Raw genomic sequence first — 46471 nt, forward strand, 5'->3', positions numbered from 1 at the left:
GTCGGGACCGGTGATATCCGTGTTTTGGCGGGTGAACTCCAAGAGCGTCAAAGCGGGTAGTGAAATTATTTCATTAACGCAGACAGGAATTGCATAGCGGCTATGCACTGTGGCTAACCTCCGTTCGAACGTCCCTATAGGGATCGTTTCATGATATTTGGAGGATACCCATGAAACTACGCAACTTCGCTGTCGCCGCTGCACTGTCTCTTGCCGGGCTTGGGGTGGCATTGCCTGCTCAGGCTGAAACGCGGCTCGCTTTCGGTGCGACCAATTCGCAAAGCGCGCATTATGCCTATTTCGCCTCGCTCGCGAAAATCATCAACTCTGCCTATCCGGACGCCTATCAGGCTTCGGTCGTGGAAACGGGTGCTACGGTCGATAACCTCAAACGTATGGCGCGCGACCAGTTGGATATCGGGCTGATCACGACGTCGACGCTGTATCACGCCTACAATGGCATCAAGAGCTTCGACGGCAAACCGATCGAATCCAAACTCCTTTGGGCCTATTCTCTGGCACCGCAGAACGCAGTCGTTCGCCGCGATTCCGGTATCGAGAAACTGTCGGATATCGACGGCAAGAAGTTCGGACCGGGCATGCGTGGGTCGTCGACCGAAGCCACGGCCTTGGCTGTGTTCGACCTGCTGGAAATCTCGCCCGACTGGGTGCGCGGGACCAACAGTGAACAGGCCAACGCCATCAAAGACGGCCGGTCCGAAGGCTTCGTCAAAAGCGCCGTGGGAACGTCTTTCGATGCGCTTACCACCGATATCGCGGCCTTCACACCGCTGACAGCGCTTGGCATCGACGACGCGCAAGAAGCCAAGATCCGCGAAGCGCTGCCGGAGCTTTCCATCGTGGACATGCCGGGCGGCGAGATGGAGAACACAGGCCCCTACAAGGTCTGGGGATTCATGATCGGTGTCTCTGCGCGCCCCAATATGGACGACCAGACGGCCTATGACCTGACCAAAGCCGTGATGGAGAATATGGAAGAGCAATCCGCCGCTTTCCCGACGGTAAAGGGCTTGAACCTGCCAGAGCTGACCCTGCAATACGCAACCAGCCCGCTGCATCCTGGTGCCATCCGCTACTACGAGGAAATCGGCCTGACCGTGCCCGCGCGCCTCAAGTAAAAGACCTGATCTCAAAAGGGGCGGCGCGTGTCGCCCCTCTATTTACCATTTTCGCCAAGGTGCCGTGATGAATACTCTTCCGATCTTCGCTCATTTTCGACAGACCGCCATCGCGGCTCTTGCAGTGCTTCTGGGGGTGTTTGTGTTTTACACCTCTTTCAACGGGCCGTTTGAATCGCTCGTGCAGCGTGCGATCTTTGTGATGATGATCACCGCCCTGGCCGTGCTGATGCACCCGCTTTTCGAAGGCAGCCGCCTGCGCCCGCTTGGTATCGTGATCGATGCGGCAATCGTCGGCGTGGTGACGGTGTCAGGTGCCTATATCATAACCAACTACGAAACCATTATGAACGATCTGCCTTGGGCGAACGGTTGGGATATGGTCATGGGGTTCGGCACATTGGCCTGCGTGCTTGAACTGGCAAGGCGCAGCTCCAACTGGGTGTTCCCCCTTATCGTCATTGCGGCTGTTACCTATGCATTCTTCGGCTATTTGATCCCCGGCCAATTCGGGCACCGTGGCTTTGACGCGGGCTATCTCACCGAGATCATCTTCCTGTCCGACCGTGGCCTATGGGGTATGCTGGTCAATGTGGCCTCGACGACGCTGGCGGCATTTGTGCTGTTCGGCGCGATCCTGTTGCACACGGGCGCAGGCGAGACATTCTTTGACCTCTCGGCCCGTTTGGGTGGCTCCCGGCCCGGTGGAGCGGCGAAAATCGCGACCTTCGCATCGGGCTTCTTTGGGGCGATCAACGGCTCGACCGTCGCCAATGTCGCAACGACGGGGAACTTCACCATTCCCCTGATGAAGCGGCTGAAATACCCCCCTGCCTATGCCGGCGCGGTAGAGGCTATCGCATCGACCGGCGGGCAGCTCGCCCCCCCGATCATGGGGACTGCCGCTTTTGTTATGGCCGAGCTTGTGGGCGTGAACTACTGGTCTATCGCGCTTGCGGGCGTTGTGCCTGCGCTGTTGTTCTACCTTGGCATCTATTCAACCGTTCACGTCATCGCGCGCCGTCAGGGCTTTCGTCCGGTGACGTCTGAAGACCTACCCGACTGGCGCGGTGCCATGACCTTTGCGCGGCTCGCCCCTATTGTCGCCGCCCTGCTGGGGCTTGGATTTGGCGTCCTCAACGGCAATTCCGTCGAGCTGACGGCCTGTTACGGCATGATTGCCATGTTGGTGGCCGTCCTTGTCGCGCGGATCTCGAGTGGTGAGGATCCCCGTGCCGTCATCGGCATCATCATTCGTGCGCTGGAAGCGGGCGGAAAAGGTGTTGTCATTGTCGGGATCCTTCTGGTCGGCGCACAGGTGTTTGTCGCCATGATCAACCTGACCGGGTTTGGCGTCGCGGTAACAGCAGCGGTGTTGTCGATCGGGCAGGGGCAAATCTGGCTCATTGCCGGGCTCATGGCCATTGTCTGCCTGATCGCGGGCATGGGTCTGCCGACCTCGGCAGCCTACGTCATGGTCGCGGCTGTTTTCGCTCCGGCGCTGATCCAACAGGGTATTGATCCGCTCGTGGTGCATATGTTCGTGCTCTACTACGCGGCGCTGTCGGTCATCACGCCGCCTGTCTGCCTTGGTGTTTTCGTTGCGGCGACCATTGCGCAGGCGCCGTGGATGAAGGTCGCGGGCGAGACGTTGCGCCTTGGGGCGACCGCATATGCCTTGCCGATGCTGTTCCTCGCCTATCCCGGCATGTTGGGCGGTGGCGAAGCCGGAGACATCCTGCGTGCCATCCTGTCCGGAGGCGTTTTCGCCTTGGGCGTTGCGCATCTTCTGGGCGGCGCACGGCTGCCTTGGGGCGGTCTGTCGCGGCTGCTTTGGGTCGTGCCGATTGGGCTTGCGCTGATGCCGCCTTGGCCGGCGACGGCGGCAGCCGCGATCGTGTTCGCGATCTTGGTGGTCTTCTCTCGCAAAGCCTTGGGCGCTGCGGAAAATATCGAAATGCAAACGGCTTAAGGGCCAAGGAGGGTACTGGAAATGATGACGAATGCTGAATTCAAGGCACGGCTGGTCGCACGAGAGCCCATGCTCGGGGCTTTCATCAAAACGCCCCATCCCATCGTGATCGAAATCATGGCCCGGGCAGGGTTCGATTTCCTGGTCGTCGATGCCGAACACGCGCCCTTTGATCGGGGCACCGTTGACGCCATGACGATGGCCGGACGTGCCGAAGGGTGCCCCATCGTGGTGCGCGTGCCAGTGGCAACAGCGGATTGGGTGCTCAATGTGCTGGACGGCGGCGCGGCCGGTGTCATGGTGCCTCATGTCGAAACCTCAGCGCAGGCCAAAGAACTGGCGCGCGCCGTGACTTACGGCCCCGGCGGGCGTGGTTTTGCCGGCACGTCACGGGCGGCCGACTATGCTGGCCGCAGCCTGAAAGAGCATCTGTCCGTGGCGCGAAGTGAAGTCGCCTTGATCTGCCAGATTGAAGACCCCGACGGCGTGGTCAACCACAGTGAAATTGCGGATGTAGACGGCGTAGATGCGCTCTTTATCGGGCGCGCTGATTTGGCCGTTTCTCATGGTCTGTCCGATTTCTTTGCGCCTGAAGTGGCAAAGATGACGCGGGACATCCTTTCCGCGACAGGGGCGGCCACCGGACTCTATTGCGCCCCGACAGAGCCCCTAGACCCGCACCGCGACGCCGGCGGGAGCTTCTTTGTCGTGGGGTCCGAACACACGCTCATGCAATTGGGCGGTGCCGCGCTTGTAGAAGATTTCAAAAAGAGAGACGCGCGCTGACATGACTATGAAATAATTGCAGCAAATATAGAAATTATTGCAACTCGGATTGGTCAGCCTAGAAATGACCTATCACTGCCAGCGCCTGACCAAAGGACCGAACCATGACAATTACCTACCTCAAGAAGGGCAAATCCGATGCTGCCCGCGCCGATGACGACGCCAAGACCCGTGCGGTCGTCGAGCAGACCTTGCAGGACATCGAAACGCGCGGCGACACAGCGGTGCGCGAATTGAGCGAAAAGTTCGACAGCTACAGCCCGGAAACGTTCCGGCTAAGCCAGCAAGAGATTGACGACCTGATCGGTCAGCTCAGCCCACGCGAATTGCAGGACATTCAGTTTGCGCAAGAGCAGGTCGTGAATTTCGCCCGCGCGCAACGCGCTTCCATGACTGACATCGAAGTAGAGACGCTTCCGGGGGTTATTCTGGGGCACAAGAATATCCCGGTTCAATCCGTCGGCTGCTACATTCCGGGCGGGAAATTCCCCATGGTCGCCAGCGCGCATATGTCTGTCGCCACGGCCAAGGTTGCCGAAGTACCACGCATCGTGGCCTGCACGCCGCCCTTTAACGGAAAACCAAACCCGGCTGTTATTGCGGCGATGCATTTGGGCGGGGCAGATGAGATCTATGTCATGGGCGGGATCCAGGCGGTCGGGGCTATGGCGCTTGGTACAGAGACGATCGATCCGGTACACATGCTGGTTGGCCCCGGCAATGCCTTCGTCGCCGAGGCCAAGCGTCAGCTTTATGGACGGGTGGGTATTGATCTCTTCGCCGGCCCGACCGAGACGATGGTTATCGCGGATGAGACAGCAGCGGATGCCGAGCTCTGCGCGACCGATCTCTTGGGGCAGGCGGAACACGGCTATAACTCCCCTGCCGTTCTGCTGACCAATTCGCGTCAGTTGGCCGAGGATACTTTGGCCGAGATTGACCGGCTGCTGCACATTCTCCCGACAGCGGCCACAGCCCGGACAAGCTGGGAGGAATACGGCGAGGTGATCGTCTGTGATACCTACGACGAGATGTTGCAGGTGGCCGATGATATCGCGTCGGAGCATGTGCAGGTCATGACGGACCGTGATGACTGGTTCTTGGAAAACATGACCTGCTATGGCGCGCTGTTTTTGGGCCCGCGTACGAATGTCGCCAATGGTGATAAGGTGATCGGAACCAACCACACGCTGCCCACGCATAAGGCGGGGCGCTATACAGGGGGGCTTTGGGTTGGTAAATTCCTCAAGACCCATTCCTATCAGAAGATTATGACGGATGAGGCCGCAGCAATGGTCGGGGCCTATGGTTCGCGTCTATGCATGTTGGAAGGCTTTGTGGGGCACGCCGAACAATGCAATGTCCGCGTGCGGCGCTATGGCGGTGAGAACGTGCCCTATGGCGAAGCCGCAAGCTACCGCGAAGCGGCCGAATAGACCGCTGTTAACTTAGGAGATCTTGATGCAACTTCCGTCCTTTGCCGGCTTTGACCTTTCTGGAAAACGCGCGTTTGTGACCGGTGCCACCTCTGGCATCGGTCTGGGGGCCGCGACGGCCTTGGCCAGGGCGGGGGCGCATGTCGTCTGCGCCGCGCGCCGGGCCGGACCGTTGGGAGAGTTGCACGCGGCGATGAAGGCCGAGGGCCTGAGCTGCGAGACGCAAGAGCTCGACATCACCGATGTAAATGCGACCCGCGCGGCATTCTCCGGTCTTGGGGCGGTGGACATCGTGGTCAATTCCGCCGGCATGGCCCGCCACGGGCCTGCGCTCGACACCACGCCCGAGGATTTCGACGCCGTCATGAATGTTAACCTTCGGGCAGCCTATTTCCTTTCCACCGCCGCCGCCGACCAAATGATCGCAGCGGGCCGTCCCGGCTCCATCATCCATGTAAGCAGTCAGATGGGCCATGTCGGGGGCATCGATCGGGGGGTCTACTGCGCATCGAAGCACGCTTTGGAAGGGATGGTAAAAGCGATGGCAATCGAATGGGGCCCAAAGGCGGTGCGCATCAACACGCTATGCCCGACCTTCGTCCGCACGCCTTTGGGAGAGCAAACCTTATCCGATCCCACGCGTCTGGCTTGGATTGAAGAAAAGATCAAACTGGGCCGCGTCGGCGAGATCGAGGATATCATGGGCCCGATCGTCTACCTCGCGAGCGATGCGTCTGCCATGGTGACGGGCACAGCCTTGATGGTCGATGGCGGTTGGACCGCCGAGTGAGCGGCGAAGCGGTCAACGAACACGGGAGACGCAGGATGGCGGCAAAACCCTATCCGCGCCCCGCGATGAACCCGAGCGTGACAGCCGCGAGCAAGCCGTTGCCTGACAGATAGCCGCTGTCGCCCTTGCCCGATACCCCGCAAGCGGCGCCGCCAGCGGCGTATAGATTGTCGAATGTGCCACCCTCTGTCCTGTGCACCTTGGCCGTCGTCGGGTCAACCTCAAGCCCGCCCTGCGTGTGAAACAGCGCGCCGGTTACCTTCACCGCGCAGAAGGGGGCGGAAAGGGGCGTAACACCCCATGTGCGGCCAAAGGCATCACGCCCGCCCGCCGGAATATCAGTGATCGTTTTCGCCAAAACATCTGCGGGCAATCCGGCCTTTTCAGCCAGTGTTTCGACCGTATCCCCTGTGATCACCGCCCCTTGGGCCTCGGCGTTCTTGAAATCCTCGAACTGGCGGGCAATCTCGGCGATGCGGGCGTCGAATATGGTCCACGCCACGCCGCCAGCCTGCGCCAGCACGGCCCGCGCCGCTTCGGAGTAGCCTTGCGCCTCGTTCCAGAACCGCTTGCCGGTCGTATTCACCTGAACGCCGCCTTCGGTGATTGTGGCCCATGTGATCAGGATACCGTGAGGGTGGGCGACATTGCCGTGCCCCTGATAGGCGCCCAGATGACGGCGGCGCGCGCCAAGCGCCTCGCCCCAGCTGATCGCCTCTCCTCGGTTGCCGTCATGCCCGAACCAGACCGCGTCCGCGATATCCGGCATGTGGTGGGCGACCATGGCGCGGTTGCCGCCGAACCCATTACACGCAAGGATCAGCCGGTCGCAGCCGATATCCTCGCCGCTTTGGTCAGGTAACGTCACCCGCGCCCCCGCGAGTGTTGCCCCTGCCGCATAAAGCCGGGTGGCGCGGCGGTTGCAGATCAGCGGGATATCAAGCGCCTCGATCCGCGCGCGCAGGGCGTCGATCAATTCGCGCCCCGACCGTGAGGGCAGCCCGTGCATCCGCCGTTGGCTGTGACCGGGGTAATCAAAGTCACGCACGAGGGAGAACGGCAGCCCATGTGTTTCGACAAGCCAGTCAATGACGTGAGGGGCGGTGCGGGCCATCGCGGCAACCAGTGCGTCATCGTTTTCGTGGTGCGCCTTGGCCTGAATGTCGGTGGCAAAACCGTCGGGGCTGTCACTGATCCCCGCGTCCTGTTGCAGGCGCGTCCCTGCCGCGGGGATCAACCCGGCGCTCAGCGCGGTAGAGCCTGTGGGGATCGCGTCGGCCTCTAGCAGCAGCACATCCTGACCCGCCTCATGCGCCGCCAGCGCCGCGATCATGCCGCAGGCCCCCGCGCCGATGATCAGGGTTTCGACCTTTAGATCGAAAGCCGACGGCGGGGCGGCGACATCAGGATTTGCCATCGAACCGCTTTCCAAGGGCCAGCATCTCGGGGGTGCCAATCGCTGCATTCAACCCGTCGAAATCATGCATCCGGTCGGAAAACGCTTTGTTAGAGCCGGTTGCCTTCAGGCTCGCGTAATAGTCCTGCGCCGATTTCGCCAAAGCGCGCACGATGCCGCCGGGGAAAATCACGATATCGAAGCCCATATCCTCGAGCGTGGTCGCCGAAGAGATCGGGGTCGCCCCGCCTTCCACCATATTGGCCAACAGCGGAACGCGCCCCTTGAAGGTATCGGCGATGCGCGAAAGCTCTCCGCTGTCGCGGGGGGCCTCGATGAACAATACATCGGCACCGGCGTCGATATAGCTGCCCGCGCGATCAATCGCCGCGTCAAAGCCTTCTACCGCGATGGCGTCGGTGCGGGCGATGATCAGCGTATCGTGGCGGCGCGCATCGGCCATCGCGGCGATCTTGCCGGCCATTTCCTCTTTCGGGATCAGTGACTTGTCAGACAGATGGCCGCATTTTTTGGGGTAGGTCTGATCCTCTACCTGCAAAGCAGAGGCCCCCGCGCGTTCATAGCTTTGCATCGTGCGCCGCGCGTTCAGTGCATTGCCGAAACCGGTGTCGGCATCCATGATCACCGGCAGGTCCGTGCGATCGGCAATCAACGCCATCGTATCGGTCATCTCGGACGCGGTGCTGAGCCCGATATCGGGGCGGCCCAAACGGGTATAGGCAACCGCTGCACCGGAAAGATACAGCGCCTCGAACCCCGCGTCGGTGGCAAGGGCGGCGGTCAGCCCGTCATAGACACCGGGGGCGATCAGAATATCGGGGGTGGTCAGGCGTTGGCGCAGGGTCATTGGGCACCTCCGAAAGCGGCGGTGGCCTCGGCGCAGGTCATCACCTGCGTCACCGACCCCAGCGAGGTCAGTGTCGCCTCGTGCACGTCCTGTTTGAACGCGGCGCAACCGTCCGACAGCAGCACCGTATGAATGTCGCGCAGATGCGCATCCCGCACGGTGCTGGCGACACCGCCGTTGGTGACGATGCCGCCGACGATCAGCGTGTCGATCTTCATCGCGCGCAGCACATATTCAAGCCGTGTCTGGTAAAAGGCGGAGTAGGCGACTTTTTCGATCGTGAAATCCGCCGGGGCGAGCGTATCTACCAGCGCGTGGCCGAAGCCGCCCGGGGTAAAGTCGCCCTTGGTCAGGAAGGGGCGAAGCTTCTTGAGATGCGCGGCGATCAGCGGTTCGTCATCGCGTCCCGGTACCAGCGTGAACTGCGCCGAGATATAGGTGCCGCCCGCCTTGGTCAGCGCGGACTTGAGCGGCGCGATCCGGTCGGGCAGGGCGAGGATGCTCTCGGCCCCCTGACCCGCACGGCCATAGGCGCCTTCGGGATGCAGGAAATCATTTTGCAGGTCGATGGTCAGCAAAGCGGTCGTGGCAGGGGTCATGCGGTGGCCCTTTCGATCAGAGTGTTGCCGTAGGCGTCGACTTTGCCGACCAGTCCGGGTTCGATCAACACGGTTGTGTCAGGTTGTTCAAGGATTGCGGGGCCGGGGACTTCGGCACCGACCGGCAAGGCAAGACGGTGATAGAGCTTCGTTTCGTGCCACTGTCCGTCAAAGTGGACCTGACGCGTTCCTTTCAGTGCGTCTTCAACGCTGCCACCGACAGGGGCGAGCGTGGACAGATCAAAGCGCGGGCGCCGTCCGGTGATGGCAGAGCGCAAGTTGATCACCCGTCGCGTGCCATTCTCAAGCAGCCGCCCATAGGTGGCGCGGTAGGCGCTGTCGAATGCAGCCGAGATATCGTCCTCTGTCGGGGGTGTCACTGTGCCATCGGTCACTGTCACCGGCAGCGTCACCGATACCGTATGCGTCTGGCCGAGATAGGCCATATCAAGCGTGAACTCCGTATCGCGCCGTTCAAAATGGGTGCGCGCGGCTTCAAGCGTGGCAAGCCCGTCATCGACGTGGGTTTGCATGAAACCGGTCAGCGCCCCAAGGTCGATGCCAGACAGGGTGGCGTTGATGGTTTGCACGAAATCCTGCCGCATATCCGCGATGACGCAGCCCATGGCAGATGTTACCCCCGGGTAACGCGGCACGATGGACCGCGCCAGCCCGACCTCTGCCATCATGGCACCGGAATGCAAGGCACCACCTCCACCAAAGGGCATGAACGCAAAGCGCTTAGGGTCAAACCCGCGTTCGATAGAGACAAGTCGCAGCGCGCCGGCCATGCGGCTGTTGGCCACGCGCAAGATCGCCTCGGCGGCTTGCAGCGCGTCCAGCCCAAGGGGGGTGCCCACATGTTCAAGGATCGCGGCCTTTGCCGCCTCCACGTCCAGCCGGTCCAGCTTGCCACCGATGGGGTTGTCGGGATCAATACGGCCCAGAACGACATTGGCGTCGGTCACAGTGGGGCGCGTGTTCCCCTGACCATAGGCGACAGGGCCGGGGGTGGACCCGGCGCTTTCCGGCCCGATGTTCAGCAAACCGCCCTTATCGACCCAAGCGATAGAGCCACCGCCCGCGCCGATTGTCGTAATCTCGATCATGGGGGACCGGACCACCATCCCGAAGTCGATCGACGTCTGCTGCGACAGCATCGATTGGCCCTTGGCGATCAGGCTCACATCGAAAGAGGTGCCGCCCATGTCGCCGGTGATGATATCGGGAAAACCGGCGGCTTCGGCGATGTACCCCGCGGCGATGACCCCCGCTGCCGGACCGGACAGCGCCGTGCGCACGGGCAGACGCGCCGCGGTCGCCGCATCCATCACCCCGCCATTGGACTGCACGATCATGAACTCGCCTGCAAACCCGTCCTGTTTCAGCGCGGTTTCAAGCCGCGCGAGGTAGCCAGAGACTTCGGGTTGCAGATAGGCGTTCAACGCGGTGGTAGAGAACCGTTCGAACTCGCGGATTTCGGGCAGGATTTCGCTTGAGGCCGAGACATGGGCATTCGGCCACATGGCGCGCACGGCTTCGACCGCCAGTCTTTCGTTTTCGGCATTGGCATAGCTGTTGGCAAAGAGGATCGCACAGGCAAGACAGCCCTGATCCAGCAGCTCTTGCGCGGCGGCTTGCACCGCCTCGAGGTCCACCGCCTGACGGATCGTGCCATCGGCAAGCGTGCGTTCCGGTACTTCAAGGCGCAAGGCGCGATCGACAACGGGCGTGAAGTCGCCTCGCAGCCCCCAGGTGCGCGGGCGGTCACGGCGGCGCATTTCCAGCACGTCGCGCAGGCCCATCGTGGTGATCACGCCGATCTTGGCCCCTTTGCGTTCCAGCAGCGCGTTGGTACCGGCAGTGGTGCCATGTACAACGACAGAGACAGTCGACAGATCATCGACCCGCGATCCGATGCCAGACAAAAAGCCCGCCGATTGGTCGGGCCGCGAGGTGGGAACCTTGGCGACCTGCGCGCTGCCTGTCGCCTCGTCCAGAACGAAAATATCGGTGAAGGTGCCGCCGACATCGACGCCGATCATGCGGTTTGCGCTGGTCATTGGATCACCTCTTTCCAGTCTGGGCCATAGGTCTGTGTCGCGTAGTCGGGTGTCAGCAGGCCGCCCGCCACGTCGCGGGCCACATCGGCCGCCGCACGGTTTTCGGGCGCGCCATAGCCGCCACCGCCGGGGGTATCCAGCCGTACGGACTGGCCGCGTTGCAGCTTGATGCCCACCATTTTCGAGGCCATCGGCGGGGCGTGCCAGCCATCGTCTTGTTCGTACTCAAACCGGTTCAGCGCCGCGTCGCCCCCGCCTGCGACCCCTTTCGGCGCAAAGCGCCCGCGTTCGCCGAACAGAAAGGCGGTGGCGGATTCCTCAAGCACTTCGATCTCGTAGCTGGCCCCCATGCCGCCGCGATGCTGACCCGCACCGGCGCTGTCGGGGCGTAGGGCCCATTGTTTGAACATCACCGGATAGGCGGATTCGAGGATTTCCATCGGGGGGATGGTCGCGGTGGAGATCGGCGCATTGCCGTGGTTCAGCCCGTCCCCTTCGGGAGAGCCCCCATGCCCGCCGCCGTAAAAGCTGAACATCACCCAAGGTTGACCATTCGCGCGTTTGCCCGAAATCGACAGCGCGTTGATCGTGCCATAAGCGTTGGCAACCACGCGGTCCGGTGCCGCCTGCGACGCGGCGGAAAAGATCACATCGACCATCCGCAGGATCGTTTCGGTATAGCCGCCGACCGGCGCCGGGAAGGGGGCGGACAGCAGCGACCCTTCGGGGATCTTCACCTCGATCGGGCGCATCACACCGGCGTTGGCGGGCAGGCTGGGAAAGATATGTTTGATCGCGACATAGGCCGTGGCCACCGCCGTGGGGAGCGCGATATTGACCGGCCCTGCACAGCGGTCTGCCGTGCCGGTGAAATCCAGCAGCATCTGATCGCCCTTGATCTCGAGCGCGACCTTGATCGGCAGCGGCGTATCGGTGATGCCGTCGTTATCCAGAAAATCCTCTGCCTCCCAGCGTCCATCTGGCAGGTCTGTCAGTTCTGTCCGCATCAGGGTTTCGGCGCGGTCCTGTAGCGCATCCAATGCCGCGCGCACAGTGTCGGCACCGTATTCCGCCAGCAGCTCGTCCAGACGTTTCTTGCCCAGATCAAGCGCGCCGAGCTGGCCGTTCAGATCGCCTTGGGCCGATTGCGGCAGGCGGGTGTTGCGCATCAGGATGTCGATAATGTCGGTCTGGACCTTGCCCGCTTTGGCAAGACGCACAGGGGGCAGGACGAAGGCTTCTTGGAAGGCGTCGGTTGCGGCGGGGTTGTAGTTGCCCGGCACCGCGCCGCCCACATCATGCCAATGCCCGACCGAGGCGAGATAGCAAAACAGTTTGCCGTCGTGAAAATAGGGGCGCACCAACCGCATGTCGGACAGGTGCGTGCCGCCCAGATGGGCATCGTTGAAGATATAGATGTCGCCGTCTTCCAGATCGCCATTCTCGGCCGCTTTGTCGATCACCGCCTTCACGGCAAATGACATCACCCCGACAAAGATCGGCAGCCCGGACTTGCCCTGCACCAGCGTGTCGCCCGACACCGCATGATACAGCCCGTGCGACGCGTCATGTGCTTCGGCGATGATCGGGTTAAAGGCGGCGCGGAACAGGGTTGCGTCCATTTCGTCGGCAATCTGTTCCATCCGTCCGGCCAGAACGGCCAGTGTAATCGGGTCGATGTCTTGGGTCATGGTTGGGCCTTTGTTTCTGCGATGTCATTCCAGACGTCTTGGCGGGTGATGAAGCCGTCGGTGACTTCGAAGCGGTCGATAAAGCGAATATCGGAAAATGCGGTCCCGTCGGGCCATTCGCCTGACAGCGTGCCGCGGCAATAGACGACCGTGGCCGGCCCGTCGCCGGGTGCAAGGTCAATCGAGCGAATGGTTTTCTTGACGAAGCGATAGCGCGGCGCGGCCCACTTCAGCAGATCATCAAGCTCTGTCATAGGCGCGGCACCAGGGAAGTGCATGGTGAACCCGTCGCCTAAAAGCGTGCGGGCGGTAACGATGTCGCGCTGCTCCATCGCGCGCAGGTATCGCGCCACCATTGACGGGGCATCCGGCAGGGCGGGGGCGGGCGACCGGTGCTGGCCGCCGCGCATATAATCGGTGGCGGGCATCTCCTTGATCATCACTGTCACCGCATCCGGTGTCGCGGGAATCACCGTGCGCGCGGCATTGGTCAGCGCCTTGCACAGCCTTGTTTTCTGGGCTGCGTCATACCCTTCCAGCACATGAATCTCGATGATCGGCATGAAGCCTCCTGCGTCAGATCTGTATTTTTTGTAATACAGATAATTAAATGTGCATAGGTCAAATAATTTGATTTTTGTCAGATAGATTTCTTGCTTTTGAAAAAACTCTTTGTAGGGTTGGAAGGGATTGGAAGGATTCAAATGACACTTCAAAGCACATCTTCGAAGGGCAGGGGGCTTCCCGAAGGGGGGAAGGCGCGGCGCGTTTACCTGCATCTGCACGAAGAGATCATGCGCGGCGTCTACGCCGCCGGTGCGGTTTTGCCCGGCGAGCAAAAGCTGGCGGTGACGCTGGATGTGTCGCGGGTGACCGTGCGCCGTGCGCTGGACGCGCTGGAAGGGGACGGGCTGATCTCGCGCCGTGCCGGGTCTGGGACGACTGTCTGCGCACCCAAGGTGCAGCCGGCACTTGCCGCGGATTTCAATACATTGATGCCGCAGTTGGTCGAGATGGGGCAGAACACCACCGCGCGGCTTTTGTCCTTTAGCTATGGTGCCGCGCCGGGCAGTGTGGCCACCGCGATGGGGCTGGATGCGCAAGCGCGTGTGCAAGTTGCGGTGCGTCTGAGGTTGGTGGAAGGGGAGCCGTTTTCCCACCTGACCACCTGGGTGCCCGAAGATATCGCACATAACTATACAGAGGCAGAGCTGGCGACGACGCCACTTTTCCGCTTGCTAGAGAGGTCTGGCGTCAAGGTTGCATCAGCCCATCAAACGGTAAGCGCGACCCTCGCGTCGCCCGATGTGGCGGATGCCCTCGGGGTCAGTGTCGGCGCGCCGCTGCTGTCGCTGGACCGTGTGGTGAAGGATGAGGATGGACGCGGGGTTGAATACCTGTCTGCGCTCTACCGCCCCGATATGTTCCGCCTTGAAATGGCGCTTAGCCGTGTCGGCGCAGGCGAGGCGCGCCATTGGGAGCCGGTGGTGAAACCAGGCCGGAAGGGGGCCGCAGAATGACCGCGCCGCAGACCCTCTTTGGCAAGCTTTGGGCCGCACATGAGGTGATGCGACGCGATGACGGCACGTCACTGCTATGGGTCGACCGACATCTGGTGCACGAAGGATCGCACCACGCATTTGTGAAACTGGAGAGCCGCGGCATGAAGGTCGCCGCCCCTGATCTGACCTTCGGTGTCGTCGATCACTATGCCCCCACCCGCGCCGGCGAGATGGCGGCGGATATCCGGCGGATGATCGACACATTGGGGCGCAACGCCAAGGCGCAGGGCATCCGGCTATTCGATCTGCGCGATCCGGGGCAGGGCATTGTGCATGTGATCGGCCCCGAACAAGGGCTGACCTTGCCCGGGCTGCTGATCAATTGCGGCGACAGCCATACCTCAACTCATGGGGCCTTTGGTGCGCTGGCCTTTGGCGTCGGTGCGACAGAGGTGGCGCATATTCTGGCGACGCAGACAATCTGGCAACAACGGCCCAAAACGATGCGGATCACCGTGGACGGCGCGTTGGGGGCCGGTGTCACGGCCAAAGATCTGGCGCTGCACTGGATCGCAGAGCTGGGGGCCGATGGGGCACGCGGCCACGCGATTGAATATGCCGGCCCCGCTGTCCGCGCGTTAAGCATGGAGGGGCGCCTGACGCTGTGCAATCTCAGCATCGAAGGGGGAGCGCGGTTGGGGCTGGTGGCCCCGGATCAGGTGACATTCGATTATATCAAAGGGCGCAACTTTGCCCCGAAAGGCGCGGATTGGGACACGGCCCTGCGGGACTGGTCCCAGCTTGCGACCGACACAGACGCCCGTTTCGACCGCGAGGTTGCACTCAACGCCAGCGATATCGCGCCAACCGTGACCTGGGGCACCTCCCCCGAAGAGGCGCTGCCCATCACCGGACATGTCCCTGATCCGGCGCGGCTGTCGGGCAGCAAACAGGCGCAGGCGCGCGCGGCGCTGGAGTATATGGCGCTGGAACCGGGAATGGCGCTGGACCGGATTACAGTGGATCAGGTGTTTATCGGATCGTGCACTAATGGCCGGATCGAAGACCTGCGCCTTGCCGCCAAAGTATTGGCGGGGCGCAAGGCCGTTGTGCCGGGGTTGGTGTCGCCCGGATCGGCGCAGGTCAAGAAGCAGGCCGAAGCCGAAGGGCTGGCCGACGTGTTTGCCCAAGCGGGGCTTGAATGGGCCGCATCGGGCTGTTCGATGTGTGTCGGCATGAATGGCGATCGGGTCGAGGCGGGGAAACGCTGCGCGTCCTCGACCAATCGTAACTTCAAAGGCCGTCAGGGACGCGGGGCGCGGACCCATCTAATGAGCCCCGCGATGGTCGCCGCCGCCGCAGTTACCGGACATCTCGCCGATGTGCGCCCGCTTCTGGAGGGACGCACATGACCGGCTGGACACAGATCAATGGCACCGCCGTCGCGCTGCCGCAGGAAAACGTCGACACCGATCAGCTTATACCGGCGCGCTTTATGTCGGCGCCGCGGGCTGACGGCTATGGCAAGTTCCTGTTGCATGACTTGCGTCAGGATGCGGTGGATCATGTGCTTGATCGCCATGCGGGGGCAGATGTGTTGATCACGCGGCGCAACTTCGGCAGCGGCTCAAGCCGCGAGGCGGCGGTCTATGCGCTGGTTGATTTCGGGATCAGGGCCGTCTTTGCGCCAAGCTTTGGCGACATCTTTCAAAGCAATGCCGTCAACAATGGCCTGCTGCCCGCCCGTCTGAGCGATGCAGAAATTGACGCCCTACTGGACGCGATCGGCACCGATGCTGTCAGCGCGACAGTGGGTTTGGAAAAATGTGCAGCGGTGATCGCGGGGCATACCCTGACGTTCGAACTGGATCCCGTCTGGCAAGAGAAACTGGTGAACGGTTGGGATGATATCGACCTGACCGCCCAGCATAACGACCGCATCAAAGATTTTCGCACGGCACGGTTTGCCGCGCACCCGTGGGCAGTGCCCGCATCCTAAGACGTGCTGATCCCCGCAAGAGGGACAGGACGGCAACATAACGGGGTCCAACAGCCCCACCAACCGGGAGTATATACGATGAAACAGACAATCCTTGGCGGTATCCTCGCCTCGACGGCGCTGACCACGGCGGCTTTTGCACAAGAGACGCTGACCGCAGTACACGCCTTTCCTGAATCCCTGATCTATACCAAGTCGTTCCTTGAATTCGTCGACAAGGTGAACACCGCCGGTGAAGGCGTTGTGCAGATCGAAGTGCGTGGTGGCCCCGAAGCCATCGGCATGTTCCAGCAGCCCGACGCCGTCCGGTCGGGTGTGGTCGATATGGTCTATACGCCGGGCAGCTTTTACGCAGGGGCTTTGCCAGAAAAAGACGCGCTGGTCACATCCAACCTGACCGCGGTCGAAACCCGCGCCAATGGCGGGTTGGAACTGATCGACCAGATCCACCAAGAGAAGATGGGCGTCAAGTACCTCGGGTGGTTCGATTCCGGTGTATGCTACAACCTGTGGACCCGTAATGAGCCCAGCCTTGACGCAGAGGGGAACCTGGATGTGTCGGGGCTCAAGCTGCGCGGCAACGCGGTTTATAACGCCTTCTTCACCGACTATCTGGGCGCGCAGGTGATCGATCTGCCCACAACCGAGGTTTATTCTGCGCTGGAACGTGGCGTGGTCGATGCAACAGGCTGGACACAGATCGGCCTGATTGACCTGAAATGGAACGAGTTCCTGAACTACCGGATCGAACCCTGCTTCTTCTCGACCGATCTTGGCACGATTGTGAACCTCGACAAGTGGAACTCCCTCTCGGACGAGGCGCGCAAAATCCTGCAAGACGTGGCGATCGAGCACGAGAAAGCCTCGGCCGAGAAGCTGGGCGCGGTGCGTGATGAGGACTTTGCCAAGCTTGAAGAGGCAGGCATGACCGTTGTGACGCTGGAAGGGGAAGCGGCGCAAAAATATCTGGGAGCGGCGACAGAGAATACGTGGAACCGGATGAAGGGCCTGATGGCCGAAAGCCCCCAAGGCGACGGGTACTACGACAAACTGATCGAGCTGTTCTACGACGCGCAGAAAAATCAGTAAGCCACATCAGGCGCGCTCTTGATGGGGCGCGCCTGCTTTCGTTCAAAAGGGGCAGCCATGGCGCGTGTCGGACAAATTTACAGAGGCTTCCTTTACGCGATGGCGGGGATTGCCGGTGCCATGCTGGTGTGGCTGATGATTTCGGTCATTCTGTCAGTGGTGATGCGCAACAGCGGGATGCAGCCCTTTGCGTGGCTCTTTACCTCTTCTGAATACGCGATCCTGTATATGACCATGCTCGGCGCACCTTGGCTGGTGCGCGAGAAGGGGCATGTGCATATCGAACTGGTGACCGCGGCGCTGCCCGAAGCGGCACGGCGCTTTGTCAGCCGGTTGGTCGCGGTGCTTTGTGTTGTCGTGTCCTTGATACTGGCGTGGAAAGGGGCAGAGCTGTGCCTGAACAACATCGCGCGCAATGATCTGGACGTGCGTGCGTATTACTTTCCGAAATGGATACTGACGCTGGCCTTTCCGGTCAGCTTTGGCCTGATGGCGATTGAATTTTCCCGATTTGTTTTTGGCGATGACCTGATGCACTCCGGCGAAGCAGGGGTACATGAATAATGGAATGGTTTGAATCGCTGGCCCTTTTGCTGGGCTCTATTCTTGTGCTGATGGCCATCGGGATGCCGGTCGCCTTGGCTTTTCTCGCAGCCAATATCGTCGGCGCTTGGTTCTTTATGGGCGGGGCCAAAGGGGTCACGCTGCTGCTGAACAATGGGTTCGGCGGGCTGACCAACTATGCGCTGGTGCCGATCCCGTTGTTCTTACTGATGGGCGAAATCTTTTTCTACACCGGTTTAGGCAAGCGCATGTTCAATGCCATCGACCGTTTGCTGGGCAAGCTGCCGGGGCGGCTGTCCTATGTCACGGTTCTGGGCGGCACCGCGTTTTCAACGCTGTCTGGGTCGTCCATGGGTTCCACCGCGTTGCTGGGCAGCCTGATGGTGCCCGAGATGACGGAACGCGGGTATAAAAAGCATATGTCCATCGGTCCGATCCTTGGCACGGGGGGTCTGGCGATTATCATCCCGCCCTCGGCGCTGGCCGTGTTGTTGGCAACCTTAGCGCGGATCGATGTGGGCGCATTGTTGATCGCGGGGATCATTCCGGGGCTCATCCTTGCCAGCCTTTATATCGCGACAATCTACATTCAGACCCGGATCGATCCTGACGCCGCCCCCGCTTACGAGGTTGAAGACCTGCGCTTTGGCCAGAAGATGCGCCTGTTCTTCGGCGATGTGGTGCCCATGTTGTCAGTCATGGTCGTGATCGTGATTGGCATGGTGGGTGGGCTGATCACCCCGTCCGAGGCCGCGGCATTCGGGGCACTTGGCGTGTTGATCTTGGCCGTGGCCTTCCGTTGCCTCACATGGGAAGCGATGAAGAAATCGGTGATCGGCGCGATGCGGGTGACGCTGATGGCCTATCTCATCGTTTTTGGGTCGGCCACCTTCAGCCAGTTGCTGGCGTTTTCCGGTGCTTCCAGCGGGTTGATCCGGTGGGCGACGTCGTTTGATCTGGCCCCTGTGGCGATGCTGCTGGTGATGTTCGGGGTACTGCTGCTGCTGGGTATGTTCATGGAGCAGATCTCAATGATGTTGCTGACCGTACCGATCTTTTTCCCGCTCGCCACAACGCTGGGATTTGATCCGGTGTGGTTCGGTCTGGTGATCCTGCTGGCGCTCGAGATCAGCTTTACCACACCGCCCTTCGGGTTATTGCTTTTCGTGATGAAGGGCGTCGCCCCCAAAGGCACAACCATGCGCGAGATCTACGGATCTGCCTTCCCCTATATGGGGTGCTCGGTGCTGCTGGTGTTCTTGTTGATCCTGTTCCCGCAACTGGCGCTGTGGCTGCCTGGGATGTAGTCGGAGCGCCAGTTGCAAACTCGCGCATATCATCCGCCGCTACTGGACCAAGCCGGCCAGCATTCGGCGGTATTCGGTGCGGTTTGACAGGGAGACGCTACCCACCGGCAGGCCAAGCAATCGGTCGCAGATTTCACCTTCAGATCGAAGACGCCTGTCAAGTGCGTCAACTGCCGCGTCAAGATCGTTCGCGCTCGCCAGGTCAAACACCTCGATGAGAACCTCCCGACGGCCCTGCGAAAGGCTTAGCATCAGCTCGGCGGTCAGCCCTGCGTCAACGGGGTTGAATGTTCCCTCAGCAATACCGGATTCAATGATGGCTTTAAGGACCGGCATCACGACCGCCGCCTCGGCGTCACAGATCCGGCGGTAGGGGATCTCGTTACCGGGTCGTGAGAAGATTTGCACCAAACCGCGCAGTTCGTTGACGTTGTCGGCCGTCCATTGCGCCGCACCATCCAGCAAACCGTTCAACTGGACCAATGCATCGCCGTTGTTCTGGCTCATCGCGGCTTCAGTGGTCTGCATAGCTTGTTCAGTCATGCGCGCGATAAGCCCGCTCAACAGGTCTTCTTTTGCGGCAAAGTGGTGGTAGAAACCGCCGCGTGAAATGCCTGCCGCTTCCTGCACATCCGCGATTGTCACGGCATCCCAGCCCCGCTCCATAAACAGCGCTTGGGCTGCATCAAGGATAAGATCTCGCCTTACCGCTGGCGCCATACGCACACGGCTGTCTCTTTTTGTATCGGTCTTTGCCAATGCGACGTCTCCATAGCCATACAGATCGTTGGTCGGTAAACACCTGGGCCCGTGTCATTCATCGTTCAAGACCCATGAGCAACTAAATGCTGAATGAGGTCGTACGTGGTCAGCAAAGCGCATTTGGTCCATCGCGATTGCGCTTCGTTTCAGCGGTAGGATCACTGGATGCCTCGACGTCACATTGACGTTTCATGCGCACCGTCTATTTCCTGCTTACAGACTGCTGGTCTGTTTCTAAAAAGCGTCATATGATGCGACCTCTTTGAACGGCGGCCTACATGGTATGCATGTCTGAAAAGGAACCCTGTGTGTGAGAGTGAAGGCCAACTGGAAATGAGCGACAGCGAAAACAAAGAGCAATTGTCTTTCGAGGACGATAAAGGCGCGTCGCGGTCGGCGTGGATTGCCGCGGCTTTGGTTGTCGCCATCGTCGGCTGGATGGGCAGCGGGTATATCCTGCCCTCGGGTGACGAAGACGCAGAGCAAGCTGAAACTGCCCCCGCCAAGCCGGTTGCCGTGGCGGTTGAAAAGTCGACGCCTCAACAGGTCACGATATCCTTTCAGGCGGAAGGACAGGCGCAACCCGACCGCGATACGTCGATCCGCGCCGAGGCGTCAGGCGACGTCGTCGATGTCTTGGTGATGGAGGGGGAAGAGGTCGAGGGCGGCGCGGTGATTGCTCGGCTTTCTGCGACGGGAGCTCAGGCGGATCTTGCGCGGGCCCGCGAAGAATTCGCCCGTGCGGACCGAGAGTTCAAGAACGCAACCGAGCTATTGAACAGAGGGGTGGCGACTGCCGATCGGGTCAGCCAAGCACGCGCCACGCTTGCCGCCGCCGAAGCATCCGTGACCGCAGCGCAAGAGGCGATAGAGGCACTTGTTATCACGGCCCCGTTTACCGGACGTGTCGAAGAGCTGTCACTTGATGCGGGTGAGTTTATTCAGGCGGGCGCCGAAGTCGGGCGCATCGTTGATAATCGGCCGCTGACAGTTGCGTTGCAGGTGCCACAACAGGCGCTTGGTCAGATCAAAAGCGGCCAGACGGCGACGGTGAATTTCATCACCGGAGAAGAGCGTGAAGGCACGGTGAGCTTTGTCAGCACGGCTGCAAATGCCGAAACCCGCACGTTCCTCACCAAGATCACCGTGCCGAATGAAGACGGTGCCATTCCCGCTGGTATTTCCGCCGAAATTCGGATCCCGACCGGTTCGACAAGCGCGCATTTCGTGCAGCCCTCGACGATATCGCTGAGCCCAGAGGGGCGCTTGGGTGTCAAAACCGTTGATGAGAATGATATGGTTGTGTTCACCCCCATTCGCATCGTGCGGGCAGAGATCGATGGCCTGTATGTCAGCGGCCTGTCGGACGCGGTGCGGATCATCACTGTCGGTCAGGGGTTCGTGAACGAGGGCGAAGAGGTGGCACCGTCATTGCAGACCAAGGCGGATGACGGTGAGGAAAACAGCACCCCTCAAGATGGGCAGCCCGCGCTTCCCATTCCCGATAGTGACGCGGCAAGCGACGAAGGGCAGCGGGAATGAATACGATTATTGACGCCGCATTCTCGCGTGGCCGGGTCGTTCTGATGGTGCTTCTGATGCTCTTGGGCGTAGGCGCGGTCGCCTATGTCGCCATCCCCAAAGAAGCCAACCCCGAGGTGCCTTTACCGCTTGTTTACGTCTCCACGGGCCTTGAAGGGATCAGCCCGTCCGACGCCGAACGCCTGCTGATCGAGCCGATGGAATCCGAATTCGCCGCGATTGCCGGGCTTGAGAAGATCCAAAGCAACGCATCCGAAGGCTATGCGAACGTCCAGCTTGAATTCACCCCCGGCGGAGACATCGACGAAGCGCTGCGCAAAGTCCGGGAAGCCGCAGACAAGGTCGAGGGAGATTTGCCCGAAGACGCCTATGACCTCACGGTGACAGAGATCAACACCGCGCTCTTCCCGATTATCACTGCGCTCATTTCGGGGCCGGTGCCAGAGCGAACGCTGAACGCCATTGCCGATGACGCGCAAGAAGCCATCGAAGGGCTGTCCGGCGTTCTGGAGGTCGAGATTGGCGGCGCGCGGGACGAATTCCTTGAAGTACTGATCGACCCGACCGTTTTCCAAACCTACAACCTGAGCTTTGATGAGCTGATCGGCCAGCTTCAACGGAACAACCGTTTGATTGCCGCGGGGGCCATCGAGACGGGGGGCGGGCGCATCGTGCTCAAGGTGCCGGGCCTGATCGAGGACCTGCAAGACGTCATGGAAATTCCGGTAAAGGTGCGCGGAAATACGGTGGTGACATTCGAAGATGTCGCAACCGTCCGCCGCACCTTCCAGGATCCGACGGGCTACGCACGCATTGACGGGCAACCGGCGCTTGCGCTTGAGGTGAAAAAGCGGTCCGGGGCGAATATCATCGAAACAGTCGCGGCGACGCGTGCTGCGCTGGAAGAGCTGCGCAAGGATTGGCCCGAAAGCATCGAGGTAACCTACCTGCAAGATCAGTCCGAGCAGGTAGAGACTTTGCTGAGCGACCTGGAGGCAAACGTCATTGCAGCGGTTTTGCTTGTGATGATCGTCATCGTGGCTGCCCTTGGCCTTCGGTCGGCTATCCTTGTCGGTCTTGCCATTCCGGGGGCGTTTCTGGTGGGGGTAACGGCCCTTTGGGCGATGGGGTTCACGATGAATATCGTGGTTCTCTTTTCGCTGATTTTGGTTGTCGGGATGCTGGTTGACGGCGCCATCGTAACGGTCGAGCTGGCGGACCGTCGTCTGCAAGAGGGGGATGATGCGCAAACAGCCTATGCCTATGCCGCAAAGCGCATGGCTTGGCCGATCATCGCCTCAACCGCCACGACATTAAGCGTGTTCTTTCCGCTGCTGTTCTGGACCGGCATGGTCGGCGAGTTCATGAAGTTCCTGCCCATTACCGTGATCCTGACCCTTTTCGCGTCGCTTTTCATGGCGCTCATCTTCATCCCGGTACTGGGTGGCCTCATCGGGAAACGCCATCCGCAAAATGCGGCGGCCAAACGTGCGCTCAGCGAAGCTGAAAAAGGTGACCCACGGCGCATTGGCGGGCTGACCGGAGCTTATGTGCGTCTGTTGGAATGGGCAATCCTCAGACCCGGCGCGACGGCGTTGCTCGCGCTTGCCATGCTGCTTGGCAGCTTTGGTCTATACGGGCAGTTCGGCACCGGCCTGTCGTTTTTCCCCTCGGTAGAGCCTGAGTTCATGCAGGTGCAGGTGCTTGCCCGTGACAACTTCTCTATCTACGAACGTGACGCGTTGGTGCGCAGGGTCGAGCAGCGATTGATGGGCTATGATGAAGTAGCCACCGTCTATGCCCGATCCACGATGAGCGCAGGGCAGGGCAGCGAAGAAACCATCGGTACGATACAGCTTGAGCTCACCGAATGGGACAGGCGGCGCGCGGCAGAAGCCATCGGCACCGATATCCGGCGTGATGTCGCAGACATTGCCGGCATTGACGTTCAGGTCCAGACCGAAAGCGGCGGTCCCACCGCTGGCAAGCCGATCAACCTTCAGATCGCGGCACGCAATCCGGCGGTGCAGGGTGATGCTGTCGCGCAGGTCTTGTCCATCATGGAGCAGATCGGCGGCTTCACGGATGTGACCGACACGCTGCCGCTGCCGGGAGTAGAGGTGTCCATCCGCGTGAACCGGGCGGAAGCCGCGCGATATGGCGCCGATGTCAGTCTTTTGGGGCAGGCCGTTCAGCTGCTGACCCAAGGGATCGCCGTCGCGGATTACCGGCCCGAGGACGCTGACGGAGAGCTGGATATCCGCGTACGTTTCCCGGCCGAAGAACGGTCTTTGTCAGAGCTTGGAAACCTGCGTGTTCCCACCTCTGCCGGATTGGTGCCGATCTCTAACTTTGTCACCTTCGAGCCGGTTGAACGGACGGGCACGATCACACGGGTCGATGAAAAGCGCGTCGTGACGATAGAGGCAAATGTCGCACCCGGTTTGTTGGTCAACGATCAGGTGACGGCTTTGCAACAAGCTCTGGACGCCGCGGATTTGCCCGACGGGGTCAGCTATAGCTTCGCCGGCGAGGCGCAGGACCAGACCGAAGCGATGGTGTTCCTCGTTGGTGCCTTCGTGTCCGCGATTGTCTTGATGCTGGTGATCCTCGTTCTTCAGTTCAACAGCTTCTACCAAGCCTTCGTGGTGATGAGCGCGATCATCTTCTCGGTCGCGGGTGTTTTGCTTGGCTTGATCGTCACGGGGCGCCCTTTTGGCGTTGTGATGGGGGGCATCGGGATTATCGCGTTGGCGGGCATCGTGGTGAACAACAACATTGTTCTGATTGATACCTACAATGACCTACGATCCTCTGGCATGCACCCGCGCGAGGCCGCCTTGCGCACAGGCGCACAACGTTTGCGGCCTGTTCTTCTGACATCGATTACCACGGCGCTTGGCCTGATGCCGATGGTGCTGGGGGCCAACCTGAATTTCTTCACGCGCGAAATCGTCTTTGGCGCGCCATCGACCCAATACTGGACCGAACTGTCGAGCGCGATTGTAGGGGGGCTGGTTGTCGCGACCCTTCTGACCCTCATCCTGACACCGGCCATGCTGATGTTTGGACAAAAGCGAAGCCTGCAAGGGGACGAAGCGACGCCAGCGGAACGGCCGAGGAGAGCATGGTTGTCGAGCTTATTCAGACGTAAACGTGCAGACCCTCAACGCTGACCGGGCATATGGTTGACGTCCTGCGATTGGAAACTCCGCGAGATGGCGGCGAAAAATGCCGTTCGCAGGGGTAATACGCATTTCTATATCTCTGAAAAAAGCCCTTTTCCCAACCAAATAAGAAGAAGGGCCCCGGCAATCCATGGACCAAACGCGAGGCGCTCTTGGCGCCCGTGGCCCGAGAGCACTGCGTACCCAAGGGCACCCAGAGCCGACAGGAGCACGACCCAAGGCAAGGCGAAAACCCCAACCCATGCACCCGCTGCCGACAGCAGCTTTGCATCACCCAAGCCCAACCCTTCCTGCCCACGGCTGCGGAAATAGACCGCTCCGATCAGCCAGAATACCACATAGCCAATGATAGCGCCCCAGATCGCCTCCGTCGGGAGGGCACGCTGCGCGAGGGCATTCGTTGCCAGTCCGACCCATATCAGCGGAAGCGTATAGCGATCCGGCAGGCGGTGTTGGCGCAGATCAATACGAACAAGCTGACCCAAAATCGGAATCAGAATGATCGAGGATAAGATGAACACAGACATTCGCGCATAAGACACGGCCGGCAGCGAAAACGCCAGTGTGCCTAGATTCCATCTAAATGAGATATTCTATCATAAACTGTGAAACTTTCTCGGCGGCAGCACGTGTCTCATTCAATGCGGGTAGTGAATAGAAATTTTTCAGCACTCGCAGGGCGAACCGATGACCATTGGTCTCGGCACATAAAATAAGCCAACTTGGGAGTGAAAAATGACATTTACCATTCGTACCTTGTTGCAGGGAAGCTGCGCTACAGCGCTTTGCCTGACAGCAAGCATTGCATCTGCATCATCGCACCGTGAGGCGCCGGGCATTACCGAGCAGCCAAAGATCGACGCGACAGATTTCTACATGTTCAAAAGCTACGAGGCAAACCGCGGCGACTACGTGACCCTCATTGCAAATTATCAGCCTTTGCAGGCCCCCTATGGTGGACCCAACTATTTCACCATGGACCCCGATGCGATCTACGAGATCCATGTCAGCAATGACGCCGATGCCGAAGAAGAGATTACCTTTCAGTTTCAATTCGACAATAATCTGAAAGACGGCACTGGTATCCAGTTGGACATCGGCGGCGAGAAAGTGGGCATTCCGCTGCGCGCCGCAGGCCAGATCACAGCCAGCAGCCCGACTGCCGCTCTGGGTGAAACCGAAAGCTATAGCGTGACTATGATCACGGGGGACCGTCGCAGCGGCAAAAGAACGTCTCTTTCGCATGGCGGCGGGACGACCTTTACCAAGCCGCTCGACAACGTTGGCAACAAGACCCTGCCTGACTATGCCGAATACGCGAACGCCTATATCTATGACGATGTAAAAATTCCGGGCTGCGGAACGGGCCGGGTCTTTGCTGGCCAGCGCGCAGAGGCCTTCGCGGTGAACCTTGGCGAAATCTTTGATCTGGTGAACCTCGTTCCAGTGCAGGGACCAGATAACCCGATGTGGTCCCAGTATAACGATCCCAATTTCAACGCGAACGGAATCGTGCAGGACCGCGCCAATGACGACCTGATTGGTAAAGCCAATGTCACAACGCTGGCTTTGGAAATTCCAATCTCCTGTCTGACCCAAGGGGATGAGCCGGTCATCGGGGCATGGACGACTGCCAGCCTGCCACAAGGCGAATTGGAAGATCCGTCGCCCACCTACGAGAAGACCTCGATTTATGGTGGCGCTTGGGTACAGCAGTCGCGCTTGTCCAACCCGCTGGTCAACGAGGTGGTCATCGGCCTTTCCGACAAGGATCTGTTTAACGCAGCAGAGCCTACAATTGACGAGGCATTGGCTGTCTATGTGACCAATCCGACCCTGCCAGCGCTACTGGATATCCTGTTCCGCGATGCGTTGGGTGCATCGGACAATATCGCTCCGTCGAACTTCCCCCGGAATGACCTTGTTACCGCGTTCCTCAGCGGTTTTGAGGGCGTAAACCAGCCTGCTGGCTTCGATACGAAGACAGACCTGTCTGAAATGCTGCGTTTGAATACAGCGTTCCCGGCGACACCCGCATCCGAGCAGCATACCTTTGGCCTTTTGGCTGAAGACCTCGCGGGCTTTCCCAACGGTCGCCGTCCGGCGGATGACACTGTCGATCTTGCGCTGCGCGTGATGATGGGCCGGTTGTGCCATGACGTGCCTCTCGGGCAAGAGCTTAGCGGAGACCCAAGTGCCGAAGACAATGTAAACCTGGGTCTTTGTGGCAAAGGCGATCCCAACGATACCGCGCCTGCGGGCCTAGTACCGTTGACCGATGGGGCACCTTTGCGCGCCACCGAGTTGCAAACCGTGTTCCCCTACTTGAACACACCGATTGCTGGCTCGCCGAACAACTAAACCCATAGAATAGGAGAATTCCGATGTTGAAGAGTATCTCAGTTCTTGTGGTTGTGGCCGGCGTTCTAGTCGCTTGTGGTAGCAGCGGCGGACTAAACGGCATTTCCAAATTGGGGGCCGATTTTGTGCGCGCCTTCAACCAGGATCGCAATGCCCAGCCGATCTCCCTCGCGGGGGTCACAGTGCCACGGTTCCCGACGAGCGAACCTTTCAACCCCTAGGTTGATTGGCTCCTTTTCGGGGGTGTGAGAATAAGAAAGAGGCGCGGCCGCTCCAAAGAGTGGCCGCGTTTCGCATTTTACCCTTAGGGACGGAAGGGCTTTGGGGCAGGCAAGCTCCCCTGCGATCCCAGATGCTCCGAAAAGCTGCGCTCGATCGCATAGGTGTCTTTTCGCCCCAGCCTGTCTTCGCGCAGCAGCCGGGACGTCAGGATCACCGTCGTGCCATCGACTTCTGCGCGGCTTTCCACATCATAGACGTCTGACGTGAAGCCAATGCCGTTCAGCGCGACAATGCCGGCGTCGGTCACGTCCCCGCGCGTGAGGAAACCGTTTTGTTCGCGCCGCTTGACCAGTTGTCTTGCGGCGGTTGGCGATCCCAGCACTGCCGCTATGACCGCTTCACTTGCGGTGTTGATGTTCACATCTCCGGGTTGCGGTAGCAGGCTGACGTGGGGGGCCAGTATCGCACGCGTCTGCGCGTCCAAAAGCTCGACCTCGGACAACGCGCGTATGGGGCCGCGGCGGGAAATTCGGTCGTTGATGTCCAAGGCCACGCTGTCGGGCAGGTCCAGAGATTTGACCAGCCGCGCAAGGATCTGCTGTTGCGAGAGGCGCCCCGCTGCAAGCCCGTTCAAATCAAACCGCGCTTGGGCATCTGATACGCTGATCGCAAAGCTACCCGTCTCTAGTTGCACTTCTTCTTGCGCAGCCAGCGCCCATGGTTCGGCCATATGGTCCGTCTCGGGTGCGACGTCCATATCCCGGCGTAACGCCACGATAATCGAGGTCTCCGCGCCCAAGGCCAGCGCCTCGGCCTGGGTCGCTGCGGCTGCTCGCTGGGTGCGTTCCATCAGGGATTCTTGCGAGGTGAACATCAAGACAACGATCGCAGACCCCAACGCGAGCGCCACTAACACATTGATCAACACGACGCCGGCGTCCGGATATCGTATACCGGCGCGGCTCATCGGGGCGCAGGGCGGGTCAAAGACGAAAGCCGCCTCAGACTGCCAATTCCATTAATGTCCACGCGCATATCCACGGCCAGCGCTTCGCTCTCGCTGTCGGGGAGGGGCCACGCCGAATGCCAGTTACGATCCCTATCAAGCACGCGAAACGTCAGCGCGCTGACATCCAGTATCAGAATTTGCCGCAACAGATCATCCGCATTTCGGGGGCCTATCTCGCGGCTAAGCGTATTTGCATCGTGCAGATACTGGCGTCTGGTCTGGCCATCATGTCCGAGAGTGGACAGGACCCCATCTCGAAGCGTCACCGTACGGGGGTCCGCCTGCACAATATCGCGCCCGAAGACCAGCAAGGCCCGATCCAATTGTGCCAGATGCTCGAGCCGGCCATCGGTGCGTTCGCGGACGCGCAAGATCGTGTCCAGCGTGGTAAACGAGGCAATACCCACCAAAGCGAAAAGACTAAGCGCGACCAGCATCTCGATCAGGGTCACGCCAGCCTCTTGGTCGCGGATAAGGGTCATGCGCCGGTAGAGCCAATCAGGTTATTCGCGCCGGTTGTCACGCTTAGGATAGCCAGCCCGCGTGCGCATTGTCCGTCCTTTTGGAAACGGTAGGGGCCGACGACACCGTCGAAACCGGCGTCGCGCAGCAGCCCTTTGCGGTTCTGCTGGCCGATGCGCCCAAGAATGCGCGCCATTTCGACGGCATCAAAGGCCAACCCGCCAAGCACACCCGCCTCGGTTTCACTGAACGCGGTAAAGGCCGTAGCAAAGGCCTCGAAACGAACAGGGTCGGGTGCGGCAAACCACCCATCCTGCAATGCGTCGATCCGGTAAGGCGTGATCGATGCCCATTGTTCCGAGCCAAGCAGCTGCACCCCCGCGCTCTTGATCGCCGCGGCCTGTTCTTCAAAGGGACCACCCACAACGGGCAGATAAACCGCATCTGGCAGCGCACCGCCGTTCGCGGCCCGGATCTTGTCGATCAGGCCAGCGGCGGATGCGGCAACAATCGCTGGCGGAGCGGTACCCCCTGTCGCCGCGACGACGGATTGCGCTGCCTGCGCGGACAAGGCACCAAATGGCCCCGGAGGAACAACAGTAACAACGTTGCGCTTGCCGCGGGTTGCCGCGAAGCCGAGGATCGATTTCGCTGATTGCTGCGGTGTGATGCCGAATACAAACAGGTTATCTCCGGCGATAGAGCTGTCGTTCGACAGTGAAACAACGGGCGTACCGCGCCCGACAGCTTCGGCGACTGCGCGGCTCTGGCCTGAGAAAAGCGGACCAAGTAACATCTTCGCCCCGCCGTCCATCGCTTTTTGCGCGGCAGCAACGGCTGTTTCGGGGCTATCGCCAGCATCGACCACCTCGACCTCGGCCCCTGGGCCGGTCGCGTTGCCGCCAAGGGTTGCGGCTGCCAGCATGATCTGTCCTAATGACGCTCGCGGGCCGGTAAGCGGGGCCAGCAAAACGGCCTGTCCTACCGCATTTTCAGGCGGCAGTTCAGTGTCACCTGTCAAAGACAACCCGCCGCAGCCCGATAAACCAATGAGCGCCGATGACCCACCAAGACCCAACAATACCCGCCGTCGCGACAGAGGGGAAAAGGCACCGGAAGCCACGGTTTCGATGGATTTTATCGGCTGTGCTTTTGGCATCTTTTGCATTCCTCGTTTACGTGACGACATTGTTTGTCACCCTCCCGGCATCGGCCTTGCGCCGTATTGCCGTCATCCCTGCTCCGATTACTGACCTGTATGGCGGCCTGTGGGAAGGGCGTGCTGTGTTGGACGGTGGATATTCGCTGGATTGGGACCTGCGCGGCTGGCCGTTGTTCGCTGCTCGCGGGGTTGCGGACTGGACCTTGCAAGGGCCCGACACCCAATTGACAGGCGTTGCGACCTTTACCCCGGCATCCATGAGCGCGACGGATATTGTGGGGCGTATCGGGCCCGGTTTGGTCGACCTGATCCCCGGGGCCGCATTGAAAAACTGCACGTCGCAGGCCGTCGTTGATGTGCAACGGCTGAGCTGGCGCAAGGGGGCCGCTGCTGCTGCGGGCGCGGTTCTGATCAGCGAAGGGCGGTGCAAAGATCTATTGGGGCGCGACACAACAGTGCCACAGATGACGTTGGACCTGACAACCCAAGGCCGCGACGCCATAGCAATATTGACGGACCGTGACAGCACGCTGGCCAAGGTCACGGTTACAGGGGAACGGCGGCTGATCGCGCGTATCGAGCCCGAAGGCGCAGTGCTTGTGCCGGGCATGCCGACGAGCGGACCGATGATCATCGAAATGCCATTCTAGTTCACCAGATTGTTAAGGTTAACGATCGGCAGCAGGATGGAGAGCACCAAAAGCATCACGATCCCACCCATGATCAGCAGTACGGCCGGTTCGACCAGTGCTACCAATGCGGCTACCAATGCATTCAGATCGCGCTCTTGATCGTCGGCTGCGCGGGTCAGTGTTGTCCCCAGCACGCCCCCCGCTTCCCCACTTGCGATCATCGCGATCAGCATCGGGGGGAAGACTTTGGCATCGTCCAGCGCCCGTGAAAGCGCCGTCCCTTCGCGTACGCGTGCCGTGGCTTGGGCGACTTTTTCGCGGATGTGCAAATTTGGCACGGTCTGCGTAGCAGCGGTCAAGGCATCTACAAGCGGCACGCGGCTGACGGTCAAGGTTGCCAAGGTACCCGCGAACTGCACCGAGTTTGTCTTGAGAGAGAACCCCCGCGTCAGCACCGAACGCGATAGAAATCGATGCCAGCGCAGCCGCATCGCCGGTTGCCGCAGCAGGCTGGCCCCGCCAAGGATAACGGCAGCGAGCACGCCGAGCATTGCAATACCCCACGCATTGATAAAATCGCTTACCGTAATCAACGAACGGGTCAGGAACGGCAGTTCCGCCCCGCGAGAGGTGAAAACGCGCACGATGTCAGGCACCACAAAGGTCAACAGTGCTACGATTACCGCAAGCGAAACGACGGCAAGGATCGCGGGATACAGCAAAGCAAGCTGCACCGTCTGGCGGTTCTTGGCGCGAGTTTCCACAAAGCCGGACAGATGTTCCATCACTTGGCCAAGCTGCCCCGAGGTTTCCCCCGCAGCGACCGACGCACGGTAAAAGTCGCCGAACACCTGAGGATACTCGCCAAGCGCCTGCGCAAAGCTGCGCCCGTCGAGCACTGAGGCGCGCAGGTTCAACAACAGTGATGTAACAGCGGGCTTGTTCTGCTGGTCTGCCACTGTCTTGAGCGCTTGCTCCACACCGATCCCCGAACCGATCAGCGTGGCAAGCTGTCGGGTCAGTAGGGTCAGCGCGCGGCGCGAAATCTTGGCCCTGCCAAAGCCCGCCCCCTTTGTCGCTTTCCCCTTTTTTGCGACGGTTGGTTCGACCGACAGCGGCGCGAGGTTGCGCTGGCGCAGACTGCTGCGCGCGGCGGCCGCACTTGCGGCCTCTATGATCCCCTTGGTCGACTTGCCCGCGGGCGTCATCGCTTCATAGGCATAGGCTGGCATTATTCATCCTCTTGTGATGCGGCAAGCGATATGCTGGGTTGCGGTGGGGCACCGTCGTGGATGGCGCGCGCGACTTCCTGTGCAGTGGTGAGGCCCAAACGCATCTTGGCGATGCCGTCGTCCAGAATGCTCGGGCCGCGATCCCGCGCCGCGGCGATCAGTTCGGCTTCGGATTGCCCTTCGTGCATTTTGCGTTCAAGCGCGCCGTCGACCTCGATAATTTCATACAGCGGCAGACGTCCACGAAAGCCGCTGGCTTGACAGGTATCGCAGCCAAGCCCCTTCTTCACGATCTCTCCGGGCTTAATCTTTTGCCCCAAAAGATCGCTTTCCGCCTGCGTGACCTCGTGGTCGCCCAGACAGTCGATGCAATTGCGCCGCACCAGCCGCTGTGCGATCAGCCCGCGCAGCATAGGGGCCAGCAAGAAGCGTTCGACACCCATTTCGACCAGTCGAGACACGGCACCGATGGCCGTGTTGGTGTGCAAGGTCGAGATGACCAGATGCCCGGTCATGGCGGATTCCACGGCGATCTGCGCCGTCTCGCGGTCCCGGATCTCGCCGACCATAATCACATCCGGATCTTGTCGTAGAATGGCGCGCAACCCTCTGGCAAAGCTGAGATCGGTCTTGGCGTTGACCTGCATCTGGCCAACACCGTCCATCGTATATTCGATCGGGTCCTCAACGGTCATGATGTTGCGTTGCCGGTCGTTCAGCATATCCAGACCAGCATAAAGCGTCGTGGTCTTGCCCGAACCGGTCGGTCCAGTCACCAGCACCATCCCATCGGGCAAGGACAGGATCCGTTTCAGCACCGTATTATCGCGATCCGACAGGCCAAGATGGTCGATCCCGCGCAATGTCTGCCCCCGGTCCAAAAGTCGCAGCACCACGCGCTCGCCAAATTGAGAGGGGATCGTCGAGATGCGCACGTCAAGGTCATACCCTCCGACCCGCAACGAAACACGGCCGTCCTGCGGAAGGCGTTTTTCAGCGATGTCGAGTTTGCCCATCACCTTGATCCGGCTGACAAGCAGCGGCGCGAGTGCGCGTTTCGGGCTGATTACCTCGCGTAGAATGCCGTCGACCCGAAAGCGCACCAAAAGTCGCCGCTCCTCCGTCTCGATATGCACGTCAGACGCGCCTTCCTTGACCGCCTCGAGCAGCAGGGCATTGATCAGCCGCACCACGGGCGCATCGTCGTTTTGGGCCAGCAGATCGTCGATCGAAGCGGCCGTGTCCGCCAATGACGCCAGATCATCGTCTGCATCCGCAGCCACCTGTGCGGCCTCGGACGCGGAATCGCGGTAGATCGTGCCAAGAGCCGCTTCAAAATCGGCAGCCGATATTTCCTCGAATGTCACAGCGGTGCCAGACACGCGCTGTGCTTCGATCAGGGCTTCGAAAGAGGCATCATGGCGATATTGGCAGCGTGGCTCCGCACTCTCTTCAGAGGCAGGTAATAGAATGACCCCTTGGCTTTGCGCGAAACCATAGGAAAGGCGGGTCTGGGTGCTGGCATGGGTCATTGCAACGATCCTAAAAGCAAACGCGCCGAAACACGGCCCGGTGCCGGGCGCCGATCCACCTCGAGCGCCTCTACCCTCACGTCGTGCTGCTCTTCCAGATCAGAGAGCCACAGCAATATGGTCGCAAAGGGCGTATCGTCCAAAGTGACCCGAATGCTGTCGTTTTCAGGCTCAATGCGCCGCAGGGTCAGGTTTGCCGCGGATGCCGAGGTGGTGATCCGCGTGGCAAGAGGCGTCTCGTTGAGCGGTTGCAATGACACGATCGTGTCGACGGACGCCAGCGCAGCTGTGTCCTGAACAAGGCGAAATGCTTGAATGTCTGCGCGCGCTTCGGCCTGCGCCCGTTGCAGAGGAGCCCATAGGAATTGATAGCCCACAACCACGATGGCGAGCGGTAGCACAATGCTCACCAGACGCTTTTCACGCGGGTTAAGCGCGGCAAAGGCTTTCATCCGCCATCCCCCCGCGCGATCCGCATTTCGACCTCTGCACCGCCATCGCCCGCTGTGGCGGCACCGCTGCGTACGGCAAAGCCCGATGCCTCTAGCGTCTGCTCGATGCCTTGCAGGTCGTCCAGGCCAGGGCTCTGCATGAGCACCACCAATGTATTCTCTGACGCGCCCCATGCCATGCGCCTGAAACCAACCGGCGCGTCGGTCAGCACGCGTGAGATATCGCTGAGCAGGGGCAAAAAGCTGCTTTCCTTTGCAACCACCTGCGCGGGTGTCAGGCGTGCGAGAACGGGGCCAACCTCTTGGGTTAGGGCCATGCCGGGCAGGATGTCCGAAATGGCCAGCTCTGCAGTGCGGCGCTCTGTCTGAGCGATCTGAGAGAGGGCGCGCAGGTTCAAAGCCGCGATGGTCATGTGCAGCACCAAGGCGGAAACCACAGCGACGGCAGCCCACTTCCACGCAGCCACCCCCCGTGCTGCAGCCTTGCGCGGCTGAGCAAAGCTGAAGGCCACGTCTATCGGGTCCGGTGGGGGTGGTGTGGCTGACAGATTTTCGGCTGGAAGATCCGCTCCCAAAGGTTCGCCAAGCGCGCGCAGCGACGGCCGGCCAGCGCGCTGCCATAAAAGCGGCAGCATATCCACATTGGCGGCAAAACCCGTCCCGTCGGAACAGCGCACAACCGCACGATTGCCTTCTTTCCAGACGGCCCACGCGGGACCATTGTCGGACGGTGGACGGGGGATTAATAGATATTCGGGGAGGTGCGGCGCGTCTTCCTGTGTCACCTGCGTCATCACGTCACTGGACAGGACAAACGCCAGGTGATCCCCGGGCGACGCATCGGCAAGCGGGCCTTGGATGATCTGGACGGACTGCAGCGGTGCGGCAATCCGCTCTTCGACAGCAAAGGTGATCAACGCCTGCCGTTGCCGCGCATTGGATCTGGGTACATGAACGATAAAACTGCTGACGTGTTCTGCACTGACCGGACGGGCGGCCAGCCCATCAACCTGCGGGCAATAAAGTTCGGCCCGTGCAACCATGGCCGAATTTCTCGTCGTCAAAGGCACTTTTAAAGCGTCAGACGCGGGCAGCCGTACAGGGCGCTCCGAGGCGTTTAAATCTGGCGTAATGCCTTGACTTATCACGAAAAATTACCTTTTCAATCGTCCCGTTGTTGCCATAGTATACGGAAAGCCACGTAACAGATAGGGAAACAGTTTCATGCGTCACTGGAAAAAGCTGGGGGGCCGCCCCGCGTCCCACCGCAGCCGCCGCGACGGTGAAGCGGGCGTAACTCTGATCGAGATGATGGTGGTGCTGGTTATTATCGCGCTGGTGGCGGCGATCATCGTGCCCAACGTTATCGGGCGCCCGGACGAAGCACGGGTGACCGTTGCGCAGTCCGACATCCGCGCAGTCGGCTCGGCGCTCGAACTTTACCGCTTGGACAACCGCACCTATCCCACGACCGCACAGGGATTGCAGGCCTTGGCCGTGCGTCCCACCGCGCCGCCCGAACCCCGCAACTGGGTCGCGGGTGGGTATCTGACCGCTGTGCCGGTCGATCCTTGGGGGAATGATTACATCTACGTCTCTCCGGGTGCGAATGGCGGGTTCGATCTGATGTCGCTTGGGGCAGATGGGGCACCCGGCGGCGAAGGGGTCGCGGCAGATCTGGCACATGGGCAGCTGCAGGCCAGCAGGTGAAAACCACGGCCGCCCCTGACCGACACCAAGACGCGGGCGTGACGCTTGTTGAGGTGCTTGTGGTACTGGTGTTGGTGGGAATCATGGCCGGGATTGTCGGGCTTAACATCGGCAGCGGGTCACGTGGTGATATTGCCAAGCAAGAGGCCGACCTTCTTGTCGCCAGGCTAAATCGGGCAGCGGACGATGTGATCCTGACGGGGGTGCCAATGGGCTTCGTTTGGGGCGCGGAGGGCTATAGGTTCGATGTCTATAACGGGGAAATCTGGGAGCCGCATCCTTTACCGGTCCTGAAAGAACCCCATCTGCTGGCCGGTCGCACGCGGATCGTTGGAAGCGCTGGCGCGATCGTCGTTTCCACGGAGTCGCGCCCGACTGGGGATAGCCCCTTGTCGCTTGAACTGCGTGCGGGTGACGGCGCGGCGGAATATGTTCGGTTCGACGGCGTCAGCGCGGCGCATCTTCAGGAGGTAGAATGACACGTCAGGACGATGCAGGGTTCACGTTGATCGAAGCGCTGGTGGCGATGGCCGTCCTTGCCTTGGGCGCCGTATCGCTGCTGTCGGCCACGCAGGGGCACAGTAAACGCATCGCTGATCTCTCGGATCGGGTCGCGGCACGGTGGGCCGCCGAATACCGCCTTTCAGAAGTCCGGGCAGGGGTGGCAATCGGCGCAGAGCCGCTTGAGCTATACGGCATTGAATTCGATCTCGACGTGACGCGCCGCCCGACCAGCGACCCCGATGTGCAGGCCGTCTCTGTCGGCAGCGCCGTTTCAGGGACGGATCGGGTTTTGTATATTCTGGATGGATATGTCCCGTCAGGAGACCCGTCATGACGCGCTTTGATCATGCGGCGAAATGGCTTCGATTGGGCGTGATCCTGACGGCCGTTTCCAGCGTGGCCGCGGCGGGTGCCGAAGCGACTTGGCGTGTGCTGGGCCATGATCGCGTTGTCCCCCCTATTGCGAAGCTTCGCCCCCCCGCACAAGAGCCTGAGGCACTGCCCGACCTTGCGCCTGCGCTGGCTCTTGCACCGTTCGGCGCTGCGGAAGTCGCGGTGGCAGATGCTCAGACGGCCGCGATACCGCAGACCCTGATCTTGCTCGGGGTCATCGTACGCGATGATCCGTCCCGCTCGCTGGCATTGCTGCGGTCGGACACGACTGAAGGCAACTATCGCATCGGCGATGAGGTCGTCCCCGGTACGACGCTCACCTCTATTTCACAAAACCATGTAACCGTGCTGACAAAAGACACCGAGAGCCGCCTTTATTTTGCCGGTGCGGATCTGGTCGCCGATGGTCCGCAAGTCCCGACAGGCGCGGAACGGCTGCTGGCGCTTATGACCTCTGGGCAGGGCAGTTCCATCAGTGAACAGGTGGATGCAGCTGCGCGCGCTCAGCCCGTGACAACACAGGATTACATCGACATGTGGCGCGACCGCATCATCGCCAACCCCGCTGAGGTTCTGGATACGATTGGCTTGGTGCCAGGGGAAAAAGGATATACCATCGCTGAAAAGCACGACGTAGGCGTAAACCGCGCCGGTCTGAGAGCAGGTGACATCGTGACAAGTGTAAATGGTGAAAGCGTCGGCAATGTCGATCAGGATCGGGAACTGTATGACGTGATCGCGGCGTCTGGCTTGGCCCGTATCGAAGTCGAAAGGAATGGCCGAACGATCGTTATGTCATTTCCGCTGCAGTGAACCTTGCGCTTCGCCATATAGCAGCCTTTGCCCTCGCAGTTTTACTGATGCTGCCCGCCCCTGTGCGCGCTCAGGAGACCTTTGTCATCAATCTGCGAGACGCAGACATCTCTTTGCTCGTTGAGCAGATTTCCGAAATAACCGGCCGCACCTTGGTGCTTGATCCAGGGTTGGTGGGAGAGGTGACTGTCGTCTCTGCCGAGGCGCTGGACAAAGAAGGCGTCTGGTCGTTGTTCCAATCCATTCTGCGGGTACGCGGATTTGTTGCCGTTCAGGCCGGATCGATCTGGCAAGTGATCCCCGAGGCCGAAGCGCGCACTGCGAGCGGGCCCAATCTTGGCGAAGAAGTCATCGCCGGCAGCCAAGACTTCGTAACCGAGATGTTGCGCCTGAACCGGCTGCCCTCTGCCGAAGCCGTGCGCGTCCTGCGCCCGCTTGTCGCGGAATCGGGATATATCGAAGCCGTCGAAGATCCCAATGGCGTGGTCATTACCGATACCCGCGCCAATGTGGACCGGATCATGGCCATCGCGCGCAGCTTTGACGGAGATGCCCTTGTCCGCTCTGAGGTGCTGCGCTTTCGCAGTGCCGATGCGGTCACCGTCGGCAGTGCGATCCTAGAGGTACTTGGTCAAGCGGGCACAGGCGCGCGCCTGTCCGTTGATGCAGGGTCCAATCTACTGCTCGTCCGAGGCACGCCCGAAGACATTGCAGAAATTCGCAGCCTTGCCATCGCCATGGACGTTGCGCCACGGAAAGACCCCCGGGAGGCCGTCGCTACCACAGTTTTCAACCTCCAGTATGGCGATGCACAGATCATTGCAGACATCATCAAAGGTACGGTGGGGGATGCCACTGACATCACCAACGCAGTTGCCGCAGATGTGGGCGCACAATCAGCCGAAGCCACGTCGGACGGACAATTTGTGCCGCTAAACCGCGTCGTCGCCCCGGATGCTGTCAATATCACCGCCTCTGTCGAAACGAATTCTATCGTTGTTCGCGGCACTGCGGCGCAGGTTCAAGAAGTCGGGCAACTCGTTCATGCCCTTGATGTGCGTCGCCCGCAGGTGATGATCGAGGCAGCTATTGTCGAAGTGTCCGGCGAGGTCGCAGAGCGGCTTGGGGTCCAACTGGGGCTTGGCCCGAATGTGCCGAACGGAGCAATCGCCGCCTCGAACTTCTCTAATGGGGGAGGGGTATCGCTGGGGTCCGTGCTTGCTGCTGTCGGTGTCCCCGCCGGGTCGGCCTTGTCTACGGGACTGACGCTTGGTGCCGGTGGCAATGACTTTGGTATTTTGGTGCAGGCCCTGTCGCAGTCTACGAGCGCGCGGCTTTTGTCGACGCCATCGGTCACGACGCTGGACAATGAACCCGCGACCATTGTGGTTGGCCAGAACGTTCCCTTCCGGACGGGTAGCTTCGCCACCGATGGGAATACGGCGACCCCCTTTACCACGATTGAACGACGCGATGTCGGCATCACGATGAATGTCGTGCCCCGGATCACGGCCGGAGGTGTGGTGCAGCTGGTCATCGAACAGGAAATATCGAGCCTAACAAATGCCAATGTTGAAGGTGCCGCGGATCTAGTGACCAACCGGCGGGTGATTAATACAACCGTAATGGCCGACAACCGCGGAACAGTTGTGCTTGGTGGGCTGATAACCGACGACCGCATCAATGGCAGCAGCAAGGTGCCCGGTCTTGGCGATCTACCGGTGGTCGGAGAGCTTTTCAAATCGCGTAATGCCCGCAATACCCAGCGTACACTTTTTGTCTTTCTAAGGCCCACGATCCTGCGCAGCCGTGAAGATATCACCGAAGCTTCTTCGCGCCGGTTCAACCGCCTGAAAGCAGCCGACGCCACACAGCAGCCTAGAACGATCCTTAAAAAACAAGAAGTACAGCAGTTACCTTTGGAAATTCAGGGTTTGTATTGATCTAAGCCAGTGGCACGCGCCCCCAAGACGCTGCTACCGTTCAAAAGTCAGCGACGCCCAATAGCTCACCCAATCAAAGTCATTATGCTTTACCGGCAGCAATTTTACGCTGTTGATCATGATCTCTCCACGAATGTCATCCGAAAGCGTCAATATGCCATTCGCATCCGTCATCATATGCTGCGGTCCTGTCTCGGCTCCGGACCCAACAGGCCGCGCAAATACCTGAACCGGTTGATTGGCGTTTGCTTCACCATTCAAGAGCAGCTGAAAGCGGACCGGCCCGTCCAAAGTAACATAAGGATTATCCAGCGCTACCCACTCGTAAATTGCGCCATATGCACGATCCTGCCCGCTTTTGTCGCCCACCCCCACCAAGGTTTTCGCATAACGGAAATAGGCTTCTCTGATGGGCTGACCCGGCCGGGTGCTAAATACTTCGGCACCACGCCCTACGGTTTCAGCAAATTCACGAAAGTCGGCCAGCGTGTCATGCTTTAGGGTGCTTGCATTTGAAACAAGTACAATAGCGTGCAGCCCGTTTTCGCCCGACTGGAGGCTCAACGACGGGTTATCTTGTCCGGTAAACGCCAGCTCTGTTTCAACGTCACCTCTGGAAAACAGGGCCGAGCTGTATCCCTTCGGAATGAAGATATAATCCTGCCCGACAAACTCGGATCCGACCAATAGATCCGCCTCAATCGTCGCCTGCGACGGGAAAGTGTAGGCCCGAGGTTCAATCCAAAATTCATGCGCCAAGGCAGACTGAGTGGCCAGAAGCCATATGGTGAAAGATTTCGTGTAAAGAGACATGATCATACCCGTTTGCTGTTTCGGCATTGCCAAGTTGTTGGCCGCGTGTCGTAGGGTGTTGCTGGTCTGTAAATTAAGCCACCACTTCGATGATGTATTCTGCCCAAAGGCTGAACGCGTCATCTCGGGCATGGCGATATGAGTTTGCGGCGCGTTGAAATCGGCGGGACGGAAAATCAGGTTGGTCTGATCGTGAGCGGATAGCAACCTCTGAGTCTGCCGATGTGACTTAAACCGGCCGAATATCTTCTCTCGCTTCCGGGTCGGCCTGTTTGATCCGTGGATGGCGTTGTCCAATCCCTCGTAGGCGCAGTGGTCAGCGTCCGGTGCCAATGTTTTGATCGGCTTGACATAGCTGCACAGCATGTCAGTGATCATGACCCTCGGCTCGCCGAACTGAGTGATCAGCCTGTGAATAAATCGCTTGGCAGCTGTAGCGTTTCGTCGCGTTTGCACGAGAATGTCGAGGACGAACGCGCCGGCCGCAATATGCGAAATTTGGACCAAAGCGAGTGACCTACAACCGGACTGCTTCCCGGAGACTGTGCAGAATTTTGTGCGTGACGCGTTTTCTTACGCCATCGGGAAGCGGTCTTCGAACATGATGGCAAGCTGAGATCTGACAGCGTGCCATTCGCGGACCGAACGCTTCCACTCGGTCGATGTAGCATTGAGCGCCAGATAGATCAATTTCGCCGCAGCGTCGTCGCTTGGGAAATGACCTCGGGTTCTGACGGCACGGCGAATTTTCGAGTTCAAGGCCTCAATGGAATTCGTGGTGTAGATCAGCCTGCGGACCTCGGGCGGGTAATCGAGGAACGGGATGACCTCGTGTCAGGCCCGGCGCCAGCTCGGCGCGATCGCCGGATACCCCCTTGCCAGATCGCTGTCCTCGAACTCAGCCAGAGCCAGTTCTGCCGCCTCGACGTCCACGGCCGTGTAGATCGCCTTTAGGGCGGCGGCGACGGCCTTGCGGTCCTTGTAGCTGGCGAAGTTCATGGAATGGCGCAGCAGATGGACGATGCAGGTCTGGATCCGAGTCTGGGGAATGCGGCCTCGATGGCCTGGGGAAAGCCCTTCAGCCCGTCCACGACGGCGATGAGGATGTCCTGGACGCCTCTGTTGCGCAGGTCGCTGAGCACTTTGGCCCAGAACTTCGCGCCCTCATTGGCCTGAAACCACAGGCCCAGAACGTCCCGCGTGCCATCCGGCAGCACCGCGAGGGCCACGAAGACCGCCTTGTTCGAGACCGCCCCGTCGCTGCGGATATTGACCCGGATCGCGTCCATGAAGACGATCGGATAGCAGGGATCCAGTGGGCGGTTCTGCCAGGCGGTGACCTCCTCCATGACCGCGTCGGTGATCGCGGAAATCAGGCTGGGCGAGGCCTCGACGCCGTAGATTTCCGCGATATGCCCCTGGATCTCTCGGGTCGTCATTCCCCGGGCATACATGCTGACAATCTTGCGGTCGAATTCAGGAAAGCGCCGCTGATACTTCGCGATCAGCATCGGATCGAAGGTGCCGTTCCGGTCGCGGGGAATGTCCAGAACCACCTTGCCGCTGTCCATGGTCACGGTCTTCTGGCTGCTGCCATTGCGCCGATTGGGCGGCTGGTTCTGGCCCTCAGACGCATCATCTGCGCGCTCTTCATCGAGATGGACATCCATCTCTGTGCTCAGCGCGCGTTCCGCCAGCGCCTTGGTCAGCTCCGCCAGGATGCCGTTCTTGCCAAACAGGTCACCGGGTGAACGCCCTTCCATCAGACGGTCTAGCAAGTCTTTGTCGATGCTCATACGTGGGTCTCCTCTGTGAGCAGTTACCACGTCAGCGCACAAAATTCAGGATAGTCCCCGTTTGCTACGCGCATGTCCTGATAAAATAGAACGCATGAAGCACGTAAGGTGATCGGGCGATTTCAAATCGCCCGCCACCACGCGACACCTTCTGCATCGATGTCGCGCGTGGCCTGACCGCGCGTACGTAGGCAGTGGAAATTGGCCAATGCCTCGCCAGCGGCAAGACCGTAAATGCTTTCCGTCACTTCGCGGTTAAAGAGAACGGTGAACAGGTCGACGACCCGCTTGGGCTCCCGGATCTCCGCGAGCGCATTTTTCAGGTCTTGTTCATGGCCTTCGATCAGCGTGTCGATGCGCGCATGCAACCCGCGATATGGATCGCCATGCGATGGCAGCACCAACACGTCATCCTGAATCTCCGACTTGATGCGCGCCAGGCTACCGAGCCAATTGGTCATCGGGTCCGCTTCGGGATTACGCGCGCGAGCCGATACGTTGGGCGTGATCTTCGGCAACACCTGATCGCCTGCGATGAACAGTTTTCGTTTCTCGTTATAAAGACAGGCGTGTTCTGGCGAATGGCCGGAGCCTATGACGACCCGCCAATCGTCTCCTCCCAACGTCAGCGTGTCCCCTGCAGCAATCCGTTCAAACTTCTCCGGCGGAGTGCAGACAAGCCCGCTATAGGATCGTTGAAGATCCATATTTGCCTCGATCAAAGCATCACTACCGCCAGCCGCGCGAAAGAATGCCGCCTGGCGCGCATCACGCTCCGGCGACATGCCCTTGGCCAATGCAACCAGCTCTTTCTCTTCCTCCGAAGTGATCAGCACCGGCGCATCACAAAGCTTACTAATCCACCCGGCCACCCCCCCGTGGTCAGGGTGTCCATGGGTCAGAACCAAACGGCCCACGGCGTGTCTCTGAATGGTGGAGCTAAAGATTTTTTCCCAAGCCGCAACGGTTTCCGGAGAGTCGATGCCCGTATCGATGATATCCCACGCCCCATCATGTCTGAACAGCCAGATGTTGACCGACAGCAGACCACCACCAACCGGCATACGTGCCCAAAGCAGGTTATCGTTCACCTCAACAGTAGAGCCATCGCCGATGAGTGGGGCATCTCCTGCAAATGGATATTGGAGAACATTTTTGACCGCGGCTGAGGCTACTTCGCAAACCATCTCGACTCGTCCTAAACTGCGTAATCAAACCAGAAATACCCACTTATTTACTATTCATCAAGCAACGAAATGACCCGAAATCCCCTTGTTAATCCTTGATTGACATGGGCCTCGAAACCGCTTGATAGGGGACATTGGCAACTGTCATACCAGAAAGGTAGCTGCCTCGACCGAGGTGGAAGTAACTCAGTTATCCTGAGACGTATACTTACCTCAAATTCCGGTGATCTTTCGTCGAAGTATGTTTAGTATGATCAAGGCTTCCAAGCCAGAATTATAACATAATCCTAATTATCAGTTACAGATTCCGCACAAGGGGCACATTCTAAACTGATGGATTGGATGCCCCTCCTGTTGGTTCATTATAGAACCGTCCGAGCCATGGTGGTGCGGACGTCTTGCAGGAGGAACAAATGTCAGAAGCATTTATCATCGGTATCGACCTGGCGAAGCGCGTTTTTCAAATACACGGCGCTGATGCCGCAGGTAAAGTTTTATACCGTAGAAAGCTGAGCCGGCCTCAGTTCAATAAGTTTCTAAATGAGCACCCAAGTTGCATTTTTGCGATGGAAGCGTGCGCGTCCGCCCATCATTGGGGGCGTGAAGCGCTTGCTGCAGGTCATGAGGTTCGATTGGTACCGGCGCGATATGTGAAACCGTTTGTCAAACGCCACAAGAGTGATGTTGTCGATGCAGAGGCCATTACAGAAGCCGCGATGCGTCCCTCAATGCGCTTCGTCCCAGTGAAAGCCCCGGAACAGCAAGCACAGGCGATGTTGTTTCGGACGCGGGAATTGTTCGTGCGGCAGCGCACCCAGCTTATCAATTCGCTTCGCGGATACTTGGCGGAGTTTGGGATTGTGCTGCGGCTACGCATTCGGAACGCTGATATTCTCAAACGAGAAGTAGAGGAACAGGCACATAAACTGCCCGACGAGGCCAAACGCTTGGCGGAACGGCTCCTAGCGCAGATCGAGACTATCAGCGCAGAAGTCGAAGGTCTGGATCATTCCATCAAGATGCATGCAAAAACGTCAGAGGAAACGCGGCTTATGCAAACGATGCCTGGCGTCGGCCCGATGTCCGCCATCGCAATTTCGGCCTTCTGTCCTCCCGCCAAAAACTTTCGCACGGGGCGGGATTTTGCAGCATGGCTTGGTCTTGTACCTCGACAGCATTCGACAGGTGGTAAGGAACGGTTGGGGCGCATCACAAAAATGGGCCAGAAAGATGTGAGGCGGTTGCTGATCATCGGTGCAATGTCCGTCATCAATTCCATCGAACGATGGAAGCGTTGTGCCGAACCATGGTTAGCGCGTATGCTTGAAACACGCCCCCGGATGGTTGTTGCTGTTGCTTTGGCAAACCGCATGGCTCGGAGGCTTTGGGCCATGTTGATGACGGGCCAGATTTATCGCATTCGCGGGGCCGTCGCTTAGCGGCAGACCCACGGATACCGGCAGGTATGTGAGGACGAAAGGATCGACTAAGGAAAGCGGATCGACGAGAACGAACATGGAAAAACCAGTGCAACCCTTCGCGGCTTCGAGCCCGATAAACTGATTTGGAGCCAAGTTCGCGCATCTCCATAAGGGCCAGCAGCCAAGTGTGCTGCACAAACAGGCCGGACACGTGACTGCACCCGATCATGCTATCTAAACGTCGAAACAATCACCCACATAAACCGGGGCATCCACACGTGGGTTGCGAAATTTCCCCTATCTTGCTGGAAAGCAAGGAGAATGAAAGATGGCCCATACAGAGCTAAACCTGCGTGAACGGCGCGTGATCGAAGATATGTTGAATGCTAAGATACCTATACGAGAGATTGCAGCACAGATCGGCAGGCATGTTTCCACGGTGTATCGCGAGATCAAGCGCAATCACTATTTCGACAAAGAGTTGCCGGAACTGAACGGATACTACGGCGTGGTTGCTCAAAAAGCGGCGACCGAAAGACGTGCGCGGCGGCGCAAACTGGTGCGCCTTGTCGGCTTGAGAAAAGCCGTAATCAAGCAGCTCAAGGAAGGTTGGTCACCAGAGCAGATCGCGGGCCGATTGCAATATGAAGGCCAAACAACCCGCGTAAGTCATGAAACGATCTACGCCTATGTTTACGGCCCAGATGGTCAATCTGCGGAACTCGCACGCTACCTGCCCAACCGCCGGAAAAAACGGCGTCCGCATCACGCGCGCAGGCCACGAGGCCTTGTGTTCCCGCCGGATCGCTCAATTCACGAACGCCCTGACTACGTTGATAGCCGCGAGACTTTCGGCGAGTGGGAAGGCGATTTGATGATATTCGAACGCGCTCAGGGCAAGATGAACTTTGCCTCACTGGTCGAGCGGAAGACACGCTTTGCTGTCCTGTTCCGCAACAACGACCGCAGCACCACGCATCTGATGAACCGCTTGATGGGTGTGATGGAACCCCTGCCCCAACCGGCGCGCAAGTCGATCACCTTTGACCGTGGGATCGAGTTCAGGAACTGGCGTAAGTTGAAGCCTGGTATCGGCACAGAGGCCTGGTTTTGTGATCCACAGGCTCCGTGGCAAAAGGGTTCCGTCGAAAACCTGAACAAGCGTGCGCGGCGCTACTTACCAAGAGATGCGCCCGTGGCCGCGCTCTCAAATCGAGATATGAAGTCGATTTGTGACCGCTTGAACGGCACCCCCAGAAAGTGCCTGGGATGGAAAACGCCGACTGAAGCCTTCAGGGAAGAACTGATGAAACTGAGATAGCGGAAACCGTCGCAACGACCCTTGAGAATCCAAGGGCGTGCGCTACCTTCAAGTGCGACTCTTGTTAGAAAACAGTAGTTTATCTAATGAGAGGAATCGTTATGGGAGCCGTTTACGACCAACTGAGTATCACAGAACGACGCAAGATCGAACGCTGGAGACACGCGAAGGTCCCAGTTGACGAGATGGCGCGCGTTCTGAGACGCTGCAGATCAACGATATTCCGCGAGCTAATGCGCATCCATTTCTCGGACGATGGAATGCCGGGATGCAATGGCTATTACGGTGCTGCTGCCCACCTGATGCAAGCGGATCGTCGCGCTCGCGCGCGCAAACTGATCAAATATCCTGAGCTGTGCAGACGCGTGATTGAACGCATCAAGAACGGCTGGACACCTGAGCAGATCAGTAACCGCATGATCCACGAGGATGCCCCACTCAGGGTCTGCCAAGAAACCATCTATCGCTACATCTATTCCAAGGAAGGTCAGCGCGAAGACCTGCGGTGGTATCTACCGACCCACAGTGTCGTCCGGAGACCACGTCGCACCAGAAGACGCAGAGAACCCAAATTCCACCGTGATGTCAGTATCCTGTTCCGCCCCGATGATGTCGCGCATCGTCGGCAATTTGGCCATTCACTGCCCGACAGGCGATTTGTGAAACAAATCTGCCGAGAGGGGAAAGATTATAAAGTCGATCAAAGACCTCCCCCTCGCCGCCCGCTGGTCCATCACTTTTGATCGTGGAACCGAGTTTGTCAGTTGGCCGCATCTCCAAGCCGAGATCGGAACCCAGACGTGGTTGTCTAAT

Annotated in this window: 40 protein-coding genes and 3 pseudogenes (1 of these 43 running past the window's edge); 24 read left to right on the forward strand and 19 right to left on the reverse strand. The window is 59.7% G+C overall.

Annotated features, from left to right (window positions below; all coding sequences use genetic code 11):
• The 6 genes from B4F27_RS16560 to B4F27_RS16585 all read left to right on the forward strand — a co-directional run.
• A protein-coding gene (locus B4F27_RS16560; protein WP_286760201.1) for a LacI family DNA-binding transcriptional regulator crosses the window boundary here: on the forward strand, positions 1-60 show its final stretch. Its footprint begins 921 nt before the window's first position; the window shows 60 of its 981 coding nt (coding positions 922-981); the start codon falls outside the window, past its left edge; it ends in the stop codon at positions 58-60.
• 110 nt (positions 61-170) lie between these two features.
• Entirely contained in the window at positions 171-1139 is a 969-nt protein-coding gene (locus B4F27_RS16565; RefSeq protein WP_005848614.1) for a TAXI family TRAP transporter solute-binding subunit, read from the forward strand.
• Between the two features lie 67 nt (positions 1140-1206).
• Positions 1207-3111, forward strand: a complete 1905-nt coding sequence (locus tag B4F27_RS16570; protein WP_286760202.1) for a TRAP transporter permease — start codon at positions 1207-1209, stop codon at positions 3109-3111.
• Positions 3112-3132: 21 nt separating this feature from the next.
• Complete coding sequence (locus B4F27_RS16575) at positions 3133-3897, forward strand: HpcH/HpaI aldolase family protein (RefSeq protein ID WP_286760203.1); 765 nt, start codon at positions 3133-3135, stop codon at positions 3895-3897.
• Positions 3898-4001: 104 nt separating this feature from the next.
• Positions 4002-5333, forward strand: a complete 1332-nt coding sequence (gene hisD / locus B4F27_RS16580; RefSeq protein ID WP_286760204.1) for a histidinol dehydrogenase — start codon at positions 4002-4004, stop codon at positions 5331-5333.
• Between the two features lie 25 nt (positions 5334-5358).
• The gene (locus B4F27_RS16585) at positions 5359-6123 is read left to right on the forward strand and encodes an SDR family NAD(P)-dependent oxidoreductase (RefSeq protein ID WP_286760205.1); all 765 of its coding nucleotides are present in this window, start codon (positions 5359-5361) and stop codon (positions 6121-6123) included.
• A gap of 49 nt (positions 6124-6172) precedes the next feature.
• On the opposite strand, the gene B4F27_RS16590 is transcribed toward B4F27_RS16585, so the two are convergent.
• From B4F27_RS16590 to B4F27_RS16615, 6 genes are read right to left on the reverse strand one after another with little or no spacing between them, the layout of a single operon-like run.
• The gene (locus B4F27_RS16590) at positions 6173-7540 is read right to left on the reverse strand and encodes an FAD-dependent oxidoreductase (protein WP_286760206.1); all 1368 of its coding nucleotides are present in this window, start codon (positions 7538-7540) and stop codon (positions 6173-6175) included.
• The gene (locus B4F27_RS16595; protein WP_286760207.1) at positions 7527-8387 is read right to left on the reverse strand and encodes an isocitrate lyase/PEP mutase family protein; all 861 of its coding nucleotides are present in this window, start codon (positions 8385-8387) and stop codon (positions 7527-7529) included. Before B4F27_RS16595 ends, B4F27_RS16590 begins: the two co-directional genes overlap by 14 nt.
• Positions 8384-8986, reverse strand: coding sequence for a cysteine hydrolase family protein (locus B4F27_RS16600; protein ID WP_286760208.1), 603 nt, complete (start codon positions 8984-8986; stop codon positions 8384-8386). Before B4F27_RS16600 ends, B4F27_RS16595 begins: the two co-directional genes overlap by 4 nt.
• On the reverse strand, positions 8983-11049 hold the full coding sequence (locus B4F27_RS16605; protein WP_005848600.1) for a hydantoinase/oxoprolinase family protein: 2067 nt from the start codon (positions 11047-11049) through the stop codon (positions 8983-8985). The genes B4F27_RS16600 and B4F27_RS16605 overlap by 4 nt, the downstream gene beginning before the upstream one ends.
• Entirely contained in the window at positions 11046-12740 is a 1695-nt protein-coding gene (locus tag B4F27_RS16610) for a hydantoinase B/oxoprolinase family protein (RefSeq protein ID WP_286760209.1), read from the reverse strand. The genes B4F27_RS16605 and B4F27_RS16610 overlap by 4 nt, the downstream gene beginning before the upstream one ends.
• Positions 12737-13303, reverse strand: a complete 567-nt coding sequence (locus tag B4F27_RS16615) for a tautomerase family protein (RefSeq protein WP_286760210.1) — start codon at positions 13301-13303, stop codon at positions 12737-12739. The genes B4F27_RS16610 and B4F27_RS16615 overlap by 4 nt, the downstream gene beginning before the upstream one ends.
• A 141-nt stretch (positions 13304-13444) precedes the next feature.
• Here B4F27_RS16615 and B4F27_RS16620 point away from each other — a divergent pair, with 141 nt between their 5' ends.
• From B4F27_RS16620 to B4F27_RS16645, 6 genes are all read left to right on the forward strand, one after another.
• The gene (locus tag B4F27_RS16620) at positions 13445-14260 is read left to right on the forward strand and encodes a GntR family transcriptional regulator (protein ID WP_005848595.1); all 816 of its coding nucleotides are present in this window, start codon (positions 13445-13447) and stop codon (positions 14258-14260) included.
• Complete coding sequence (gene leuC / locus B4F27_RS16625; protein ID WP_286760211.1) at positions 14257-15654, forward strand: 3-isopropylmalate dehydratase large subunit; 1398 nt, start codon at positions 14257-14259, stop codon at positions 15652-15654. Before B4F27_RS16620 ends, leuC begins: the two co-directional genes overlap by 4 nt.
• Positions 15651-16241, forward strand: coding sequence for a 3-isopropylmalate dehydratase small subunit (leuD, locus tag B4F27_RS16630; RefSeq protein WP_286760212.1), 591 nt, complete (start codon positions 15651-15653; stop codon positions 16239-16241). The genes leuC and leuD overlap by 4 nt, the downstream gene beginning before the upstream one ends.
• 78 nt (positions 16242-16319) lie before the next feature.
• On the forward strand, positions 16320-17330 hold the full coding sequence (gene dctP / locus B4F27_RS16635; RefSeq protein WP_286760213.1) for a TRAP transporter substrate-binding protein DctP: 1011 nt from the start codon (positions 16320-16322) through the stop codon (positions 17328-17330).
• A 57-nt stretch (positions 17331-17387) separates the two neighbouring features.
• Complete coding sequence (locus tag B4F27_RS16640) at positions 17388-17894, forward strand: TRAP transporter small permease (protein ID WP_005848588.1); 507 nt, start codon at positions 17388-17390, stop codon at positions 17892-17894.
• Positions 17894-19201: a TRAP transporter large permease gene (locus B4F27_RS16645; protein WP_005848587.1), complete on the forward strand. Its 1308-nt coding sequence runs from the start codon at positions 17894-17896 to the stop codon at positions 19199-19201. The genes B4F27_RS16640 and B4F27_RS16645 overlap by 1 nt, the downstream gene beginning before the upstream one ends.
• Positions 19202-19240: 39 nt before the next feature.
• On the opposite strand, the gene B4F27_RS16650 is transcribed toward B4F27_RS16645, so the two are convergent.
• Entirely contained in the window at positions 19241-19960 is a 720-nt protein-coding gene (locus B4F27_RS16650; protein WP_286760214.1) for a TetR/AcrR family transcriptional regulator, read from the reverse strand.
• A gap of 336 nt (positions 19961-20296) precedes the next feature.
• Between B4F27_RS16650 and B4F27_RS16655 the strand changes: the two genes are divergently transcribed.
• Both B4F27_RS16655 and B4F27_RS16660 read left to right on the forward strand, forming a co-directional pair.
• Positions 20297-21505, forward strand: a complete 1209-nt coding sequence (locus B4F27_RS16655; protein WP_286760215.1) for an efflux RND transporter periplasmic adaptor subunit — start codon at positions 20297-20299, stop codon at positions 21503-21505.
• A complete protein-coding gene (locus tag B4F27_RS16660; protein WP_286760216.1) occupies positions 21502-24681 on the forward strand; it encodes an efflux RND transporter permease subunit in 3180 nt (1059 codons plus the stop codon). Before B4F27_RS16655 ends, B4F27_RS16660 begins: the two co-directional genes overlap by 4 nt.
• Before the next feature lie 83 nt (positions 24682-24764).
• On the opposite strand, the gene B4F27_RS16665 is transcribed toward B4F27_RS16660, so the two are convergent.
• Positions 24765-25220 (reverse strand): prepilin peptidase, encoded by a 456-nt coding sequence (locus B4F27_RS16665; RefSeq protein ID WP_286760217.1) that lies wholly within the window; start codon positions 25218-25220, stop codon positions 24765-24767.
• A 208-nt stretch (positions 25221-25428) separates the two neighbouring features.
• On the opposite strand from B4F27_RS16665, the gene B4F27_RS16670 reads away from it, so the two are divergent.
• Positions 25429-27054: a DUF4331 domain-containing protein gene (locus tag B4F27_RS16670; RefSeq protein ID WP_286760218.1), complete on the forward strand. Its 1626-nt coding sequence runs from the start codon at positions 25429-25431 to the stop codon at positions 27052-27054.
• A 304-nt stretch (positions 27055-27358) separates the two neighbouring features.
• Here B4F27_RS16670 and B4F27_RS16675 read toward each other — a convergent pair whose 3' ends face one another.
• The 3 genes from B4F27_RS16675 to B4F27_RS16685 form a co-directional block, all read right to left on the reverse strand.
• A complete protein-coding gene (locus B4F27_RS16675) occupies positions 27359-28126 on the reverse strand; it encodes a general secretion pathway protein GspK (RefSeq protein ID WP_286760219.1) in 768 nt (255 codons plus the stop codon).
• Positions 28127-28239: 113 nt separating this feature from the next.
• On the reverse strand, positions 28240-28767 hold the full coding sequence (locus B4F27_RS16680; protein WP_286760220.1) for a type II secretion system protein GspJ: 528 nt from the start codon (positions 28765-28767) through the stop codon (positions 28240-28242).
• Positions 28764-29936, reverse strand: a complete 1173-nt coding sequence (locus B4F27_RS16685; RefSeq protein WP_349676317.1) for a penicillin-binding protein activator — start codon at positions 29934-29936, stop codon at positions 28764-28766. Before B4F27_RS16685 ends, B4F27_RS16680 begins: the two co-directional genes overlap by 4 nt.
• Between B4F27_RS16685 and B4F27_RS16690 the strand changes: the two genes are divergently transcribed.
• Positions 29900-30559: a hypothetical protein gene (locus B4F27_RS16690; RefSeq protein WP_286760222.1), complete on the forward strand. Its 660-nt coding sequence runs from the start codon at positions 29900-29902 to the stop codon at positions 30557-30559. The two genes, B4F27_RS16685 and B4F27_RS16690, sit on opposite strands and share 37 nt — an antisense overlap.
• Here the strand turns inward: B4F27_RS16690 and gspF are convergent.
• Genes gspF through gspL form a run of 4 tightly spaced genes read right to left on the reverse strand, consistent with a single transcriptional unit; the run spans position 30556 to position 34800 of the window.
• Positions 30556-31773 carry a type II secretion system inner membrane protein GspF gene (gene gspF, locus B4F27_RS16695; protein ID WP_286760223.1) on the reverse strand — a complete coding sequence of 406 codons (1218 nt, stop codon included), beginning with the start codon at positions 31771-31773 and terminating at the stop codon, positions 30556-30558. The genes B4F27_RS16690 and gspF overlap by 4 nt on opposite strands.
• A complete protein-coding gene (locus B4F27_RS16700; RefSeq protein ID WP_286760224.1) occupies positions 31773-33305 on the reverse strand; it encodes a GspE/PulE family protein in 1533 nt (510 codons plus the stop codon). The genes gspF and B4F27_RS16700 overlap by 1 nt, the downstream gene beginning before the upstream one ends.
• Entirely contained in the window at positions 33302-33757 is a 456-nt protein-coding gene (locus tag B4F27_RS16705; protein WP_286760225.1) for a type II secretion system protein M, read from the reverse strand. Before B4F27_RS16705 ends, B4F27_RS16700 begins: the two co-directional genes overlap by 4 nt.
• A complete protein-coding gene (gene gspL, locus B4F27_RS16710; protein WP_286760226.1) occupies positions 33754-34800 on the reverse strand; it encodes a type II secretion system protein GspL in 1047 nt (348 codons plus the stop codon). The genes B4F27_RS16705 and gspL overlap by 4 nt, the downstream gene beginning before the upstream one ends.
• Positions 34801-34981: 181 nt before the next feature.
• On the opposite strand from gspL, the gene gspG reads away from it, so the two are divergent.
• From gspG to gspD, 5 genes are read left to right on the forward strand one after another with little or no spacing between them, the layout of a single operon-like run.
• Positions 34982-35467, forward strand: coding sequence for a type II secretion system major pseudopilin GspG (gene gspG, locus B4F27_RS16715; RefSeq protein WP_074636979.1), 486 nt, complete (start codon positions 34982-34984; stop codon positions 35465-35467).
• The gene (locus tag B4F27_RS16720; RefSeq protein WP_074636978.1) at positions 35464-35946 is read left to right on the forward strand and encodes a prepilin-type N-terminal cleavage/methylation domain-containing protein; all 483 of its coding nucleotides are present in this window, start codon (positions 35464-35466) and stop codon (positions 35944-35946) included. Before gspG ends, B4F27_RS16720 begins: the two co-directional genes overlap by 4 nt.
• A complete protein-coding gene (gene gspI / locus B4F27_RS16725) occupies positions 35943-36305 on the forward strand; it encodes a type II secretion system minor pseudopilin GspI (protein WP_286760227.1) in 363 nt (120 codons plus the stop codon). Before B4F27_RS16720 ends, gspI begins: the two co-directional genes overlap by 4 nt.
• Positions 36302-37177 (forward strand): type II secretion system protein N, encoded by an 876-nt coding sequence (locus B4F27_RS16730; protein ID WP_286760228.1) that lies wholly within the window; start codon positions 36302-36304, stop codon positions 37175-37177. The genes gspI and B4F27_RS16730 overlap by 4 nt, the downstream gene beginning before the upstream one ends.
• Positions 37178-37224: 47 nt before the next feature.
• Positions 37225-39120: a type II secretion system secretin GspD gene (gspD, locus tag B4F27_RS16735; RefSeq protein WP_005848548.1), complete on the forward strand. Its 1896-nt coding sequence runs from the start codon at positions 37225-37227 to the stop codon at positions 39118-39120.
• A 33-nt stretch (positions 39121-39153) separates the two neighbouring features.
• Here the strand turns inward: gspD and B4F27_RS16740 are convergent, their stop codons facing one another.
• From B4F27_RS16740 to B4F27_RS16755, 4 genes and pseudogenes are all read right to left on the reverse strand, one after another.
• Complete coding sequence (locus B4F27_RS16740) at positions 39154-40065, reverse strand: DUF4198 domain-containing protein (protein ID WP_349676318.1); 912 nt, start codon at positions 40063-40065, stop codon at positions 39154-39156.
• A pseudogene (locus tag B4F27_RS16745) lies at positions 40007-40422 on the reverse strand (DDE-type integrase/transposase/recombinase); the annotation flags it as partial. The gene B4F27_RS16740 and the pseudogene B4F27_RS16745, both read right to left, overlap by 59 nt.
• Before the next feature lie 84 nt (positions 40423-40506).
• Positions 40507-41729 (reverse strand): annotated as a pseudogene (locus tag B4F27_RS16750) (IS256 family transposase).
• 122 nt (positions 41730-41851) lie between these two features.
• Positions 41852-42916 (reverse strand): MBL fold metallo-hydrolase, encoded by a 1065-nt coding sequence (locus B4F27_RS16755; protein WP_286760229.1) that lies wholly within the window; start codon positions 42914-42916, stop codon positions 41852-41854.
• A gap of 413 nt (positions 42917-43329) precedes the next feature.
• On the opposite strand from B4F27_RS16755, the gene B4F27_RS16760 reads away from it, so the two are divergent.
• The 3 genes and pseudogenes from B4F27_RS16760 to B4F27_RS16770 all read left to right on the forward strand — a co-directional run.
• Positions 43330-44355: an IS110 family transposase gene (locus tag B4F27_RS16760; protein ID WP_074636774.1), complete on the forward strand. Its 1026-nt coding sequence runs from the start codon at positions 43330-43332 to the stop codon at positions 44353-44355.
• A gap of 310 nt (positions 44356-44665) precedes the next feature.
• Positions 44666-45658 (forward strand): IS30 family transposase, encoded by a 993-nt coding sequence (locus tag B4F27_RS16765; protein WP_286760230.1) that lies wholly within the window; start codon positions 44666-44668, stop codon positions 45656-45658.
• Positions 45659-45759: 101 nt separating this feature from the next.
• Positions 45760-46471: pseudogene (locus B4F27_RS16770) on the forward strand (IS30 family transposase); the annotation flags it as partial.

Origin of the sequence: Sulfitobacter sp. UBA1132 (assembly GCF_002311545.1) — a bacterium.
Lineage (GTDB): Bacteria > Pseudomonadota > Alphaproteobacteria > Rhodobacterales > Rhodobacteraceae > Sulfitobacter > Sulfitobacter pontiacus.

Excerpts from the sequence above, each read along its gene's own strand:
- leuD (WP_286760212.1), top strand. The coding sequence starts at position 15,651 with ATGACCGGCTGGACACAGATCAATGGCACCGCCGTCGCGCTGCCGCAG.
- B4F27_RS16595 (WP_286760207.1), bottom strand. The coding sequence starts at position 8,387 with ATGACCCTGCGCCAACGCCTGACCACCCCCGATATTCTGATCGCCCCC.
- gspL (WP_286760226.1), bottom strand. The coding sequence starts at position 34,800 with ATGGTTGCACGGGCCGAACTTTATTGCCCGCAGGTTGATGGGCTGGCC.
- B4F27_RS16730 (WP_286760228.1), top strand. The coding sequence starts at position 36,302 with ATGACGCGCTTTGATCATGCGGCGAAATGGCTTCGATTGGGCGTGATC.
- B4F27_RS16575 (WP_286760203.1), top strand. The coding sequence starts at position 3,133 with ATGATGACGAATGCTGAATTCAAGGCACGGCTGGTCGCACGAGAGCCC.
- B4F27_RS16700 (WP_286760224.1), bottom strand. The coding sequence starts at position 33,305 with ATGACCCATGCCAGCACCCAGACCCGCCTTTCCTATGGTTTCGCGCAA.
- B4F27_RS16670 (WP_286760218.1), top strand. The coding sequence starts at position 25,429 with ATGACATTTACCATTCGTACCTTGTTGCAGGGAAGCTGCGCTACAGCG.
- gspI (WP_286760227.1), top strand. The coding sequence starts at position 35,943 with ATGACACGTCAGGACGATGCAGGGTTCACGTTGATCGAAGCGCTGGTG.
- B4F27_RS16640 (WP_005848588.1), top strand. The coding sequence starts at position 17,388 with ATGGCGCGTGTCGGACAAATTTACAGAGGCTTCCTTTACGCGATGGCG.
- B4F27_RS16605 (WP_005848600.1), bottom strand. The coding sequence starts at position 11,049 with ATGACCAGCGCAAACCGCATGATCGGCGTCGATGTCGGCGGCACCTTC.
- B4F27_RS16680 (WP_286760220.1), bottom strand. The coding sequence starts at position 28,767 with ATGACCCTTATCCGCGACCAAGAGGCTGGCGTGACCCTGATCGAGATG.
- gspF (WP_286760223.1), bottom strand. The coding sequence starts at position 31,773 with ATGCCAGCCTATGCCTATGAAGCGATGACGCCCGCGGGCAAGTCGACC.
- B4F27_RS16675 (WP_286760219.1), bottom strand. The coding sequence starts at position 28,126 with ATGGAACGCACCCAGCGAGCAGCCGCAGCGACCCAGGCCGAGGCGCTG.
- gspG (WP_074636979.1), top strand. The coding sequence starts at position 34,982 with ATGCGTCACTGGAAAAAGCTGGGGGGCCGCCCCGCGTCCCACCGCAGC.
- hisD (WP_286760204.1), top strand. The coding sequence starts at position 4,002 with ATGACAATTACCTACCTCAAGAAGGGCAAATCCGATGCTGCCCGCGCC.
- B4F27_RS16740 (WP_349676318.1), bottom strand. The coding sequence starts at position 40,065 with ATGCCCGAGATGACGCGTTCAGCCTTTGGGCAGAATACATCATCGAAG.
- B4F27_RS16565 (WP_005848614.1), top strand. The coding sequence starts at position 171 with ATGAAACTACGCAACTTCGCTGTCGCCGCTGCACTGTCTCTTGCCGGG.
- gspD (WP_005848548.1), top strand. The coding sequence starts at position 37,225 with ATGCTGCCCGCCCCTGTGCGCGCTCAGGAGACCTTTGTCATCAATCTG.
- B4F27_RS16765 (WP_286760230.1), top strand. The coding sequence starts at position 44,666 with ATGGCCCATACAGAGCTAAACCTGCGTGAACGGCGCGTGATCGAAGAT.
- B4F27_RS16705 (WP_286760225.1), bottom strand. The coding sequence starts at position 33,757 with ATGAAAGCCTTTGCCGCGCTTAACCCGCGTGAAAAGCGTCTGGTGAGC.
- B4F27_RS16570 (WP_286760202.1), top strand. The coding sequence starts at position 1,207 with ATGAATACTCTTCCGATCTTCGCTCATTTTCGACAGACCGCCATCGCG.
- B4F27_RS16655 (WP_286760215.1), top strand. The coding sequence starts at position 20,297 with ATGAGCGACAGCGAAAACAAAGAGCAATTGTCTTTCGAGGACGATAAA.
- B4F27_RS16755 (WP_286760229.1), bottom strand. The coding sequence starts at position 42,916 with ATGGTTTGCGAAGTAGCCTCAGCCGCGGTCAAAAATGTTCTCCAATAT.
- B4F27_RS16760 (WP_074636774.1), top strand. The coding sequence starts at position 43,330 with ATGTCAGAAGCATTTATCATCGGTATCGACCTGGCGAAGCGCGTTTTT.
- B4F27_RS16615 (WP_286760210.1), bottom strand. The coding sequence starts at position 13,303 with ATGCCGATCATCGAGATTCATGTGCTGGAAGGGTATGACGCAGCCCAG.
- B4F27_RS16585 (WP_286760205.1), top strand. The coding sequence starts at position 5,359 with ATGCAACTTCCGTCCTTTGCCGGCTTTGACCTTTCTGGAAAACGCGCG.
- B4F27_RS16590 (WP_286760206.1), bottom strand. The coding sequence starts at position 7,540 with ATGGCAAATCCTGATGTCGCCGCCCCGCCGTCGGCTTTCGATCTAAAG.
- dctP (WP_286760213.1), top strand. The coding sequence starts at position 16,320 with ATGAAACAGACAATCCTTGGCGGTATCCTCGCCTCGACGGCGCTGACC.
- leuC (WP_286760211.1), top strand. The coding sequence starts at position 14,257 with ATGACCGCGCCGCAGACCCTCTTTGGCAAGCTTTGGGCCGCACATGAG.
- B4F27_RS16685 (WP_349676317.1), bottom strand. The coding sequence starts at position 29,936 with ATGTCGTCACGTAAACGAGGAATGCAAAAGATGCCAAAAGCACAGCCG.
- B4F27_RS16645 (WP_005848587.1), top strand. The coding sequence starts at position 17,894 with ATGGAATGGTTTGAATCGCTGGCCCTTTTGCTGGGCTCTATTCTTGTG.
- B4F27_RS16620 (WP_005848595.1), top strand. The coding sequence starts at position 13,445 with ATGACACTTCAAAGCACATCTTCGAAGGGCAGGGGGCTTCCCGAAGGG.
- B4F27_RS16660 (WP_286760216.1), top strand. The coding sequence starts at position 21,502 with ATGAATACGATTATTGACGCCGCATTCTCGCGTGGCCGGGTCGTTCTG.
- B4F27_RS16665 (WP_286760217.1), bottom strand. The coding sequence starts at position 25,220 with ATGTCTGTGTTCATCTTATCCTCGATCATTCTGATTCCGATTTTGGGT.
- B4F27_RS16600 (WP_286760208.1), bottom strand. The coding sequence starts at position 8,986 with ATGACCCCTGCCACGACCGCTTTGCTGACCATCGACCTGCAAAATGAT.
- B4F27_RS16610 (WP_286760209.1), bottom strand. The coding sequence starts at position 12,740 with ATGACCCAAGACATCGACCCGATTACACTGGCCGTTCTGGCCGGACGG.